Raw genomic sequence first — 57671 nt, forward strand, 5'->3', positions numbered from 1 at the left:
ACGACAGAATCAAACTGAAACTAAAAGGGCTGAGTCCTGTGCAATACAGAAATCAGCCCTTGCATGCCTAACTAACAAACTGTCCAACTTTTTGGGGTCAGATCATTTTGAGAGCGGTTTTTTTATTGGCGAATTGATGAATGAGCATAATCAATCGAAGCTATATTCCAGCAGAACTTGAGAGTTATCTGAGCCAGTCGTACTCCAGGTGGTTCTACCATGTCCTTTCATGCCCGCAAAATCGCCAGTGCCAGAGCCAGAAATGACATTCAGTGTGCTAATAGATAATCCCGATTTCATTGATCCTATGTGTTGCAGAATAAAGCCGCCGACACGATTGCCAATTCTTCCGTTTAGATATTCTAGTCCGACAAAGTTTGACGTTCCAGAATCGCTGGCGAATGCTAGGCATTCAAATCGGGATTCTGCTTCAATATCCCCTAAATATTTATGCGTTAATTTTGATCTTCGAAGCCCTGTTGTTATGTCGAGTTTTTCGTCAATCCCAAAAAGCTTTACTGTGCCACAAGCTAACATTTTGCCTTCCTCCCCCGAATGCATAAAGTTTTGGTTTTATTTGTGACATGATTAGAATTATCTAGATCATGTTTGAATACTTCTTTTGCGATTTTTTATGTTTTGAATCCGTTTTTTTATCGATACTATTTGGACTTGAGTCTCTTGTTTGTATCGCAAAAATTTATTTCGCAAATTCAGTACCACGACTACCTAAATATCCATTTGACGAATGTTTTGTGATGGATCTTTTTATTGTTTAAAAAATATTCTAACGTAAAGAATCGACAACAAAAATGAGATTTTAATAATTCTCAGTTTTTTCTTTGATTCTAACGATCATTAGTCGTGTGATTGTCACACTAAAGATGGATTCTAAATAAGCTGCAAATCGAAATCTCGATTTAGATTTAGTAGATTTACTCGAATTAAAACTTTAGGGGGGAAGAGGAGGGAACGGTCGAGCAGTTTATCGTTTGACATTTGCCGAATGGCTTTTAGTAAGCCAATTCGGTAAATGTTATCGTCATTTTTGAAGAGATATCAAATGCCGGCAACTTGATCTGAGTTAATCGCTGCTTGCTGGGTCATTTCATCTGGACGCTTTTCGTTTGATTCTATTGGACGCGAAATGGTGGTCGGTTTTGCTGTTGTCGCATAAATTGACACGGATTTTCCAGCCGCAACGTCTTTGAGGCGCTTGTATTCTGCCATTACTAGGCTGCCATAGCCGCCATCAGTTTCCATATCTGCAGCGCCAACATAGCGTTTCAATCCAGCTTCGATTGAGCCCGCGCTACTCACGTATTCCTTGAGAATCGACGCGCCAACTTTGATATTGGCAACCGGATTTAAAGCTGCTTTAACACCACCTAATTCGGAAAATCTTTCGTGATGCACTTTGGACATGACTTGCATCAATCCTTGCGCGCCAACTGGGCTTTCAGAAAATGGATTGAAGCGTGATTCGATTGCAATCACGGATAAAATCAAAAGCGGATCGAGCTTGATCTCTTTTGCTGTTAAGTAGGTTGCCGAGACCAGCATATCGATTGCTTCATCCGCCACGCGATAACGCTTCGATAGCCAATTCGTGACTAACTGCTGTTGGCGTTGAGTGCCGATCAATGCTTTGTAGTTTGAGTCAGAGCCAAATTCAGTCGCTGATTCATCATTGTTGACCTGAGAAACAAGCTGTGGAGTCGCCATCAACATGGCTAAATCTGGTTCCGCTACTTTTTCTTGCGCGATATTAGTGCTGTCTTCACCAAATGGAGAAAGGACACGAAACTTTTCCGCTAACTCAGGATTAAAGAACATACTACTCAAAACAATTAATGCTAATAGTCCTAAGCCGGATGTGATGTGTAAAACGGTAGTCAGTGCGCTGACTTTAGATTTGCTTGCTAGTAGTCGTGCCATCTCTTTTTCTGCAGATATGCACTTGCTCGGTGAGCGAGCTGTTAAAATCAAATTATGAAGCATACAACCTCCTGAATTGTCGAGAAGTGTCACGCATAAATACCTGTATTGAATATTCATGCACATCTACGAATCAGAAACATCGTCTTAGAATCAGAATGTCTGATATCCATCTAAGACGCCGGAGTTCCCCATTCTTTTCGGTCTTGCTATGGCATGGCAGAAAAGAATGAATAACGAAGTTCGGGTTGAGGCTTTCGCCTTGATTGATGTAAGGAGATTTGTAGTCCTTACTCATAGGTGGGAACCCGATTCCCACTATCATGTTCTATCGTGTGGTTTGAACGACGAATATGACCTTAGGCTTTAAAATATTACTGTAAATCAATTCAGTAGTTTTTAAAGTTGGCGAATTGTAGGGGGGCATTTATATCGAGTCAATACTATAAAAACGGTTTTTTATAACTTTCGGATCTTATTTAATTGCTGCAATGCGGTAAAACTCAATAAAATCAATTACTTGCCTAGCTATTTTAAGTCAGTGCTTTGATCAATCGAATTCGTAAAAAAAGATGAAATATTCAGATTTAAGGGATTTTATTTCCCAATTGCAGCAACAAAGTGAATTAAAACAAATAGTTACGCCAGTCTCTCCAATTTTGGAGATGACCGAAATCTGCGATAGGACTTTGCGTGCTGAGGGGCCTGCTTTGCTATTTACGAATCCGAAAGGACATTCCATCCCTGTTTTAGGGAACTTGTTCGGAACGCCAAAGCGCGTCGCTTTAGGAATGGGGGCAAGTGATATTAGTGAGCTGCGAAAAATCGGACATGTGCTTTCATCTTTGAAGGAGCCAGAACCACCAAAGGGTTTTAAAGATATTTTAGGTTTGGGCTCGCTGGTGAAAGCAGTATGGGATATGGCTCCGAAAGAGTTACGTGGCGCCCCTTGTCAGGAAATTGTGTGGGAAGGAAATGATGTTGATTTAGCTCGTTTACCTATTCAACATTGTTGGCCTGGTGATGTGGCGCCATTAATTACTTGGGGCTTGGTGATCACAAAAGGGCCGCATAAGAAGCGTCAAAATTTAGGAATTTACCGTCAGCAGGTGTTGAGTCGAAATAAAGTCATTATGCGCTGGCTGGCACACCGTGGTGGTGCATTGGACTTTCGTGAGCATGCGTTGGCAACCAAAGGAAAGCCTTACCCGATTGCGGTTGCTTTGGGTGCGGATCCCGCCACTATTTTGGGGGCAGTGACACCGGTTCCTGATAGCCTCTCTGAATATCAATTTGCTGGACTATTACGTGGCAGTCGCACCGAGCTAGTAAAAGCGATTGGGAGTGAGCTGAGAGTGCCCGCATCTGCAGAGATTGTGTTAGAGGGACATATTTATCCTGACGAGACGCATCCAAGTGGATATGAACATGCCTTGGAGGGGCCGTATGGCGACCACACAGGCTACTATAATGAACAAGATTATTTCCCTGTATTCACCATAGATAGAATCACGATGCGACGAGATCCTATCTACCATTCTACCTATACTGGGAAGCCACCTGATGAACCTGCTATCTTAGGTGTCGCATTGAATGAGGTCTTTATTCCTTTATTACAGAAACAATTTCCTGAGATTACAGATTTTTATTTGCCGCCTGAAGGATGTAGTTACCGAATGGCAGTGGTGCAAATGAAAAAATCATATGCGGGACATGCGAAACGCGTGATGTTTGGGGTATGGAGTTTTTTACGCCAGTTTATGTACACCAAGTTCATCATTGTGGTTGACGAAGATGTCAATATTCGTGACTGGAAAGAAGTTATCTGGGCAATTACGACCAGAGTTGATCCAATTCGAGATACGACGATGGTAGACAATACACCTATCGATTATCTTGATTTTGCTTCACCGATTAGTGGTTTGGGTAGCAAGATGGGATTGGATGCGACAAATAAGTGGCCCGGTGAAACTTCACGTGAATGGGGAAGCACAATTCAAATGTCGCCAGAAATCAAAAAACGCGTTGATGATATTTGGCAGGAATTAGGTTTGTAGAAACATAATCGAGCTAGTTTGAAACGAGGGCAGATTTTGGATCTGGTTTTTTCGTTCACGGAAGTCAAGCAATGCGCTATAATTGTGGCTGGCGGGCCCCTGCGCATTGCGGCGTGACCAATCTGGTCAGGTCGGGAACGAAGCAGCCACAGTCATTTACCGTAAGTGCCGCAGATCAGGCTCGCCTCCTACTCAAATATGGACTCGCTCCATTAGTTTCTTTACTTTCCCCCTCCGCAATTTTGTTCACACATTTATTCTTTTGCATTGAATGTGAAATTAGAGGCTGCCAACTTCTCCAAAGTTCTTTAGAATGCAGCAGCAATATCAAATGCGTCCGCTTTGCTTCTGTTAGATGATGCAATTTGCGAGATCTGGTGCAACTGCTTGTGTGGTTAGTCGTGAATTCTTGCGCGTAAGAATAAGGTAAAATTAAAAAATGTCCTATCAAGTCCTAGCTCGAAAATATCGCCCTAAAAGTTTTGATACCCTAGTCGGGCAGGAGCATGTGGTGCGCGCGTTAACCCATGCTTTGGATCAACAACGTTTGCATCACGCTTATTTATTTACTGGCACACGTGGCGTCGGTAAAACAACTTTGTCACGCATTTTGGCAAAATCTTTCAATTGTGAAAAAGGGATTACTGCGCAGCCATGCGGCCAGTGCGATGCCTGTACTTCGATTGATGCTGGACGATTCGTTGATTACATTGAGATGGATGCGGCATCAAACCGCGGTGTCGATGAGATGGCTTCTCTGCTAGAACAAGCGATTTATGCTCCTTCTAATGCACGCTTTAAAGTCTATATGATAGATGAGGTGCATATGCTGACTAATCATGCCTTCAATTCTATGTTGAAGACTTTGGAAGAGCCGCCCGAGCACGTGAAATTTATTTTAGCGACTACCGATCCTCAAAAAATTCCAGTAACAGTGTTATCGCGCTGCCTGCAATTTAATTTAAAGCAAATGCCGCCGGGGCATATTGTCGGACATCTCGAAAACATTTTAGGTCAAGAGCGAATTGATTTTGAAGTGGCGGCCTTACGTTTGTTAGCGCAAGGCGCGCATGGATCTATGCGTGATGCTTTGTCTCTGACGGATCAAGCAATTGCCTATGCGGCTGGAAAAGTCAGTCTGGATGCAGTGCAAAGTATGCTAGGTGCGCTTGATCAGTCGTATTTAATTCGTTTGTTAGATGCCTTAGTTGCCGAAGATGGGGCAGGCTTATTGGCTGTAGCAGATGAGATGTCTGCTCGTAGTTTGTCTTATAAAGCCGCTTTGCAAGATTTGGGAAGTATGTTGCACCAAATTGCGATTGCGCAAATGGTTCCTGCTGCGTTGGCAGATGATTTGCCAGAACGTGCAGAATTATTGCGTCTAGCGCAGAGCTTTAATAAAGAAGAAGTGCAGCTGTATTACCAAATTGCTGTGCATGGACGAAATGAAATTGGTTTGGCTCCGGACGAATATGCTGGTTTTAGTATGACGCTACTGCGCATGTTGGCGTTTAGACCAAGTTCAATTGCTTCTACGTCGAATCAAGGCGGAAGTGCTACCTCGACTAGTCGTCCATCTGTAGCTCGGCCAGCAGCAACTACGCCTATGAGTAGTACTGTGAACGGTGCGCGTCCAATCATGTCGTCTCAGACTTCGACGGTGGTTGTGGATACGGCAGCCAATTCTTCTATGAGTGTTTCTGTTAAGGCGACCACAAACGTTTCAGAAAACCTTCCCACAAACACTCCCATACATGCGCCAGCGATTGCGCCAACATCGCCAGCTTCGGTAGCTCCGGCGGTTGCAGCTACGACAGTTAATGCACCAGCTACGAAACCTATGAGCCCAGCCATGGCGGCATTGGCTGCGGCTCGCGCCGCTAGCGGTAAAAAAACGGCGGGTTCGGCAATTTCCAGTCCCTCTGCGCCTGCTATACCTAAAGAAGTCCCAGGGTTACATCGTGTTGAATCACCAGTGGTAGTTCAGGAAACTTCGGAAGACACGGCAACAAAAGTGCCGGAGTTAAATCAGCCGGCAAGGCTTGATCCAGCACTTGCTAGCAACGATGGTACGCCTGCGTATGCGAGCGACAATTCAATGCCTCCACCGTGGGATGAAATTGATTCACAGGCGTTTGATGCTTACACATCGCAAGCTAGTTCGGGTGGGCGTCGGAGAGAGATACAAGAATCCGATTATTGGAAAGAAGATAGTTCTGGCGAATTGAATCTGGCGCAAATGTCGCAGCCAGAGGGCGATAGTCTAGCAAGTAGCTCGCCAAGCTTGGATGCAACTGCAATCAATCAACCTGTATTATCGAATAATCCTTCGGATACTGAAAATGTGGGACTAAATATTGCATCGCAAGAGTTTGCAGTCAAAGAGCTAGAAACGCAGCGCATCCAAGAGAAGCAAAGTGCAGAACAAGTTATTGAGAATAATTCTGTGACGCCAAGTTCGCCGATGAAGCCTTTGCAATTGATGCCAATGGCAGAAATTAATTGGGATGGTCATTGGCCAAATCTCGCTGCTTCACTCCCTGTTCGTGGTGTGGCGCAGCAACTAGCGCAACAGAGTGAGTTGAGACAATGCCTAGTTAACGGGAACGCTATTTTGTTTAAACTGTGTGTGCCTTTACAAACATTATTATCAGCAGGGAGTGGTGAGAAACTTAGTGCTGCATTAAATGAGCGATTTGCTGAGTTCGGTCGTGAGATTCGTCTCGATTTTGAAATTGGTGCTGTTGCGCAGACTGCCAATGCACAGGCTGTGGCTGAGCGGGCTGAGCGCCAAGTGCAAGCTGAGCAAGCGATCCAGTCTGACAGCTTTGTGCAAACTTTAATGCGTGAATTTGGTGCGACGATTTTAACCGGTAGCGTGCGTCCAATTTAGTGAAATGATGACTCGCAGATTGAGTCACGAGATCGATACAAAGAATTTCTTTATTCGTTTTATTTAGGAGAATTTTTATGATGAAAAATCAATTAGCTGGCTTGATGAAGCAAGCACAGGCAATGCAAGACAATATGAAAAAAGCGCAAGATCAATTGGCATTGATTGAAGTTGAAGGACAATCCGGTGCTGGTTTGGTGCGTGTGGTAATGACTTGTAAAAATGATGTAAAGCGTGTGGTGATCGATCCTTCACTTTTGGCTGATGATAAAGATATGCTGGAAGATTTAGTTGCGGCGGCGTTTAACGATGCTGTTCGTAAAGCAGAAGCGACAAGCCAAGAGAAAATGGCTGGATTAACAGCAGGTATGCCGCTGCCACCTGGTTTTAAACTGCCTTTCTAATCGATATCCGTGATCCGCCGTAGTCGATGCGGTGAATTTTATTTATCTTGAAGCGCATCAAAATTTGATGCGCTTCTTTCGTTGAGAATCTCGCGTGAAATCATTAAGCAGTCTAGAACAACTTGCTGAAGCGTTGCGACGTTTGCCGGGTGTTGGGCCGAAATCCGCATTACGCATGACTTATCATCTGCTGCAACACGATAGAGAAGGGGCAGAGCAGATTGGCAAGGCCATGCTCAATGCCTTAAACATGGTGCATAACTGTCAATCTTGTAATACATTTACCGAAAATGAGATTTGCGATACTTGTGCGGATACGGGTCGAGATTTATCTCTGTTGTGTGTGGTCGAGTCACCTAGTGATCAGCTGATGATTGAGCAAACGATGACCTTCAAAGGCTTGTACTTTGTATTGATGGGCCGTTTGTCACCATTAGACGGTATTGGTCCACAGGATATACATCTTGAAAAGTTAATTCAGCGTGCTACTGATGGTGCGGTAAAAGAAGTGGTGTTGGCAACTAACTTCAACAACGAAGGTGAGGCAACCGCTCATTACATTAGTGAGACCTTGAAGGCGCGCGGCTTAAACGTAAGTCGATTAGCACGAGGTGTGCCGGTGGGTGGCGAGTTGGAGTACGTTGATCCTGGCACGATTGCGAGGGCGATGCTGGATAGGCGAGTTACTTGATGACCTGTGACACAAATAAACCGATGGGGCCGTTAGCTGGCGTAAAAGTGCTTGAATTGGGAACCTTAATTGCGGGTCCATTTTGCTCGCGCATGTTGGCCGAGTTTGGTGCAGAAGTTATAAAAATTGAGGCGCCAGATGGTGGCGACCCTTTGCGTCATTGGCGTGTCTTGAAGGATGGCACTTCGCTTTGGTGGAGCGTACAGGCGCGAAATAAAAAAAGCATTACCTTGAACTTGAAGACCGAGGAGGCGCAGGAAATTGCCCGTCAGTTGGCATTGGATGCAGACATTATTATTGAGAATTACCGCCCGGGTGTTTTAGAAAAATGGCGGCTTGGATATAAAGATTTGAGCGCAATAAATCCCGCCACGATTATGGTTCGTTTATCGGGTTATGGACAAACCGGTCCTATGCGCGATTTACCAGGCTTCGGTGCGATCGGAGAGTCGATGGGAGGCTTGCGTTATGTGTCAGGACATCCTGATCGCCCTCCCGTGCGCGTCGGTATTTCGATAGGAGATTCAGTTGCCGCTTTGCACGGTGTGATCGGTGCGATGATGGCGTTGCGTCATCGCGATGTGAGTGGTGGTCGCTGGAATGGAAAGTTAGGCGATGAATTAGTTGCTGGGCAAGGGCAGATGGTGGATGTCGCGCTTTATGAGTCTGTCTTTAATTTGATGGAATCTCTGGTGCCGGAATTTGATTTCGCTGGTGTTGTGCGTGAACGCACCGGTGGTGCTTTGCCCGGTATCGTGCCATCGAACACTTATACAACTTCCGAAGGTGAAAGTATTGTGATCGCTGGCAATGGCGATGCTATTTTTCATCGATTAATGTTAGCGATTGATAGAACAGATCTAGCGAACGATCTTGCTCTGCAAAGAAATGATGGGAGAGTGCCACGTACAGCGGAAATTGACGCGGCTATTCAAGCTTGGTGTGAAACGCAAACGATCGATCAAGCCTTGGCTAGTTTACGAGCGGCCGACGTACCAGTAGGAAAAATTTACTCGGTACGAGACATGATGAACGACGCGCAATTTCAAGCGCGCGATATGTTTGAACAACATCAATTTGCAGATGGTGCTAGGCTTAAAATCCCAGCGATTAGTCCTAAGCTATCTGAGACTCCGGGTAAAACGCGATGGCTGGGGCCGGAGCTAGGAGCGCATACCGAACAAGTATTGGCAGAATTGGGTTACACAGACGCGCAAATTCAAGCGTTTAAAGAGCAACAAATCATCTGATCGGTTGCTCTTGCTTTCTTTGGCTTATAAGGTTTTTAGATATTCACGAATACCTGCTAATAACATTTCTACCGCCATCGCTGTCAGGATCAACCCCATTAGACGTTCGACTGCAGTCATCGTGCGCTCTCCGAGAGCTCTTTGCATTCGTTCTGCACCTAGTAGCACAACTAACCAAACTAAGGCGACAGCGACAAGTGCTCCAACATGCACAATCAGGTCTGAACTACTGTTGGATGAAAACAGAAGAACGGTCGCAAGCGATGATGGGCCAGCAAGTGCAGGAATCGCTAAGGGAACGATGAATGGTTCACTATTGCCTTCAGTTGCGCCAAATACACCACCTTCTTGTGGGAAAACCATGCGAAGCGCAATCAAAAAGAGAATCACACCGCCGCCAATACGCAAGGCAACTTCCGACAGTTGAAGCGCTTTTAAGAAATGTTTGCCGAAGAACATAAATAACAATAAAAGAATGAACGCAATTGCGCACTCTCGAACTACGACACGCCAACGACGCTCGGGCGAGACAGTGGAGAGCGCGCTGACAAAAATGGGAATGTTGCCAAATGGGTCGGTAACGAGAATGAGAAGTATAAAGGCCTGAAAAAAGTCTTGTGTCATATTATTCTGCTCAGGTTGAGTAAGAAGTGATTGAGGTAGTGGTCGTTAGATTGAAAACTTCAATCATGGAGAACATGAATTTTGCTGCTGATTTGCCAATAGGTCAATCAAGTTGTGATACGACGATCAGCGATTAAAATAAATCGCTGTATGATGTTGTAATAAGTGAGATTGATCGACGATAAATCCATCAATCTCGTGAGATTTTGGGAAATTAAGCTATAAATTAAGCGATCAATATAAAGTGAAAAGTAAAGCGATAGATATGGAAAAAAATAATCGGCCTGATACACCATGTGTGGCTGTGTGTTCCACTACTTTTGATGATGTTTGTCGTGGTTGTGGTAGAACTGTGGCAGAAGTCGCAGATTGGGTGTTTATGTCGCAGGATCAAAAAGATCTTGTTTGGGAGCGTATTTTGGCAGAGGGGTATCCGCGCCGTAACTAAGTTTAAAACACATTGAAAATAACGCAGTCAAGCAAAAGTAACGTTGATTTTTTCATTCCTGTCAAATTCAGATCGCTGTTCGTGTGCATGAATTAGAATAATTTTTCTTGTTGTCCATGAACTAAGTTTTTTTCAGTTTATTTCATGATACGATTTATACGGTAAGCTTTTATTATCACTTCCAGTTTGAATTTGTTTACCTGAATCTAATTGGGAATGATAAATTTTTGTGTTCGTCTTTTGCTGTGTATTTGTGAATTAGATAGTAATCGATGTAATGAATTGTGTCGCTTTTTAAGTTGGTGAGAATGTGATGAAGAGTCTAAGTAATAAATCGAATGCGAAAAAATTTCAAGCTAACTCAGGTGGACTGATGCGTGGTTTCACCTTGATTGAAATTATGATTGTGCTAGTCATTATGGGAATTCTTGCAGGATTGGTTGTGCCAAAGTTGATGGGGCGGACTGATGATGCGAGAGTATTGCAGGCGAAGCAGGATATTTCTACTATGCTTGGCGCATTGAAAATGTACAAGCTCGATAATCAGCGTTATCCAACTACAGAGCAAGGTCTGCAAGCACTGATAACAAAGCCAACCTCTGGTCCTGCTGCAAACGGTTACAAGACGGATGGTTATATTTCAAAATTGCCAAAGGATCCTTGGGGCAATCCATATCAATACATGTCACCAGGTTTAAAATCTGACATCGAAATCTTCTCTTATGGCCAAGATGGAAAGCCCAATGGCGCTGGCTACGACGCTGACATCGGTTCCTGGGATCTGTAAGTCATAACGTGACTTATCAAACACGGTCACCCGCCAGATCACCGATCAGATTCCGCAGCTCTGGATTTACATTGCTCGAGTTGCTGGTAGTCTTGGTCATCATGGGGATCATGCTGGGAGCTGTATCTTTGAATGCAGTTCAAAGCGTTCATCAAAAATTGCAGACCGATGCACATAGAATTTCCTTACTCTTGCAGCTAGCCAGAGAAGAGGCGATTGTGCGTAACCGTCAAACAGCATTTGAAGTATTTGGAGAGGGTTACCAGTTTCTTGTTTTAAATGAGAATAAGTGGGAAAAAATTACCGACCTAGATACACTGCGTGGGAGACAATTCACCTTTCCAGATACACAGGTGAGTATTCTATCGCAAGACACTGTTAGTGCAGATAAGCTCAGGATCGTGTTTGGTCGTGAGCCTGTTAGTCGCCCATTTAAGCTAATTTTGCGAGTCGGCAGTGATCAAGTCGCTGTGAACGCGGATGGCGTTGGTCATTTCGTTGTGGAGTAATGGTGTGATCTGTAAATTGCGACCTTTTCCGAAGCGACTCGTTTCCCAAGGGTTCACCTTGTTGGAAGTTCTCGTTGCATTAGTCATTGTTGGTACCGTTTTAGGAGCAAGTTTGCGTGCTGTAGCGAGCTTGGCACAAAATAGTAGCGGGCTTCGCGCCACAATGATGGCGAATTGGTCGGCGGAGAATCGTCTCGCACAAATTCGTCTTGGTAAAGAGTGGCCGCAACTAGGTGAACGTAGTTTTCCTTGCCCGCAAGGAGAGCTAAATCTGCTTTGTGAAGAACATGTATTAGCGACGCCCAATCCCTCATTTAGGCGAGTTGAAGTGTTGGTATTTGAAGCCAGTAATTTGCAACGTCGTTTGGCAAAATTGACTCAGGTGGTGCCGAATGCACCATAAATCTACACATCAAAGTGCTGGCTTCACGCTGATTGAACTGTTAGTGGCAATTGCAATTCTTGCGATTATCGCGGTGATGGGATGGAGCGGATTAGACAGTATCATTCGCGCTCGACAAACATTAAATCAAGAGCTTGAACAAAGTCGCGGTGCGCAAATTAGTTTTGTTCAATTGGAAAATGATTGTGCGCATGTTGTGAGCGATGCGCAGTTGCCTAGACGTGAGAGCATACGTGCATTTGATACCCAATTAATTTTGATCCGCAATGTCTATGAAGACGGGCGTGCGCCTCAATTACAAGTCGTTGCCTATAAAATGCAGGAAGGTATTTTTTCTCGTCGTGAATCGATTGCAACACGTGATTTAAAACTCATCGACGTGATGTGGCAGAGTGCGATCAACGGCAATGACAATATGCCGGTAGTGAAATTGCAGACCGATGTAACTGTGTTTCAAATGCGAACTTGGAACAATGACGAAAATAATTGGCGGGTAGCCGGAACTGATATTGCGAGCGATCCGACAGTAGCTGCATCGCCTAAGCCAGGCAAATTGGTGCCTCGGAAAACCGGTTTAGAAGTCACAATGCAATTGCGTGGTCAACAAAATCCGCTGTTGAAGATCTTCTTGTTGGGTGCCGCATGAACTTCAAAAAACAAGACGGTGTGGCTGTCGTTACTGCATTATTACTGACGACTTTGGCGATTACGATTGTGGCTAGTCTGTTCTGGCAACAACAAGTTCAAGTTCGATCAATCGAAAATCAACGTTTTCAGTTACAGAAAAAATGGGTTTTGCGAGGCGCATTGGATTGGGCTGGACTCATCTTGCGTGAAGATAGGCGTATCAGTAAGGTCGATCATTTAGGTGAACCTTGGGCAGTCAATTTAGGTGATACGCGCTTAGATCAATATGTGGAAAATGGGAAGACCGACACTGAGGATAGTGATGCGACTTTATCTGGACAAATTAGCGATGCGCAAGCAAAGTTTAATTTGACAAATCTGGCTGCGAATGGGCAAGTAGATCGTCGTGAGTTAGCCAGTTTTGCAAAGCTTCTCAGTAATTTGAGGTTAGACCCCTCACTGGCGCAGCGCGTTGCCAGCCAAATCGCCTTAACGCAGGATAAAGTAATTGCAGGACCGCAACAGCCAGGTCAGCCTGGTCAGCCGGGTGATGCGCCAAACCCACCAAATCCTTCAGAGAAGTCTGATAGTTTATCGACAATCGCTAATTCCGAAGTACAATTCTTGAAATTTAGCCAAATTGATGATTTGTTGGCAATTCCCGGTTTTTCAGCGGCTAACATTGTGCGATTGAGAAACTTTGTTACCGTGTTACCTGTGCCAACAAAGATCAATGTCAACACGACATCGGCTGAAGTCTTGTCTGCGCGTTTAGAAAACGTCAGTTTGACCGACGCTGCGTTAATGATTGCGACTAGGGATCGTGCCTATTTTCTTGATTTTGAGCGATTTAAGTTGAATTTTCCCGAAAAGGTGACTGAAGCAGACGTTAAGTTTTTAGATTTTCAAACGAATTTTTTTGTTGTTAATGGAAGAGTCCGATTGAATAAATCTTTATTGGAAGTGGATGCCTTAATCGAACGCGATGACAAGGGAACACAGATTTTGTGGGTTAGAGAGAATTGAGTTTAAGTGATCGCCATAGAAGCAAATAAAAATACGGCGCATAGAAAAACGATTCAAAAAGATAGTGAACTCAATTTTGTAGAGGGTAACAGGGGACATGGCAAGTACGCTTTATTTACAATTACCTCCCAAGTCGGTAGTGGAGCAATTGGGGCGCTGGGAAGATCAGACGTTTTTATATTGTCTGTTAGCGACCGATAAAAATATTCTGCAGCAAGGTCGTCATCCTTTCAATTCTTTGCGGGAGCTAATTCAGTCATCTGAACGCTTAGTTTTATTGGTGTCGTCGAGTGATGTGAACTTCTGCCAGGTTGCGGTTCCACCTATGCCGTTCGCTAAATTGAAAGCTGCATTGCCGAATTTGTTAGAGGAGCAGCTACTCTCTGACACCAATGATTTGCTATTTGTCCCCGAACATCCGGTGAATGGTCAATGCAAGGTTGCGGTTATCGCTAAATCTTGGGTCGAACAATTGGTGTCGCTTGGCGTCGCGCTTGGCGCACAAAAAATCTCCGCGCACGCAATTTCCAGTGGCTTACCATTGCAAGCAGAGAGCGCCACTGTGCTAGTTGAATCGACTAACCTAGATCAAATTGGTGAGCAAATCCTGGAAATTTCTGTAAGAGCAGCTGGGCAATTAGGATCTGGTTTGACCATCGCATTACGCGATAAAAAAATTGATGATGTTGATGTCGCGACTCAGATACAACAAACAATCAAAATTTTGCTTCCACAGGGTGCGATCAATTATTTTGTGGCGCCAGAATTAGAAGCTGTTTTATCTAAAGTTTCTGCGACTGAGGGTGATGTATCGCCGCAGGTGCAATTTTCTAAACCTGATTGGAAGACAAAAATTTCTGGTTTGTCGACGCAAACGCTGGATTTGTTTTCCACATTTAATCTCGAGGGAAAGCAGAGTTTTGACTGGGCGAAATGGCGTTGGACATTGATTTTGTCGAGTAGCATCGTGCTAATTAGCTTGCTCGCTCTAAATTGGAAATGGATGAGTTTACGAACGGAAGCCAATACGATACAAGATTCGATTCAGGCTATCTATCAGTCTGCTTTTCCTAGAGAGCCTGTTTCTCGTGATCCGCTATTTCAAATGCAACAGAAAATTAATGCTGCAAAAAAAATGGCTGGGGAGTCGAGTAACGATGACTTCTTAGTGTTAAGCGCACAATTTGCTGCAGCATGGGGACAGTTGGTGCCAGGGCAGCCGAGCGCGACGGTTGCTAGCATTGAATATCGTGAGCGTAGTTTATTTATTCAACCCAAAAATTTAGCAGAAGTTCCAGTTGATCAATTAACTTCTTTATTGAAAGAGCGTGGATTAAAACTGGAAGTCAAAGACAATGCATTGAAGCTGACTGTTGATTTGAGTGGCACAAGATGAAAGAAATCGAATTTATAACAAGCTTGCGTAATGATTGGCGTAAGCGTGATTTGCGTGAGCGTAGAATTTTGCTCGGCGTCGGGGTGTTAATCCTTGCAAGCCTGATTTATTTAATCGGCGTTCAACCTGCGCTTAGCAATATTCGCAATTTGGAAAGTGCGACACCAGCATTAAAACTACAAGCCGCCACTATGATGAATATGGCGTCTCAGTATGAAGCACTATCTAAGACAATGTCCGAGAATATTCCGCCGATTACTCGCGAAGTCATTGAGTCGACATTAAATCGTCGTAATATTAAAACCCAGTCCTTAACAGTCTCGAATGAGATCGTACGTTTTCAAGCGAATACGGTAGCGTATGCACAGCTCATGGAGTGGATTTTGGAAATGCAGAAAGCAGCTCGTTTAACTGTTGATGAGGCAAAAGTAAGTGCGCTAAGCGATGCGGGACAGGTGAGTGTGGTAATCACTTTGCGGCAGCAAAGACCCGGCAATTAGTATGCAAAAGAAAGTTGTTTTTGTTTGGTGTTTGGTCGGCGTCTTGAGCACCTTTGTGTCCGTACTAATTTTCTTGCCTGCGAGCTGGGTAGGTGTACTGTTAGAGAAGCAAACGATGGGACGCCTGAGTTTAGGTGATGTACAAGGAAGCTTCTGGCGTGGCTCGGCGTTTATTGGTGGCGCGGTTGACCAGAAATCAGCTGTTACGGCTTTGTTTCCGGGACGATTTTCTTGGAAGATTTCTCCAGCCATCTTGTTAGGTCAAGTGGCTGTTGAATTAGAAAATAAACAGGTGATGTCAGCACCATTGCAAGTAAAAGGCAGCTTTCAACAATGGTATATCAGTCCAGCTAGTATCACCTTGCCACCTGAACGATTAGAAGGATTGGGCGCGCCCTTAAATACCATCGGTCCAACTGGAAAAATTGTTTTGCATTGGGGGCAGTTAGAGTTAAGCGTCGTTGAAGGTAAGCCACTATTGAATGGCGCGATGAAATTGGAAATGAATGAGATGGCATCGCGTGCGTCTTCGGTGAAGCCTTTAGGCAGCTATCTCTTAGCATTGAATTGGAAGGGTGACGTTGCAAATTTAGTGTTGAGCACGCACAAAGGTCCAATGATGTTAGAAGGGAATGGCGTATTGCAACAAGGACGTTTTCGTTTTTCAGGAAAAGCATTTGCCGAACAAGGGCAAGAAGAAAGAATGGCAAATTTATTGAATTTGCTGGGAAGGCGTCGTCAAGAAGGCGACAAACAAGTCATCGCATTAGAGTACAACTGAATACAACTAAGCATAACTAAGCATAACTAAGCATAACTGAGACAATTGGCATGAAGAATACAATTAAATCGTCGTTGAATACGCACCGAATAATGGGATCAAAAAAATTGTTGCATATCTGTATGCAAGCTGCTTTTTGTAGCGGTATAGGCTTCGCTAGCTTAAGTTTGCCGCTAGCTTCTGTTGCACAAGAATCAGGTCAAAATGTCGCTGGATTAAATTTTGTAAATGCCGATATTGAGTCAGTAATTAAGGCGATTGGTCATTACACGGGCACAACTTTTGTGATCGATCCGCGGGTAAAGGGGCAATTGACTTTGGTCGCAGAAAAGCCGTTAACGAAAGATCAGGCATTTAAATTATTGACGACGAATTTACGTATGCAAGGCTTTGCCGTGGTGACCTCGGACGGATTCTCAAAGGTAGTACCTGAAACCGACGCGAAGTTGCAAGGCGGACCAACGCAAGCAAAGGGAGTGAAAGGCGATCAAATTATTACGCAAGTTTTTCGTATTAATTACGAGGCTGCAAATAATATTGTGACTGCCTTAAGGCCGTTGATTTCACCAAATAATGTGATTAACGTTAATCCAGGTAATAACTCGATTGTGATCACGGATTATGCCGATAATATGCGCCGTATGTCGGAAGTGATCGCCTTGCTTGATGTGCCTTCTAATCCAGAAATAGAAATTATTCCGATTAAGCATTCCATCGCAGCCGATGTAGCTACCATGGTGACACGTCTGAGCGAGAATAATAGTCAAGCAGGCGCAGACGCTGGTAAAACGATTGTATTGGCGGATTCGAGAACAAATTCGGTATTAATTAAATCACCGTCAGTGGCACGTAGTAATTTAGTGAAGTCGCTTGTCGCTCAGTTGGATCAACCAACTACACGACCAGGTAATGTGCATGTGGTTTACTTGAAAAATGCAGAAGCAGTCAAACTCGCGGCAACACTTAGATCAATATTAGGCGGCGACAGTTCTTTATCATCAACTTCAGCGAATACTTCCAACAATGTTGGTTTTCCAACCAATTCACAAAATAACATAGGTGGCTCGACAGCGCAGGGAAATAATATTGCATTGAGTTCTTCTGGTTCTAATTTAAGCTTACCAATCAGTTCCAATAATAATAGTCTAGGGTCTACAAGTGGAAGCGGTGGTTTTATTCAAGCCGATCCTGCAACCAATACCCTGATCATCACTGCAAGTGACGCAGTTTATAGAAATTTACGTGGCGTGATTGATCAACTTGATGCACGTCGGGCCCAAGTTTATATTGAAACTTTAATTGTTGAAGTTTCTGCAGATCGCTTAAATGAACTCGGAGTTGAATGGGCAGGGGCGACTGGTGACAGCACAAGTAATTATCGCTTAGGTGCCGTGACCTCTTATCCAAATCAAAATGCGTTGATCAATTTAGCGTCTGGAAATGCAACAACTCAAGCTGCGGCATTGGTAGGTAAAGGTTTGAATGTTGGATTGTTTCGACAAATCGGTGGGCAATTGGGAATTGGTGCACTAGCCCATGCTCTGGCAACAGACGGTAGCTCGAACGTGCTATCTGTGCCAAATCTGGTGACTTTAGATAATGAAGAGGCAGCGATTACCGACGGACAGAATGTCGGCATTATCACTGGTCAATATACGACGGCAACCACAGGTACTGCGGGATCGAATCCATTTCAAACAATCGAACGTAAAGACATTGGTATTAAATTAAAGGTAAAGCCGCAGATTTCAGAAGGTGGTACTGTGAAGTTGGCGATTGCGCAAGAAGTGTCTAATGTCGGAGCACCTGTAGCAGGTGGTGTTGGCATCACTACCACAGTGCGGTCGATTGCAACGAATGTACTAGCAGAGGATGGGCAGATCATTGCGCTCGGTGGTTTGATCCGAGATGACACCCGTGGCGGTGTCGAAAAAGTTCCATTTCTTGGTGATCTTCCTTTAGTGGGCAATTTATTTAAGTACAGTAGTCAGAAGCGTTCAAAAGTTAACCTAATGGTGTTCCTGCGCCCAACCGTGATACGCACCGCAGAAGATAGCAGTAGTGTGTCATTGGATCGTTACGATTACTTGCGTACGCAATATTTGCGAAGTATGCAGAATGAAACCGACGTTCCTTTTTTAAAGATGGAAAAGGGAAGGCTAATGACGCCAGCGGAACCTAGTTCTGCCGATAAAGTAAAATCAGTCAATAAAGAAGGCAAGTAAATCGTATGTCTGAAAATCGATTATTGCCATTTGCCTTCGCCAGAGATTTTTCTATTCTTGCCAACCGTCGTGATGACTTAGAAGGCGCGCCTGTCGAGCTAAAGGTATCGAGTGAAACCAAACAAGCTGCGATTTTGGAAGCGGGGCGGCGTTTTGGGCGGGTGCATTTGGATCTGATGCCTCATGCAGAATTGTTGCAAGAGATTGCTCGTGCTTATGCTGGATCGGGAGGTGATGCCGCTGATGTGGTTGGTGAAGTTGAGTCCGATATGGATTTGGCCAAGCTAATGCAAGATATGCCTGCGATCGAGGATTTATTGGAGTCAGCTGATGATGCGCCAGTCATCCGTATGATCAATGCCTTGTTGACGCAAGCTTTGCGTGAAGGTGCTTCAGATATTCATATTGAACCATTTGAACAAATTTCAGTAGTGCGCTTTCGCGTCGATGGTGCATTACGTGATGTGATTCGTCCTAAGAAAGGGATACATGCTTCTTTGGTTTCCCGGATAAAAATTATGGCGCAGTTAGATATTGCAGAAAAGCGTTTGCCGCAAGATGGTCGAATCACGCTGCGTATCGGTGGAAAGCCTGTTGATGTGCGTGTTTCAACGCTACCAACTGGTCACGGCGAACGAGCGGTATTGCGTTTGTTGGATAAAGAAGCAGGCAAGTTAGATTTGACGCACCTTGGTATGAGTCCGCAAGTGCTTGCGCAGTTTGATCAATTAATCGCTCAGCCACACGGTATTGTGCTTGTTACTGGTCCAACTGGATCGGGAAAGACGACAACTCTGTACGCTGCGCTATCTCGCGTGAATGCTGGCACTACCAATATTCTTACTGTTGAAGATCCGATTGAATATGAATTAGCTGGGATTGGGCAAACGCAGGTGAATGCAAAGATCGACATGAGTTTTGCAAAAGCCTTACGTGCGATTTTGCGGCAAGATCCTGACGTCATTATGATCGGTGAAATTCGTGATTTAGAAACTGCGCAAATTGCTGTACAAGCTTCTTTAACCGGTCACTTGGTTTTGGCAACTTTGCATACGAATGATGCCGCTGCAGCCGTTACGCGTTTGCTCGATATGGGAATTGAACCATTTCTCTTGTCGTCATCTTTGTTGGGCGTAGTAGCGCAGCGCTTGGTTCGTAAGTTGTGCACGCACTGTAAAGTTCATGAAAGTGGTGCCTGGAAATCGGTTGGATGTACGCATTGCGGTCATACAGGTTATCAAGGTCGGGTTGGTGTTTATGAATTGCTGTTAACGACGGAGGCGATTTCAGCGCAAATTCATCATCAGGCATCGGAGGCTGAAATTCGTTTAGCAGCTCAGGGTGATGGCATGAAAACCATGCGTGAAGATGGGCAGCGCTGGCTAGATGCCGGTGTGACCACTAAAGAAGAACTATTGCGCGTGACCAAAGAATAATTCAATAGAGAGCCTGATTGTGCCAGCATTCCGATATGAAGCCGTAGATTCCTTCGGGAATAGTAAGAAAGGGGTCGTCACCGCCGACAGTGCTCGTGCTGCTCGTTCCGATTTACGTGCGCAAAATTTGGTGCCAGTATCGGTTGACTTAATTGCGAACCAAACTGGCGATGCAAAACGAGGTCGATCACTTTTTAGCGAACATCTATCCAATGTTGAATTAGCTTTGTTTACGCGTCAGCTATCAAGTTTGTTAGATGCGGGCTTGCCGCTTGAACAGGCTTTCTCCGCTTTGTTAGAGCAAGCTGAACGTGTTTATATACGTGATTTAGTTGCCTCAATCCGATCTGAAATTTTGGCGGGTTCTGCATTGTCTGATGCATTGAAGCAGCATCAAAATGATTTCACCGATATTTATTGTGCTTTGGTAGCTTCCGGCGAACAAATTGGTCAACTGTCGCGGGTCTTATCGCGTCTAGCGGATTACATTGAACGTCGCAATGCCTTAACACAAAAGGTTAAGCTCGCCTTCACCTATCCCGCCATTGTTACTGTCGTCGCATTTGCCATTGTGATTTTTTTGTTGACTTATGTGGTGCCGCAAATCGTATCGGTGTTCGCTAACACAAAACAAAAATTACCATTGCTGACAGTGGTGATGCTGGCGATCTCGGATTTTGTCCGCGCCTATGGCTGGCTGCTGGCGATAGCGATCACCGCAACGACGTTTGCATGTCGACATGCACTTAAAAATCCCGAAATAAAAATGCGATGGCATACGTGGTTGCTTGATGCACCTATGTATGGAAAGTTTGAACGGAGTTTAAACACCGCACGATTTTCGAGCACCTTATCGATTACAACGGGATCAGGTGTGCCGATTTTGAAAGCTCTTCAAACTAGTCGAGAGACCTTATCTAATGTCGCGATGCGTGCACAAGTTGAAGATGCTACCAATAGTGTGCGCGAGGGCGTTAGCTTAGCTCGTGCTTTGTCCGCACATAAACACTTTCCGCCAATGTTGATTCATATGATTCGTGCCGGTGAAGTAACAGGCGAATTGCCTGCAATGCTGGAACGTGCATCGTCGGCGCAGGAACAAGACTTGGAACGTCGCGCTTTGACGATTGCGGGTTTGCTTGAACCATTATTGATTTTGGCGATGGGTGTCGTGGTGTTGCTGATTGTGTTGGCAGTGTTGATGCCGATTATTGAGATTAATCAGTTAGTACGTTAACCGCAATTTACTAACATTATCTTCAGTTTGTAGTGCGTCTTCGGACAAACGGATGTAGTTTAAATTATCGAGAAAAATATGAAGCGCCTTCCTTTGATTATCAATATCATTTTGTTTTCCATGCTTTGTGTGGTGGTGACTTATTGGGGCATGCAAATATTTAAACCAGCTTCTCGTCCAATTCAAGCACCAGTGAGTGTTGAAGGTTATCAACCATCGGTTGGTCAGTGGGGTGATCTATTTGGACAATCTGTAACTGCGCAAGCAGCGCCAAGTAGTTATCAGTTAAAAGGTGTGATTGTTGCAGCCAATCCCAAAGATAGTGTGGCGATTATTGTTGTCGAGGGGCAGCCCAACTTCACCGTTGGAATTGGCAAAGAGTTGATGCCGAATGTACGTTTGCAAGAAGTGCATGCGGATCATGTGGTGGTAAGCGAATCAGGAATTCCACGCAGAGTCGATCTGCCAGCGCCAACTCCGCACGCTGGGATTGTTGTTGCAACACCTTCCTCACCTATTGCACCTGCGCCAGGTTTGGTTCCGCCGCAGGCTCCTACTCCTGTTAAATAAGCACTTTGTATGCATTTCCCTGATTATTTTTTGCGGGATATTCAGCTTGCGCATCCTTCTTGGCATACGACTTTACAACAAGGATTGCAAGCGATTGAACGTGAGTTTCCTCAGTACCTCAATCAATTAGCGAGTTCACCTTTTTTGCCAGATAGTCATCGATTGTTTGCTGCTTTCTCAGTGCCTTTATCTTCAGTACGGTACGTCTTGATCGGCGAAGGTCCTTATCCACGTAGTGAGAGTGCGACTGGCTATTGTTTTATGGATGGTGCGGTCGATAATATCTGGTCACACGAGTCAGCAGGCGGACTAAGTAAACCAGTCAATCGTGCCACTTCACTACGCAATTTTATAAAAATGCTGTTGGTCGCTGATCAGCGCTTAACTGCAGGTGACACCAGCGTTGCCGCATTATCGCCGGTGGCGCAACAGATGCGTGCTGACCCAGCGACCTATGTGCAAACGATGGCAGAGATGCAGGATAACTTTCTTCAACATGGGTTTTTGATGTTGAACGCCTCTCTAGTTTTTCGTGAGGATGTTGCACCTGCGATTGATGCCAAAGTGTGGCGAATATTTTTACCATTTGTGTTTGAAGCTTTAGCAAGGCAAGCGACAAAGCCTAGTCTTATTTTATGGGGAAAAATAGCGGATCGCTTGGATCAGGAAGTAACTCTTTTTGCGTTTGAAAAATTTAAATCGGAGCATCCTTATAATTTAAGCTTTATTAACAATGTATCGATGCAAAATTTATTTAGGCCATTGAAATTACTATATAAGTAAATTTCCTTGTTGCTTAATGTAAGCTTTTCACTATCGCAAAATGCATAGAGCTAGATAATTTGCATATTTGCCTCACATCATTAGAAATCCTTTTGCTTAGTCGAACCAAGATAATCGCTCTGCGGTAGAATAAGCTTAGTTTCTTCCTGTAAACATCTTTTGGATGGCATTAAATGCGTTTACGGTGTTGATTAGAATTCGCTGTGTACTTGCAAATAGAGATGCGAGGAAGTTAGTTAGATATGTTAAAGAAGATTAAGAGCTCGCAAATTAGACAAGGAATGTACGTACAAGAACTTTGTACTTCTTGGATGAGTTCACCATTTTGGCAAAAATCATTTCCAATTGATAATCAAACGACGATAGAAAAAATAATTGATGCGGGCATTCGTGAGTTGTGGATTGACACCGACAAAGGCTGTGACGTGTTGGAGGCAAAACCAGAAGTCGAAAAAGCACCTGAAATTGTCGTCCCCACTCCAGAACCTGAGGTGCCGGCACCGATAAAAGAGCATCGCACTCCGTTCTCAGAGATACAGACTGTGTCGATGGATGCCGAAATGGGCAGAGCGGCAAAAATAGTTGGCAAATCCAAGGGCGCTGTGTTTTCTATGTTTAGTGAAGCGCGCATGGGTAAAGCAATTGAGGCCGAACAGGCGATGCCTTTGGTGGAGGAGATTGCAACTTCCGTCATGCGTAATCCGGGAGCTCTTATTGGATTGGCGCGTCTGAAGACTGCGGACGATTACACCTACATGCACTCGGTGGCGGTTTGCGCATTGATGATTGCTTTGTCTCGTCAGCTTGGTTTGAGCGATGATGAAACCCGTGAGGCAGGATTGGCGGGTTTATTGCATGATATCGGCAAAATGGCGGTTCCTCCTGCAATTTTAAATAAGCCAGGTCGTTTGACAGATGATGAGTTTGTCTCAGTGAAAGAGCATCCAAGTGCTGGACATGCGATGTTGCTTGAAGCAAAAGGAGTAGGCGAGATCGCACTCGATGTTTGTTTGCATCATCATGAAAAGATGGACGGAACTGGCTATCCGAAGGGATTGAAAGGCGATCAAATCAGTCTCTATGCCAAAATGGGGGCGGTGTGTGATGTGTATGATGCGATCACTTCAAATCGGCCTTACAAAGAAGGTTGGTGTCCTGCTGAATCGCTCAAGAAAATGTCAGAATGGAGTCGTGGTCACTTTGATGAAGTGGTCTTTCAAGCCTTCGTTCGTAGCATTGGCATTTATCCGGTCGGTACTTTAGTTAAATTGCAATCGGGTCGCCTTGGTGTTGTGATTGAACAGCAGGTTGGCAAGTCCTTGTTGCTGCCAAAGGTTCGCGCGTTTTTCTCTTCAAAGTCGATGACTTATATATCGCCAGTGTTACTTGATTTAGCCGCTCCGGGTATACAAGATAAAATTGTTTCTCGTGAAGATGCTAGCACTTGGGGTTTAAAAGATATCAGTCATTATTGGCTTGGTGATGGCGTAGGAAAAATGTAGTCGCTAGGTTTATTTTGCAAGTGATTTTTCTATCAAATTCGGTTCGATTGTCGTAAAACCAACGACCATAAATAAATCAAATAGCTGGTGAATTTCCGTGAGTGCATCAGGTAAAATGCACTTATGAAAATTTTGATTAGTAATGATGATGGCTATTTAGCCCCTGGAATTGTCGCATTGGCCGATGCACTTCGACCACACGCCGACATCACCGTTGTCGCTCCAGATAGCAATCGGTCTGGAGCATCAAATGCATTAACTTTAGATCGGCCATTATCTGTATCTCGTGCAGATAATGGCTTTTATTTTGTCAATGGTACGCCATCTGATTGTGTTCATATTGCCTTAACTGCTTTGATGAAAGAGGCTCCTGATTTAGTCGTCTCAGGTATCAATCAAGGTCAAAACATGGGCGACGATACCTTATATTCTGGGACAGTGGCCGCTGCGACAGAAGCGTATTTGTTTGGTGTTCCTGCGATTGCGTTTTCTCAAGTGGATAAAGGCTGGGATAAATTAGCGGACGCCGCAAAAGTCGCTGCTGAAATGGTGTTGCGAGGTTTTCCAAAATTGACCAAGCCATATTTGCTCAATGTAAATATCCCCAACTTGGATCACGCTGCAATTCAAGGCGTGCGTGCGGCGCGCTTGGGTAAAAGGCACGCTTCTGAACCTGTCATACAATCTCAGGATCCAAGTGGTCGCGTGATTTATTGGATAGGTCCAGTTGGCGCAGTTAAAGACACTAGCGAAGGTACTGATTTCGCTACAACTGCCAAAGGGTTTGTATCGGTAACTCCATTGCAAATTGATTTGACGAATCCAAAACAAATGCAAGCCTTGGCGGAAGATTTGCTATGACAACCAATGAAAAGCGCTTTCCTTTAAATCTGTCTTCGGTCGTTGATCAGCGAGGCGCTCTTCGTAAATCTCCAACAGCCATGCCGCAAACTGCGATGCAAAATGCGGCTATTCATACTAAAAATCTAAAGACCAATTTACCCCCTTTAGCTAAAACTGCCGTTACAAATCCAACTTCAAGCTCAACTTCGAAAAGAGAGTCTGATCGCATTTCGACCAACAAGGCGTTGCCGAGCGCTGGCATGGGGATGGTTTCTGACAAGATTCGCCAAGCTATGGTGGCGCGCGTCGCGCAGCAAGGTGTAAAAGATAATCTGGTACTTGCCGCCTTGGAGGCAATTCCGCGTCATTTATTTATTGAGTCAGGTTTGGCGAGTCAAGCGTATATCGACGCCTCTTTACCGATCGGGCACCATCAGACGATTTCGCAACCCTATATTGTTGCGCGTATGACGGAGATTTTGCGCAACGGTAAAAATTTGCAACGTGTATTAGAGATCGGCACAGGTTGCGGCTATCAGGCGGCGGTGCTGTCTTTAGTGGCGAAAGAGGTTTACTCTATCGAACGCATTAAAGCCTTGCATGAGCTTGCGAAAAATAATTTGCGTCCTATGCGTATTGCAAATATTCGCTTGCATTATGGAGATGGCATGCTAGGTTTGCCACAAGTAGCACCTTTTGACGGTATCATACTCGCTGCTGCTGGCTTGGAAGTACCGAGAGCCTTGTTAGAACAATTAGCGATAGGTGGTCGATTGATCGCGCCCGTGGGTGGACGTCAACAAGTGTTGCAATTGGTGGAACGCATTTCGCAACATGAATGGACTAGTAGCGTATTAGAGCAATGCCATTTCGTGCCACTCCATCAAGGTGTGGTGTGAGTTTGGGTTATAGCAGAATTTGAGAATTTCATTAATTAAGAAAATTAGAAATGTTTATGAAGCAAAGTAGGTTCGTTTATAAAGTTTTGACTTTGATGTTGGTTCTTTTGATTGCCGCATGTAGTTCGGTGCCAAATCAAGCGCCAGTGATTGAGCGTAGTAAAGAAACCGTGACAGAGCCCGTGACAGCTTCGCAGAGCTCAGTTGCAAAGCAAGCAGAGTCTCGTCGACCAAGCTATGTGGTGAAGCGTGGAGACTCTTTGTCGAAAATTGCGCTCGCGCTTGGCCTGAATATGAATGACTTGATTGTCTGGAATAATCTTGCAAACCCAAGTGATATTAAAGTTGATCAAGTTTTGTGGACGGGGCCAGCGGATGGCAGTGAAGTAAAAGTAACGCCGATTACAGGGAATTCTGGAATTGAAGTACGCAATTTAAATCCGATTAATCCAGCAACGCACAAGACCGCACCTAAAGGTGATAAGCGCTCTTATTCAGAGGCAAATCTGGCGGAGCTGCAAAAGTCAGACAGTGGATCTTCTGTCGCAACGTCGACGATCAAAAATGATGCGGTAGTCGTAAAGCCAGTTGAGAAAACGACACCAGAGGTTGCGCCAGAAATTGCTTGGATCTGGCCTACCAATGGTAAAGTGCTATCGACTTTTGATGATCCGAAGAACAAAGGTATTGATATTGGCGGTAAGTTGGGGCAAGACATTGTTGCCGTTGCGCCGGGAAAAGTGATCTATGAAGTCGGCGCAGTACGTGGCTATGGAAATATGTTGGTGATCACCCATGCGAATAATTATTTATCGGTTTATGCCCACAATAAAACCAATTTGGTTAAGAAAGGACAGACCGTCAGCAAGGGACAAAAAATTGCTGAAATGGGAAATTCAGATAGCGAGACGGTAAAGTTACATTTTGAAATTCGTCAATCTGGAAAACCGATTGATCCTTTAAAACTGCTGCCGAATCGTTAGCCTAGTTTATTGATTTGAATCTGACTGTAAATATGCATAAATTTTCTCAGGACGATAACTTGCCCCATTCATCACAAACTCAACGACAAGATATCCTTGACATTGAGGATGCGGCTGAAGATCTTGTCGACTCCGGTTCGCATCGCGATGCTATCGACGATGTGGTTGAGACAGGGGAACAGGCGAGTCAGTTTGAAGAGACGTCAAGCATTAGTATCGCGCCGATTGATGAAATTAAGAATATTTTGGCAGCGGAATTATCGACAGACACAACCCAACATTATTTGAATCAAATTGGTACGCGTCCTTTGTTTTGTGCTGCGGAGGAATTACATTTCGCGACGCTAGCCAAGCAAGGAGACTTTGATGCTCGTCAAAAGATGATTGAGCATAATCTGCGCCTAGTCGTTTCTATCGCGAAGCATTACATCAATCGCGGTGTCGCTCTGTTAGATATGATAGAAGAGGGCAATTTAGGTTTGATGCATGCAATCGACAAGTTTGAGCCCGAACGAGGGTTTCGGTTTTCTACGTATGCGACTTGGTGGATTCGGCAAAGCATAGAGCGCGCCATCATGAATCAAGCCCGTACCATTCGTTTGCCAGTTCATGTCGTGCGAGAATTAAATCAGATTTTGCGCGCGAAGTATCATCTTGAATCGCAGCATCGTGATGGAAAAGATGCGAGCGCTGATGACATCGCACATTTAGTTAGCCGTCCTTTAGATGAAGTTCAAGATATCCTCGCACTATCTGAGCATGCGATGTCGCTCGACACGCCACTTGATGGTGATCCGCAAAGCAGCTTGTTGGATATGCTACCCGGTGACAGCGAACATGCCCCAGATGCGCAAGCAGAACACCATGAGTTGACGGTGTTGGTGCGTAATTGGCTATCCAAATTGCCGGATAAACAAAGAATCGTCATTATGCGCCGGTTTGGATTAGATAACGATGATCCTGTTACTTTGGAAACTCTGGCCGATGAAATGGGTATCACGCGTGAGCGCGTGCGGCAGATTCAACAGGAAGCATTGATTAAGCTAAAACGCAGTTTTGCCTCGCGCGGTGTTGGCAGAGATGCTTTATTGTGATCATTTTTGCACCATAAACGCGTAGTCGAAGGTCGTTACTCACAGCGACTTCTACGGGGTTATCGGTTCGAATGGTGCGATTAAACTGTATAATCTGCGGTCTTTCAATTTTCTATCCTCATTGGCTTGATAGCCTCTTCAATCTTGATCATGAATACAATTAATATCCGCTCCCTCGATATGGACGCGCGCGGCGTTGGTCATCTTCTCAACGAAGATGGCAGCCAAGGCAAAGTCGTATTTGTTGAAGGCGCTTTACCAACAGAAGTGGTTGGGTTTAATAGTTATCGCAAAAAGCCCAGCTGGGAAGCTGCTACTTTGGGTCCTATCATCAAAGAGTCATCGCAACGAGTTAGGCCGAAATGCCCTCATTACGGCGTTTGTGGCGGTTGTTCTATGCAACATTTAGAGCCAAACGCACAAGTTGCGATGAAGCAGCGGGTACTTGAAGATAATTTGGTACACATTGGTAAAGTGAAGCCAGAAATGGTGATGCGCCCAATTTATGGACCAACTTGGGGATATCGTTACCGCGCTCGTTTGTCAGTAAGAAATGTACACAAAAAGGGTATTGTTTTAGTCGGTTTCCATGAGAAGAAATCTCGCTATGTCGCTAATATGGAAACTTGTGAAATTTTGCCTCCACATGTTTCTGCGATGTTGATGCCATTGCGCGATTTGATTAGCTCGTTAACGATAATCGAAGTGTTGCCGCAAATTGAGCTAGCAATTGGTGAAGGTGTGACGGCGATGGTGTTACGCATCATGCAGCCATTAGGCCCAGGTGATGCAGAAAAGTTGAAAGCTTTCGCGGATCAATATCAAGTGCAGTGGTGGTTACAAACTGCTGGGCCAGATAGTGCGGAACCCTATTATCCAGCACAATCCGATTTGCATTATTTACTGCCAGAGTTTGGTGTGAAGATGCCGTTTAAGCCTACAGATTTTACGCAAGTAAATCATCATATTAATCGTGTGCTGGTGGCGCGCGCCTTGGGTTTGCTTGATGCGCAAAAAGATGAACGAGTTTTGGATTTATTCTGCGGACTCGGTAATTTTACTTTGCCGATCGCAACGCAAGTTGGAGAAGTGGTTGGGATTGAGGGTAGTTCCGCATTAACCGAGCGCGCTTTGAGTAATGCGCAAGCGAATGGCTTAGCTGAAAAAACCTCATTTGCGACACGTAATTTGTTCGAGGTTAAGGCGGAAGATTTTATCGCCTTAGGAAAGTTCGATCGCTTCTTGATTGATCCTCCGCGTGATGGTGCGATGGCGGTTTGTCAGGCGCTGATCGAACTTGGTCAGACTGCGCCGGAATTGCGTCCTAAACGCATCGTCTACGTTTCATGCAGTCCATCTACTTTAGCGAGAGATGCTGGTATGTTGGTGAATGAGGCTGGATATCAGATGAGAAAAGCGGGTGTCGTTAATATGTTTCCGCATACTTCGCATGTTGAATCGATGGCGGTGTTTGATCTCCCTTAATTTAATTTGTGTATTTAGCTCGTTCAATGAGCTACGTTCATTGAGCTACGTTCAGTGTGCGAAGCTTGTGAATCAAAGCCGACAACATCAGTCGGCTTTTTTTATGTTCATCTGTATTTTTGTATTGCTTGCTTGAAAGTTTAATTAAATCCGTGGATACTACATTTACTTAAATGGATAAAAGAAAAGAGGAAAGTAAAGATGAGTTATGAAGTAATGGATGCGCAAATTACACCGGACGGTCACTTAGAAGTTCTTTCTAAAGCAGAGGTGGCTCGGCTTTGGGATACTAGTCACGGTAGTCTATATCAATTGTTTCGCAGCTGCGCATTAGCCGTACTCAATTGTGGTAGTGGTTTAGATGATGGCAAAGAATTGCTAGAGCGTTATAAGAGTTTTGATATTCGTATTGTTCAGCGTGAACGTGGTATCAAGCTAGAGGTAAAAGCAGCACCGGCAAGTGCATTCGTTGATGGTGTGATGATCAAAGGGATACAAGAACATTTGTTTGCGGTGTTGCGCGACATTTTGTTTATTGATGGCGAAATTTTAAAGAATGCCCATATCAATCTCGATACAACAGAGGGTGTTACGGATGCGGTTTTTCACATCCTACGTAACGCCAATTTATTAAAACCACAGATTAGTCCTAATTTGGTGGTGTGCTGGGGCGGTCACTCCATTTCTGGGCATGAATACGATTACACAAAATTAGTTGGCTATCATCTAGGTTTACGCGGCATGGATATCTGCACCGGTTGCGGTCCAGGTGCAATGAAGGGGCCGATGAAAGGTGCTGCTGTTGGACATGCAAAACAACGTATTGAAAACAGTCGTTATCTAGGTGTTTCTGAACCCGGGATTATTGCTGCTGAAGCACCGAATCCGATTGTGAATGATTTAGTGATTTTGCCAGACATAGAAAAGCGTCTTGAAGCGTTCGTTCGTATGGGGCATGCGATTGTGGTGTTTCCGGGCGGTGCTGGTACTGCGGAAGAAATCCTCTATTTATTGGGAATCTTACTGCACCCAGACAATGCACAATTGCCTTTCCCATTGATTTTTACTGGACCAGCATCTGCCGCTGATTACTTTAAGCAGATTGATCAGTTTATTGCGACAACCTTGGGTAGCGAGGCACAAAGTAAATATCAAATCATTATTGATGATCCAGTTGAAGTCGCGCGTCAAGTGCAAGCTGGTATCAAGACTGTGCGTGCTTATCGCAAGGAGCATGGGGATGCGTATTACTTCAATTGGTTGTTGAAAATCGATCGAGAATTTCAACATCCATTTGCACCGACCCATGAAAACATGCGTGGCTTGGCTTTACACAAGAATCAGCCCGCGCATTTATTAGCTGCGCATTTACGTCGCGCGTTCTCTGGTGTGGTTGCCGGTAATGTGAAAGACCAAGGCATTAGAGCGATTGAACAGTTTGGACATTTTGAGATTTGCGGTGATCCTGAGATCATGCATGCGATGGATATTTTGTTGGATTCGTTTGTAAAACAAAGTCGTATGAAGTTACCTGGCAAAGCTTACATTCCTTGCTATAAAGTTATTAGGTAAGATCTGTGTTTATCGAATTGTGTGGCTTTTATTGATGTAATTGTTAATCGTTGAAACATTTTTGTCACATCAACAAAAAAAACAAATATTTCAGATGGGAAATTCGTGTTTCTCAGAAAAAAAGTAGCATAATAAGAGTGTGGTTTTACTTAGATCAGTGGTCCAGCTACATAAATAATGAGGGTAAATAATATGAGTACTGTACAACATGAAGTTGATGAACGTACCAACTTGATCAGTTCAAATAAATTTGAATTGTTGTTGTTCAGATTGGGGAACGATGCGGTAAATCAGCGTTCTGAATTGTTTGGTATTAATGTCTTTAAGGTACGTGAAATTGTTGCGATGCCTGAGATTACGGCGGTTGCTGGTGCACTTCCACATAATTTAGGCGTGGTCAATTTGCGTGGCCAAATTATTCCAGTGATTGACTTACCTTCCGTGGTTGGGCGCACACCAACTACCGGTTTGAATATCATGTTGGTGACTGAGTTTGCGCGTTCAACGCAAGGATTTGCTGTCGAATCTGTGGAAGAAATTGTTCGCTTGGATTGGAATCAAGTGTTGTCAGCAGAATCTAGCGCGGCAGGTGGTATGGTAACCAGTATCGCTCGTTTGGATGGCGACGCAGAAGATACGCGATTGGCGCAGGTATTGGATGTCGAGCAAATTTTGCGTCAAATTGCTCCTTCCGGAAACAAGGATGTTGATTCCGAAACGATCGGTGCTAAGCTCAAAATTAAACCTGGCGCAGTGATTTTGGCAGCCGACGATTCTGCTGTTGCGCGTGGCTTAATTGGTCAGGCTCTGGACGCGATTAGCGCTCCTTACATTATGTGTAAGACTGGTAAAGAGGCTTGGGAAAAACTACAAGTGCTTCACGCTGGTGCGACCGCAGAAGGTAAAACATTACGCGACAAAGTTGCGCTAATGTTGACGGACTTGGAAATGCCAGAAATGGATGGCTTTACTTTGACTCGTAATATCAAACAAGATGATCGATTCAAAGAGCTGCCAGTGATTATCCATTCTTCATTATCTGGTACGACAAACGAGGATCACGTACGCAGTGTGGGTGCTGATGCATATGTCGCTAAGTTTGTCGCAGAAGAGTTGGCCGCAACAATTCGAGAAGTGATTACCCATTAGTAATTACTGCCATCGCTGTTGAACAGCTTGATGTGGTTATAAATAACGCTGACTAAGCATTGATCGCGAAGTCAGCGTTTTTTTATGTCCGCAAAGGGCAATAAAACAGAGTAAGATGCAGCCCTCATTCAAGCATTTTGCGTAAAACGAATCAACAGGAATCAAAAGGAATCAATGCGATGGAAAAGTTCATGACCTATGAAGAGTATTTAGACGAAGTCACAACGCTATTGACCGAGATGTACAATCTCAACGATGAAGCGGCGATCAAATATGTCATGCGTGCTCAAGCTGCAGAGTATTTTAGTCCGCATGATGATCATGAAGAGATGCGTACTTTAGACCGTGCGATGAAAGATGCGAAAATTGTGTATGAAACGCGTAATAAATCGCGTCCAGAGATTTATCGTAAATAATTTCAGTAACAAACAATTCCAGCAACCAATGCTTCGCTTAATGTTAAAGACGTCGAAAGCGATCTTGGTTAAGACCTAAAATTGGCTCTATGTGTAACAACATAGAGCCATTTTTATTTATTCCTCAGAGGTCTCTTTCTCAGAAATATTAGACTTTCTCCATTTCATCGGAATCAAGTGCAATGACGTGAGTTTGTAGTTGACCACGTTCATCGTGCCATTCGCGCATGATACAAGCTTGACCTTCTTCATCGATCGCAATAATTTTGAAAAAATTGCCGATCATCGATTCAATCAAAATGCGTTCATCTTCCGGGAAACTTTTGATGAATTGTTTGCTTAGTGTGGTTACCCGAATGATGTCACCGATGTTGACTTCTTGCTGTTTGCAATCGAGGATTTTGCTGTCGTTCATGTTTTCTTTATTCGTTGTATTAAAAGGAATGGTGTTCTTTTGCTGATTGTTCGACCATTATGATTGTTGCTCTGATCGTTCCGTTTTTTCACGGCCGACAATGTACAAAACGAGAGCGATTAAACCAAATGGGATTAAGGATAGTGCATCCGCATAAGGTCCATTAAAGAATGGATTATTGGAGCTCGCCCAATCACCGATTTTCTTATCAAAATCGGTCATGATGCCCGCGCTGAATGCAATCACAATTCCGGCTAAAGCTCCACCTGCGATATAACCCGAAGAGATCAATACACCATCGCTACGATCACCTGCCGCTTGTTTTTCTTCTTCGTTTAGAGTTTGATTTTTCTCTAGCTTATTATTGCGACGATCAACTAGCCAACGTATCATCCCGCCGATAAATAGGGGCGCTGATGAGGCTAGCGGTAAGTAAACACCGACAGCAAATGCTAAAGAGGGGATACCAGACATTTCCAAAGTTAGGGCGATAATTACGCCAAATAATACGAGCGCCCAAGGAAGTTCACCGTCAAGTATTCCTTTGATGATGTAAGAAATCAAGACCGCTTTCGGTGCGTCATATTTTTTTACCTCAGAACCATCGGGGCGAGTGTTGTGCGTGCCGTTAATGCCCGGGTCTACCAAATAAACGACCTTGCCATTTGCATCGACGAGATACTTGCCTGCTGGTGCTTGAACGTTATCCGTTTTATGCCAAACTTTGTAGCTTTCAGGATCTTGCTCTGCTTGCGGTCCTTGCAATTGCGCACTTTCGTTGAGCTTGCTCACATCAGTTGTTAAACCAGGCGCGACTTGTTGAATAGGCACATAGACCGTGCTTGCATCATTGAGTTTTAATAAAATTGGCCCGAGTATTAAAGCTGAACAAAAGGCACCAATTAAAATCGCATATTGTTGGTACTTAGGGGTGGCTCCCACTAAGTAACCCGTTTTTAAATCTTGCGAGGTACAACCCGCCACGCTAGATGCGATACACACAATTGCACCAACAGACAATGCGGTGACATAGTATTGGCCACCTATCCAGCCCATCAATAAAAAGATTAAGCAGGTAAATAGTAAGGTAGCAACCGTCATGCCTGAGATAGGATTAGATGATTGACCGATTTGTCCGGTTAATTGAGATGAGACGGTGGCAAATAGAAAACCAAATACCAAAATTAATAGCGCCCCGAGTACATTCATGTGTAGTGGCGTAGCGACAGTGATGACCGCGATGATAGCAAGTGCGCCGATTACAACCCACTTCATATGGATACTCTGTTCGGTTCGTGGCGTAGTCTTCTGTTCCGTATTTGTGGTTTGACTGCGATTGAACCAAGACAGGTCAGATAGCCCTGAGGACAAGCTGCGCCAAATTAAGGGTATCGCACGCGCTAGACTGATTAATCCACCAGTTGCTACTGCACCGGCACCAATGTACAACACATAAGCGCCACGAATTTCATGTGGATTCATTTCGCTGATTAATTTTGTTGCTGGCGCTAAAGGTGTTAGTAGGCCATCGCCAAAAAACTTGATGAGCGGGATCAACAGCATGTAGGAAAGCACGCCGCCTGCTGCCATGATTGCAGCAATTTTGGGGCCGATAATGTAGCCAACGCCAAGCAGCTCAGGAGAAATTTCGGTACCGACCGAGCCCGCCTTTAAAGGCGCTGGGAATACATATTCAACAGTGTCTTTCCAGCCTTTTAGGGCGATGTTGCCGACTTTGTAAATCAAACCGATAAAGAAGCCACCAAAAATAATTTTAGCTCGACGATTCGCATCAGCTTGGGCATTCGGATTGCTTGATTCTCCAGCGGCATCACGAGAGGAGTCGCCGGCGGCAGCTTTAAGAACTTCGGCGCAGGCCGTTCCTTCGGGATATTTTAATTCGTGGTGTTTTTCGACAATCATGGTGCGGCGCATAGGAATCATCAATAAAATTCCAAGTAGTCCTCCCAAAATTGCGACTAGCATGACACGGTAAATTTCTAGGTCGAATCCTAGAATCAGTATCGCTGGCATGGTTACTCCCAAACCGAATGCCAAGGATTCACCGGCTGAGCCCGCAGTTTGCGCAATGCTATTTTCTAAGATTGTGGAATCTTTTGCGCCCAGTTTATGCATCATGCGAAATAGCGTAATCGCAATGACCGCAACGGGAATCGATGCGCTGACTGTCAGCCCGACTTTAAGCACTAAATAAAGCGATGAGGCACCGAATATCATTCCAAGTACGGTTCCCATGATCAGCGCGCGTAGGGTAAATTCCGGTATTACCGATGTGGCGGGAATATAAGGTTTGAAGTTCGGCAGATTGGTCTGTTGCGACATACTATTCTCTTAAGGAGGGCGACTCAGCTATTTCAGCAATCCTCGCAATTTGATTAACAATGAGGACTCAATAAAAATCTGAGTCATTAAAGTCTGAGTAATTCAAGCCTGAGTAATTCAAGCGAGCGGTCGTGAAAAATGAGATTCAAAAAAATTTGTGGCGATTTGTTTAATCCGACCAGCATTATCTCGTGTTTCATTCTGTAGGTGTAATTTTTGCAAATCAATACAGGCATCAGTGTCGCGTGATGCCTACATTAAAGTCACAAAACCCCCACAAGTCTTACAGTTGCGGAAGTGATTTGATACCGCGTATGGTTTTGTTGTGCCAAGCAAAGAAGGCGAGCAACATGGCACAGGCGCAAGAGAATCCCAAGGTAATCCGTAAGCCAAAATGTTCACCTAACCATCCACCAATTAAAGCACCGGGGCCGGCGGGTAACAGAGTGAGCCAGCGCATTGTGCTAGTGATTCGTCCAAGTAAAGGTTCAGGAGTGACGGCCTGCCGTAATGCCAGAAAATTGATGAAGATGAACACACCACCAATTGCAAATAGCACTAGCATCAGTCCAAATGCAATGATGCCGAGTTGATTAGCGGGCGCGATTGCCAATAGACCCCAACCAATAGCACACAATAAAAATCCCAAAATCATGCACAAGCCAGGCCCGAGATGTTTACTAACACGATTGCCGATCATGCTGGCGAGAACAGTGCCTACGCCCATGCACACATAACTCAATCCAACTGCGTGTTCGGACAAACCTAATGTGCGTGTCGCAAACAATATTTGTACGACCAAGGCGGCGTTATAAGCCATTTGCCAAATGCCAACGGTGATTGCTAGGGCGACCAAGATTTGATTATGTGCGACAAATTTTAGGCCTTCTTTTAAGTCGCGCCAAAAATTGGCATCTTGTGCGACAACACGAATTTCGTGAATTTTTATTTTCCGTAAAATAGCTGCGGAGGTGAGTAGCAAGACCGCATCAGCAAACAGGGCTAGTGGCGCGCCCAAAAGTTTAATTAATGCTCCAGCTGTCGCAGGGCCAGCAACTTCAGAGCCAGATGTAGCGAGTGCGTTTTTTGCATGGGCTTCGATCAGGCGTTCGCGTGGCACGATTTGCGTTAATACAATCTGCGCTGCGGTGCCAGCGGTGGTGTTAACAGCACCGATCAAAAAGCCCACGATGTATAACCACGGCATAGTTAAAATATCTAACCACCATGCGATTGGTACACTTGCCACGGCGAGAGAAATAGCGATTTCTCCGCTGATGTACACAGGTAGTTTTCTCACCCGATCTAACCACACACCAGAAGGAAGCGACAACAACACATACGGAAAAATTTCCATAAAGGTGAGTAGCCCCATTTGGGTTGGAGTGGCGTGGAGCAATACAGCTGCCGTTAATGGAAGTGCCAGTAGTGTAATTTGCGCGCCAAACGAACTAATCAAAATTGAAATCCACAAGCGGCGATATACAAAGTCTCGCAATAAATCATTCGCTGGAATGATTCTATCGATGACGCTTAGAGGCAAGCTTTTTTTCAATGAGAGAATGCGTTTGTTAGGTGGCGTGTCGTTCTGCATGTTGCTGCGTTTGTATAAATGAGGAGCGGATGGGCATCAACTGATGTTGGCGGATTACAATAGTACATTATTGAAAAAATAGGCGCCTTGGTTGATTGAACTAAGTTGGTTGACTGAGCAGGAGCGACATAAGTTCCATCGTTGATTGATTAAAACAATGCGCTGTTGATTTAGAAAGTATTGAGCGGAATATGTTAGCAGAACCTATCGTCATGATTGACTTTGAAACGACTGGTATGAGTCCGGTGCAGGGTGGGCGGATTACGGAAGTTGCCGCATTGCGTATTCAAGATGGACAGATTGTCGATCGTTTTGTGTCGTTGATTAACTGCCAAGTGACGATTCCTAGTTTTATCACGCAATTAACCGGAATTACCCAAAGTATGGTGAATCGCGCACCGCCAGTATCAGAGGTGATGCCTGCCTTGCTTGATTTTATTGGCAATGATTATTTGGCGGCACATAACGCGAGTTTTGATGAAAAGTTCTTGCTCGCAGAAGCGCAAAATCTTGGCTTGACCGCTCGGCATCGCGGCACAATTTGCTCGGTAAAGCTGGCGCGTCGAGTTTTGCCGGGAAAGTCGAGCTATTCCTTGGGACCATTAGCATCCAGCTTGGGTTTGCGTTTTAAAGGGAAAGCGCATCGCGCCGAAGCTGACGCTGAGGTCGCCGCGAACTTATTGCTACATATTGCATCTTATTTACAGCAAACGCATCAAGTACCGATGGTGTATCCAGCCTTGTTTGCGCAAATTAATAAATTGAGTGCGGCAAAAGTTCCTGCATTTTTGCGTGAGCACACCAGCGATAAGAGTACTGGCGTTAATAAAATGTCGAGTTCTAGAGCACCAAAGTCGGGCACGGGCGACAAAGTGCGGTATCGACACTATAAAGGCGGTATCTATGAGTTGGTGTGTGAGGCCACCCAAGAAGCCGATTTGCAAGCAGCAATCGTTTATCGTGCAGCGGATGGTAGTTTATGGATTAGACCAAAATCTGTTTTCTTTGAGATGATTGAGGTTGGTGGAAAATTGGTGCAGCGGTTTACTGAGATTGAATGAGTCGGGTGATGTCGCCGTTCTACATTACCTCACTTCAGATGAAAACAGAATAGAAAAACTTATGGATAGCATCGACTTAGAAGTATTAAAAACTTGCGAGCAATGGTTGCGAGCAGGGCGACCTTGTGAGTTGGTGACTGTCGTCAAAACTTGGGGCTCAAGTCCTCGACCCGAAGGTGCGATGTTAGCGATCGCAGAAAATGCACAAGTAATAGGATCGGTGTCTGGTGGATGCATTGAAGATGACTTGATTGCTCGCATACAAACCGAGGGCTTCACACGCACCATACCTGAGATCGTTACCTACGGAATTAGTGCCGATGAAGCGCATCGCTTTGGCTTACCATGCGGTGGCACAATTCAATTGGCGATTGAACCTTTGCACTCAAAAAGCCAAATTAGTAACCTGCTCGCAGGTTTAGCTGCACACAAATTACTCGCACGTGAATTGAACTTGCAAACTGGTGCTGTGACTTTGCGTAGCGCCGAAGCTCACGAGAGTTTGCGTCTTAGCGAAACGCAGTTAGTCACGATCCATGGTCCTCGTTGGCGCTTATTGATTATTGGCGCAGGGCAGTTGTCACGATTTTTAGCAAATATTGCAGTTGGTATGGATTATCAGGTGACGGTTTGTGATCCGCGTGAAGAGTACCGCGAAGCTTGGCAACTCGAAGGCGTGCAATTGGTGCACGATATGCCCGACGATACGGTGATTGCGATGCAGCTTGATGTACGTAGCGCGGTAGTGGCACTAACCCACGACCCTAAATTAGATGATATGGCGCTAATGGAGGCCTTAAAATCGCCAGCATTTTATGTGGGCGCAATCGGCTCACGATCGAATAATGCAAAACGACGGGAACGATTATTGGAGCTCGATTTAAGTGCGGAGCAAATCGCTAGATTGCACGGACCAATCGGATTGTATATCGGCAGCAAGACTCCCGCCGAAATCGCAATTTCCATTTTGGCTGAAATGACAGCAATTAAAAACAAAGTGCTGATTTCTAAAGAAAACCAAATTGAATTTGCTAAAGAGGCGCAGCAGCCTGTAAATACAAGCAGTTGTCAGCTCTGAAAATCAAGAATTCCATTGAAATCTCTAGTATAAAGCCTGTTTTTACTCTGCTTTTGGCGTAAAATTCAAGCTTACTAAAAAACGCAGAAAGCACAAATTATCATGAGCATTAAGTCAGATAAATGGATACGCCGGATGGCGGAGCAGCATGGCATGATTGAGCCGTTTGCACCTGATCAGGTGCGTCATGCGAACGGTCAAAAGATCGTTAGTTATGGTACATCGTCCTACGGTTATGATATTCGCTGTGCTGATGAGTTTAAGATTTTTACTAATATCAACAGTACCATCGTTGATCCAAAGAATTTTGATGAAGGTTCTTTTGTTGATTTTAAAGGTGATGTTTGTATCATCCCGCCAAATTCCTTCGCTCTTGCGCGCACCATCGAATATTTCCGTATCCCTCGCAGCGTATTAACAATATGCCTCGGCAAGTCGACTTATGCACGTTGCGGCATTATCGTCAATGTCACGCCATTTGAGCCTGAGTGGGAAGGTTATGTCACTCTAGAGTTTTCCAATACCACACCATTGCCAGCGAAGATTTATGCGGGTGAGGGTTGTGCGCAAGTGTTGTTCTTTGAAAGCGATGAAATTTGCGAAACATCCTACAAAGATCGCGGTGGAAAATACCAAGGACAGGTCGGTGTGACCTTACCGAAAACTTGATTTATCCATGATTTTATCGGAGCCTGATTTGATTCAAATCCTTGATTCAGATCTTTGATTCTAAGTGGCTCTTTAATTGAAAAAAGCAGAATGATCTCTGGTAGATAATTCTGCTTTTTTCGTATCGGTTTTCGCTTTAGATAAATCCCAAATTACGATTGCCAAAATTCGTAATATTGGGAAATACGTCGTTTATCTGTGTTGGACTTAAGCCAAACCAAGTTCCTAAGGTTGCGCCGTATTGATCTACTGAGAACTGTGGCAATAGGCTTCCCGAGCCCACATCCAGCGTGTGTTTTAGACCGGTGACTGGGAAACTGCCATAAATGTCTTTTCCTTTAACTGCACCACCGACGATGAAATGGTGCGATCCCCAACCGTGATCCGTGCCGTCACCATTGCTGGTAAATGTGCGACCAAAATCGGATGCTGTAAATAGGGTGACTTGTTGTCGTAAATCGCTGCCCATGACGTTGGCCATCGTTGTGTCAAAGTACGCAATTGCATGTGACACCCGCGCTAATAAATCTGCTTGCTGTGTTCGTTGTGAGTCATGTGTATCGAAACCGCCCAAGCTAACAAAAAACACTTGGCGTTTTGCACCTAAAGCATTGCGTCCAGCGATGATTCTTGCAACAGTTTGCAACTGAACTGCGAGTGCGTTGTTGGCTAAGGCGCCGGTATTTGGATTGGTATATTGCGTTGGGTTGGGAATGCCAGTTGGTCCGGCTGCCGCCATTGCGGGGGCAAGCATACTTTGTGCAGCGATTGCTCTACTTGTGGTGGCGGCATGTTCTTTCTGGAAGTAATTTGTGGAGTCACTGGTGATGATGTTACGTAATGTGCTACCCGCCATAGTCGAGCCGTATAAGCTGCCAGATAATCCAGCAATCGCAACCGCACCTGAAGAGCCAACTTGATATTGTTTTACGGATCTGCCCGATAAAAACACCGCATTCCCCGATGCCGAAATTGCGGTAAAAATTGGATTGCTATTGTTCGATGCTAGCAAGTCTCCCATCCGGCCACCCCAGCCGTAGGCAGCACCTTCAGGGGCGTAGGCTTGCCATAGCGATTGTTGGTCATTGTGTGAAAATAGTTTGGGAGGCAAAGGGACGCTGGCGGCTTTATATTGCGTTAGTGTGGTCGGAACAACCAAGGGACCAACATTTGCAAGAATTGCGGCACGTCCTGCATTAAACAAGTTTCGCAATTCCGGCATATTTGGGTGTAAAGCAAAGCTCCGTCCAGCTTGTGCAGTATTGGGCGTGATGGCGAGCACTCCACCAGTGGCGCCGACTGCAGGTAAAGCGATAGATCCTGCTTCATTGGTAGTTCGCACGTTTAAATATTGGTTCCACGACTCGCTATCGGTAGCCAAAACGGTATTAGCATGGTCGTTTGCACCATATAAAAATAAGCAGACTAGCGCCTTGTAATCTCCAGAATTGTTTTGTGCGGCGGCTGAAGCGACCGTTGCTAAGTTGATTGCAAAAGGGGCGGCAACACCGAGTGCTCCAGCTGAACTGAGCAAGGATGAAATACGCAAGAATTCGCGTCTGGATGTATTGAAATTTGACATCACTTTCTCCTTATTTTTGTACTAAATATTCGGGTGATGCCATGGTCAGAAATACGCTCATATACACACGATTTAGTTTTGCAGTATCGATTGCAGTTTGTGTCGTTGTTGGAATCGCGATGGAATTGACTGCCGCGATGATTTGACTGCGTAAGCCACTACTCATTTGGTTAGACATCAGCAATAGATTCACTTTGTCCAATAATTGCTCGGGTGTTGTTGCGAGTGTGCTTAAGTTTGAGTAATCTGCTTTGACATCACGACTTGTCCCGGTTCCATTTGCAATCACGTCACGCATGAAATTCAAGTAACCAACAACAGAGGTTTCTGCGGTAATTTGCATTTCTGGTGATACGAGTTGTGCGTTAGCGATACTTGAATTAGGTGGCACGTAGCCGGGTCGATAAAAGTTGAATACCGATGGTGAACGCATTGGCGTTTGGCCTAAAGATGTGAGTGGGTCATCTAAATTTGTAATGCGATAAGCCCCAGAGCTTGATTTGGCATTAAATGCGCGTAACCAATTCGCTAATCGCAAGATGGGTTCACGCAATTTGCCGACACCCGCGTTATTTAAAGATGGATCGCTTCGAGCCTCAGGATCAAGCAAAATCGCTTTTATGACTGCTTTCATGTCACCTCGAATGCCTGTTCCATTATTGTTGAATGCAGCAGCCACACGTGCCACATACTGCGGGCTAGGGTTACTTGTGACCAGTCGTTGAATCAATTGTTTTCCGATAAATGGTCCAACATTTGGGTGATTGAAGAGGGTGTCGAGAGCCGTTTTTAAACTAGCTTCGGGGTTTGCGGGCGATTGTGCCGCTATCGTTGTTCCTAAAAATGATTTGTTGCTTACAGAATGAAATGCTGGATAGCTCTGCATCGGCATCCAGTCGCGATTCGCGTCAGCATTTCCACCATAAAATCGGGTATTCGATTTATCCGCCCCCGCCCAGCTCCATCCTGTAAATACTTTGGCTAGGCCAGAGATGTCGTCATTGGTATAGGTGTCAATTGGCTTGCCGTTGCTTAGGATGGTGCTGCCATCTGAGTTGAGTTTAGATAAGCCGATTGTAAAAAGTTGCATCACTTCACGTGCATAGTTTTCGTCTGGTACGCGGGTTCCTGATTCCTTCTGATTGCGCAGAGATGTTAGGTAGATACCCATCATTGGATGTAGAGTAACGGCCTCGAGTAATTGTCGATAGTTGCCAAAGGCATGCGTATTCAATGTGTCGTAATAGCTGGCAACACCTCGTGGGTAATTGACTACAGTGCTATCTTGAAAAGAGGTAACCATAATCTGCGATAAAGCGAAGCCAACTCGTTGACGCAGTTGATCATTCCCACTAACGGTTTGTTTCCAAAATGATTCAAAGAAATGATTTTGGTTTAAACCGCTAATTCCATTACTTAGGCCTGCCGCGATCGAATCCATGTAGGTTTTATGGAAGCTTTGAGGCAATGTGAATTGGTCTTCAATCCAGCTATTAAACCCCACATTCATCAAACTATTAATCGTGGACTCAGTTACGCCAAAGGTGCTTTGTTGCAAGAAGCGGGACGCTTGAGTAGCACTAGGCATGGTAACCATTGGCGGAGTGGGGGGCGGAGGAACTACTACAGGTGGTGTTGTGGGAGGTACTTCCACTGGAGGAGGAACTTGTGCGATGGGATTGGATGGACTTCCAGAACCTCCACAGGCAACTAGCATCGCGAGACACATGCACATGATGCTGCCATTTTTCAAAGAGAAAATTCGTACTGTCGACATGTTGTGGCTCCAAACAAGTCTTGTTTAAACCAAAATGAAATCCAAGTTTTGAATGTTCTGTTACTCGGACGTAATTTATTTCCTACAATAGTACTTACTCTATTTCTGCCAAGGTTTGATGTACAAAAGAAGACAAAATAATCTTTGACTGGGTCGCTATTTCGCTGAATTCAAAGCCGTAACGAAATTCTTGGGTGTTTTCAGTTTCGGAAATAGATCGCACAATGATCGGTATAGTTAAAAGTACATCTTCCCCGGCGGTATTTACTTTGAACTTAATAAGCCCATGATCATTTTTTTTGCCGATTTGTTTTTTCAGTAAGCCTGAGGTGCCACCCATGCTAATGTCGCTTAGTACCGCAGCAGAGGTCTGTTCTGGATCACCAATGCTGACTGAGGCAATAATTTTCACCGAGGCGCGTGAGCTTTGGCGTATGGCCGTGCATCGTACAATTTTCGGGTATGAAAGATGTAGGTATGCATGAGGGGTATAAACTGATTTTAATGCTGCCGCTGTAAAGGCATAAGCTTTCTTTCCTGGGAATGCTCTGACGATGAAGGTCTGACCGTCTCGAACAATGGCACCTCTACCATCGATCTTTGGCGCAGTTACCAATATGGATTGATTTTTCACATACCCAATCAATTTGACGGTGTATCGAATTGCAGGATTATCATGAACTTGTAAGAAAAAGGTCTCGCCAACATGCCAGCGCACATTGTCCAAATCTAACATGACCGATTCTTTATTGAGTTCGGTGTTATTGATGTTTGTGGCGCTAGTCGATGCGAGAATTGCTGGTGCAATAGCGGCAGAGTTTGTTGGAGGCTGCGAAAATCCATTTGCCTGACTGCCATTCGGAAGTGGCTGCATTTGCTCAGACGATTTTTTTTGCGGTGACGTATCGATATATCCATCTTCCAACAGGTTTTGTAGCTCGTCTTCTTTGGTAATGATTGCGCCTGCGTCAAATAATTGATTTCCCCATGCGTCAAAGATTGGTGATTCTAGTGGTACACCAAGTTTGATTTTGTCTTTGTCGACCGGTTGTAATTCGTTAAGTTGACTCATTATTTCGCTTTAGGATGAATGGATTCTGGTAGGCAACATGTCTCAATTGTATCTCTAATATGAGATGTTTAAGATGAAATTAGTATGAAAAAAAGCCGCACCAAAGACTGGGCGCGGCTTTTTTGCAGACAAGCGGTCATGAATCTGTCGCGTTTTATTGACGCTTTTGTCGACGCATCAGGTAAATCACTCGATGTCTTCACTGCCTTGCGGAACGCAATCGACGAAGTAGCCACGTTTGCCATCGACTTCGGCTTTGACTAAACCGTGACAATCCGTCTCGAAACCTGGGAATTGTTCGTTGAAAGCACGAACGAATTTCAGATAATCAACGATTGTTTTGTTGAAGCGTTCGCCCGGGATCAATAGTGGAATTCCTGGTGGGTAGGGCGTCAACAGAATCGCGGTGACACGACCTTCCAATTCATCAATCGACACCCGCTCAATTTCGCGGTGTGCCATCTTGGCAAATGCATCGGATGGTTTCATCGCTGGTTGCATATCAGACAGGTACATTTCTGTCGTCAAGCGCGCCACGTCATGAGCTTTGTACACTTCGTGAATACTTTGGCACAAATCACGTAAGCCTGCACCTTCATAGCGTGGGTTTGCGGCAGCAAACTCCGGCAAGATACGCCACATTGGTTGGTTCTTATCATAATCATCTTTGAACTGCTGTAATGCAGTTAATAAAGTGTTCCAGCGGCCTTTGGTAATGCCGATGGTGAACATGATAAAGAATGAGTACAAGCCGCATTTTTCGATGATAACGCCATGTTCTGCTAAGTATTTGGTAACGATAGAAGCTGGAATGCCAGTTTCGCCAAATTTACCTTCCAAAGATAAGCCTGGTGTAACGATCGTTGCCTTAATTGGATCGAGCATATTGAAGCCCGGTGCCAATTTGCCAAAGCCATGCCAGTCATCTTCGGCATGGATCATCCAATCTTCTTGCGTACCAACACCGTCTTCCGACAAGTGATCTGGTCCCCAAACTTGGAACCACCAGTCCTGTCCCCATTCTTGATCGACTTTACGCATCGCACGACGGAAATCGAGTGCTTCTAAAATCGATTCTTCAACCAGTGCGGTTCCACCGGGCGCTTCCATCATGGCAGCAGCAATATCGCAAGAAGCGATGATCGAATACTGTGGTGAAGTCGACGTATGCATCAGATAAGCTTCGTTGAAGCTATCTTTATCCAACTTAACCGTCTCAGATTCGCGCACCAAAATTTGTGATGCTTGCGAAATACCAGCTAGCAATTTGTGGGTTGATTGTGTCGAGAAAATCAAAGACTTTTTCGCGCGTGGGCGTTCTTTGCCAATCGCGTGCATATCTTGGTAGAAGCTATGGAAAGTCGCATGGGGCAACCATGCTTCGTCAAAGTGCAAAGTATCGATTTCGCCATCGAGTAAATCTTTGAGCGTTTCGACGTTGTACAACACGCCATCATAGGTTGATTGCGTGATCGTCAAAATACGTGGTTTTTTGTTTTTCGCCTTGCTCGCAAATGGGTTGGCTTCGATTTTTTTACGGATGCTTTCCATGGAAAATTCTTCCAATGGAATCGGGCCAATAATGCCGAGGTGATTACGCGTTGGCATCAAGAACACCGGGATCGCGCCGCACATAATGATGGAGTGCAAAATCGATTTGTGACAGTTACGATCAACAACAACGATATCACCTGGCGCTACCGTTGAGTGCCATACCATTTTGTTGGAAGTAGAAGTGCCGTTAGTCACAAAATAGCAGTGATCCGCATTAAAAATACGTGCGGCATTGCGCTCAGACGCGGCGACTGGGCCTGTATGGTCTAGCAATTGACCGAGTTCTTCCACTGCATTACAGACGTCTGCACGCAACATGTTTTCACCAAAGAATTGATGAAACATTTGACCAATTGGTGACTTTAAGAACGCTACACCGCCAGAGTGTCCTGGGCAGTGCCAAGAATAAGAACCGTCGTTCGCGTAGTGCACCAAGGCGCGGAAGAAGGGTGGCGCTAATCCATCTAAATAGGATTTCGCTTCACGAATAATATGGCGCGCTACGAATTCTGGTGTGTCTTCAAACATATGAATGAAGCCATGCAGTTCGCGCAAAATATCGTTTGGAATATGGCGTGAAGTGCGAGTCTCGCCATACAAATAAATAGGGATATCGGCGTTTTTGTAGCGAATTTCTTCGACAAAAGCGCGCAATGGTTTGAGCGCGTAGTCGCTTTCTTCATCAGTACCTTCGCCAAATTCTTCATCGTCAATTGACAGAATAAAAGCGGAGGCGCGCGATTGTTGCTGGGCGAATTGGGATAAATCGCCATAGCTGGTCACACCCAGAACTTCCATGCCTTCTTTTTCCATGGCATCAGCAAGCGCGCGGATACCGAGGCCAGATGTGTTTTCAGAACGGAAGTCTTCGTCAATGATGACGATGGGGAAGCGGAATTTCATTTAGGTCTCCAAAAAAGCCTGTTACGGGAGACGCCTGGGCCAGTGTGTTAAACCGCTTGCGCGCCGAAAAAATAAAGATGCGAATTTTCGCAGAAATGCAGGTGCAGATGTCAAAAAAATTGTCATATTTTGTGCAGTTCGCGATGAAACACCACAAATTTCATCAGACTGTCATCGAATGCACAAAAATGCCGCTTATTTTGCTGTTTGAAATACAAGTTTCATGCGATTTTCGTTTTGTTCATGAAGCTTGATCGCAAACTGTCAAGTGAATAAACCAGTAGTCCCGCCCAGATACCTAAGAATCCCAGCATACGATCATGACTAAATTGTTCGTTATATAGCCAAATGCCAATGAACAATTGAATAGTCGGCGAGATGTACTGCATCAAACCTAATGTAGCAAGAGGAATGCGGCGCGCTGCGGCAGCAAACATTAGTAGAGGAATCGCGGTGATAGGGCCGGCGGCCAGTAATAAGAATTGTGTTGCTGTTGTAGTTTGTAAAAATGCACTTTGGCCATGAAGTGCCAAATAAATAAGATAAGCTAAGGCAAATGGAAATAGCAGCATGGTCTCTAAGGATAGACCTTCTAAGGCACCTAATGCCGCGGTTTTTCGTAATAGACCATACATGCCAAATGTTGTTGCCAGCACTAAAGCGATCCAAGGTGGATGTCCCGTTTGCCAGCCCAGCCATAATACGCCCAATCCAGCACAAGCGATTGCAAACCATTGGACACTTCTTAAGCGTTCTTTTAATAAGATAAAACCAAGAAATACATTCACCAGCGGCGTCATGAAATAACCGAGACTAGCGTCAACGATGCGATCATTGTTAATTGCCCAGATGTATAAAAACCAGTTCGCTGACAGTAATAGAGCACTCGCAGCAAATCCAGCTAGTAATTTGGGCTGACGCACGACATTTCTTATCCAATTCCATTGTCGACGTGCGGCGAGTACCAATAGCAAAAAGACGAGTGCCCACACCATGCGATGTAGCAAAATTTCTAAGGATGGGATGCTATGTAAGGCTTTGAAATAAATGGGAAATAAGCCCCAAGCCGAGTAACAGGCTGCGGCGTAGAAAATACCTTTGCGCATGGAGTGAATAGTTTAATAGGTGTGGATGCAAACAGGACTTGCGATTATCGCAGCTTATCGATTTGTCTGCAGCTTGTAGAGGTTTGTTTTGCTAGCTCATTTTTATGAACATGGAGAAGCTATTTTGTTTGCGTAATTAGTACCCAACTTGTACATGTCGAGCCAAGAGCCGTGCTTATATGTTTTTAAGAAGAGTAATCTCGATGTGATTCAGTCGCTCTTAATTAATTGTGCCTAATTTCGTTAATAAACTCTTACAAGGAAGAACATGTGGTTGCTCGCATTCATCGTCTTAGCACTGATCCTTGGTTTTTTTGTCGTTCCGCAGCTTCGTTTGCGCTATGTGTTAACAAGAGCGTTTCCGTCAGCGTATTCAAAGATTTTACGTCAGAACTTACCCGGTTATAGTCGCATGCCAACTGATTTGCAAATGCAGTTAAAGCGTCGCATACGTCAGTTTTTATATGAGAAAACGTTTGTCGGCTGCGGTGGTCTGGAAATCAATGATGAAATTCGAGTCACAATCGCCGCTCGTGCTTGTATGTTGTTACTCAATCGCGAGATGGATGTGTATCCCAAACTGAGCCATATCTTGGTTTATCCGAGTGCATTTATCGCCCCACGCCAGCAAATGGCGGCAGGTGGGATCGTCACGCATACCAATCAAACTTTGAGTGGAGAATCTTGGAGTGATGGTCGGGTGATCTTGGCTTGGGATCAAATAGTAAATAATCCTCAAAATGAAGAAATGGGACAAGATGTTGTGATCCATGAATTCGCGCATCAACTCGACAGCGAAGACGGTAGCGTGAACGGCGCACCAGGTCTAGCAAGTACTACCGCTTATCGTAACTGGTCGCAAGTGATGACACAGGAGTTCGACAATCTACAAAGCGCAATAGAACGAAACGAGATGACGATCATTGATCCTTACGGTGCAACAAATCCTGCAGAATTTTTTGCGGTGTCGACCGAGGCGTTCTTTAAAAAGAGTCACGAGCTTGCCTATTACCACGCAAGCTTGTTTGCGCTTTTGAATGCTTATTATCGTGTCGATCCGAGAGAGTGGTCCTGATCTTTGCGATTAGACAAGCGCTTGCGAAATGGCTTGTGAGTTTGGATAATTCTGGACTCACAAATCAAAACGATACTAAATAATCCGTTTTGCTTATACTCGATCGGATGCTCTATTTACCGAGAATTACATGTCTAATTTGGCCAAACAAAAAAATACTATATATCGAGTGCAAACTTGGATTTGTCTATGGTTGCTATCAATGTCGTCTTTGGTGCAAGCGTATGAATCAAAGTGTACAAAAACCATGGCTTGGAAAGATGCAACGCATTTAAAAAGAACATCGTATAACGGAAACATAGCGGCGAAAGCTGAGTGGAAGTTATACAGTGACGCAACGTACTCTATGCTAGAAGTGGATGGCAAAACGATTCAATTGATTCAACTAGAGAATGGACTAAGTTTGACTTATGGAAAGCAACAGCCAAATCCAAGTGAGTTTGTCAATATAGCCAGTGCCGTCGCAGGTCCTATGTGGGATGATGGTAGGGCGAATCTTCCGCGCTTTTCCAAACCATGCGAATTAAAAAATGGAGAAAATTATCCTTTTAATGAACGTGATTTTATCTATTGGAAATCAAATGATGTGCAACTAGAAAGACGAATATATGGTTCACTCAAGCGACAGGGGTTTGTGGTGAGTTATGCGATGGAAATAAAGCGAGGCAAGTCAGATGAACAGTTGGACAGTTTGTACGGCATCTGGGAATATCAAAGCAAGTTAGAGAGATTTCCGGAAACTACAGAAGTTCAAGGCTGGCATCTCTTTCGAGGGAATGTGTTCTTGCAAACCTTGCCGACCACCAGCAAGGTCACTTTGCGAGAATTACTATTGCAGTATTAATCTGTTCTAGATGCAATAAATGATCTCTCTCAAAATTGAGAAAGATCATATTGAATAGTCGATAGTAAGGCTTACTCTTGCTTGGCTAGTGCTTTTAATTTATATAAAGCGTCTAAGGCTTCACGTGGTGTCATTGCATCGGGATCAATGTCATCGATTGCCAACAATAGCGCCGAATCTTGAACGAATTCGCTAGTTGTGGATGCTTCGATTTCTTCTGTCATGTTCGTCCCAGAGCTACTAGCAAATAAATCAAATTGCGGCGTGCTTTGTAATGATTGCGCTTCTAAATCCGCCAAATGTTTGCGTGCCGCGCGAATCACTGCTTGCGGAATGCCTGCCAATTGCGCTACTTGTAAACCATAACTTTGTGATGCAGGGCCCGCTTGCACCGCATGCAAGAACACAATGTTTTCTTTATGTTCAATAGCGGATAAGTGCACGTTTTCTGCACTAGGATGAATATCCGGCAATTGGGTGAGCTCGAAGTAATGCGTTGCAAATAGGGTAAAACTCTTCGAAGTCATGATGAGATGACGTGCGATCGCCCACGCTAATGCAAGACCATCAAAGGTTGATGTGCCGCGACCCACTTCATCCATCAGCACTAAAGAATTTTCAGTAGCGCCATGCAAAATCGCCGCGGACTCTGTCATTTCGACCATGAAGGTGGAACGTCCACCAGCCAAGTCATCGGCGGCGCCAATGCGGGTGAAAATACGATCAATTGGGCCGATGGTCGCCTGTGTCGCTGGCACATAACTGCCAATATAAGCAAGCAAAGTAATCAATGCCGTTTGACGCATGAAGGTCGATTTACCACCCATGTTCGGGCCTGTGATTAATAACAATTTGCGGTCTGCTGAGAGTTGGCAATCATTCGCAATAAAACGCTCGATTTGATTTTCAACCACAGGGTGACGACCTTGCACAATATCCAAAACAGGTTCCGCTACCAATTGCGGTGCGCACCAATTGTTTTTCATTGCGTGATCGGCGAGACTCACTAGCACATCTAATTGTGCGACGGCGTGCGCAATAGTTTGCAAAGTTTGGATGTGTGGCAAGAGGTCTTGCAAAAGTTTTTCGTATAAAACTTTTTCGCGGACTAAGGCTCGCTCCTGTGCGGATAAGGCTTTATCTTCAAAGGCTTTTAGTTCAGGTGTGATATAGCGCTCAGCATTCTTGAGCGTTTGGCGACGACGATAATTATCGGGAACTTTGTCAGCTTGTCCGTTGGTGACTTCAATATAAAAGCCATGAACTTTGTTGTACTCAACGCGCAAGTTGGCGATGCCGGTGCGAGCACGTTCCGAAGTCTCGAGATCGATCAAAAATTGTCCTGCATTTTCAGATAATGAACGCAGCTCATCCAATTCAGTATCAAATCCTGTCGCAATCACTCCACCATCACGCACCATAGTGGCGGGTTGTGGCATGAGCGCGCGTTCAAGTAGGTCTAAACATTCAACGGGAGTCGCTAAGTCTGATAAAGATTGCGCGAGCAATTGCGGTTCATTATTTTTCAAACACATCGCGACATAGCTGCGAACCGTGCCTAAGTGTTGCACGCCATCTCTCAGTGCAGATAGATCACGTGGGCGTGCGGATAACAACGCGATGCGTGTCGTAATCCGTTCAATATCGGGAATAGAAGTTAACGTATTGGACAAGCCTGTAGTCGCATCGGCTTGTAATAAAGCATCGATCGCTTGATGACGACCACGTGCGATTTGTTGTTCGCGACGCGCATGATGCAACCAGTGACGTAGCAAACGCGAACCCATCGCGGTGCGACAATGATCAAGTAGAGAAAATAAAGTAGGGGATTCTTGGCCACGCAAGGTTTCGGTTAATTCTAGATTGCGACGCGTGGCGGTATCGAGACCAATAAATTCATTTTCAGATTCTACGCTGAGCGAATTGACGTGTTTTAAACCACGTCCTTGCGTCGATTCTGCATAACGCAAAAGCGCACCAGCAGCGCCCAATGCTGCACCAAAGTTTTCCACGCCAAAGCCGGTTAATGTGGAAGTTGCGAGTTGATCCTGTAAGGATTTTTGACCTTGTTTTAGATCGAAATGCCAATCAGGTACTTCGGAAAATTTACCCGGTAACTCGTGGCGAAATTCTTCCAACAAGAGTCCACCGGCAGAGACCAAAACTTCGGCTGGCGAAATACGTTCTAATTCCTGTTGTAAGCGCGCTTGAAGCGATTTTTCATCAGTACTAAATTCCATGAGTTTCAAAGCACCGCTGGCCAAGGATAACCATGCGAGGCCGATGTTGACCGTCTTGCGCTGACTTAACAAACACATAGCGAGAAGAGGGCGCTCTGCTTTTTCTGGCAGTAAATCGGTATCGGTTAAAGTGCCAGGTGTGATTACACGCATGACTTTGCGCTCAACGGGACCTTTACTGGTTGCTGGGTCCCCAATTTGTTCACAGATCGCTGCCGACTCGCCGATCTTTACTAGCTTGGCTAGGTAAGGTTCTATCGAATGAAAAGGAACCCCTGCCATCTTGATCGGCGCACCGTTCGAGGTGCCGCGCTGAGTTAAGGTAATACCTAAAATTCGCGAGACTTTTTCTGCATCTTCAAAAAACAATTCATAAAAATCGCCCATGCGATAAAACACCAAAGTATCCGGGTAATCCGCTTTGATGGTGAGGTATTGCCGCATCATGGGTGTGTGCGTTTCAGAAGTTGCCATATTATTGTTTGCTATTTTATGAATTGGATGCTGGAGATTTAATTATTATCGAAATCTCATAAGGTGCGAAATCATAGCGCAAATACTGAGTTTGCCTGTGTACATTGGATGATTTTTTTGCTGCTGTTCAGACTAAATTGACCGAAATGAAAAACGGGTAATGTTTGCACATTTACCCGTTTTATCTTGCACCTTAAGCTATCTGTTGATCAATTTTGTGTTTAACTACACACCGCCGCGACCACCTGAACGACGTGGTGTGCTTTGCTTAAATGCTGGTTTGGCGCCAACTGGTTTGGGTCCTGCATTGCGTGAAGCATTACCGTTAGTCGTTTTTTGTGCGCCTTGTGGACGATTTGGTACTTTGCTGCGATTGCCACCACCACTGCCATTATTCGCTCTGCCACGTCCTTGCGCAGGATTGGGAAAACTACGCAACTGTATTGGTTGTGCTTTGGCATTCGGATCAGGAATGAAACCGTCGATAATCTCTTGAGGAATTTGACGTTTGATGAATTTCTCGATATCGGCCAAGAGTTTAAATTCATCGACACAAACCAAAGAGACTGCCTCTCCAGTCGCTCCTGCACGACCAGTGCGTCCAATGCGATGCACATAATCTTCAGGGACATTTGGCAAGTCATAATTCACGACGTGTGGTAACTGATCAATATCGATTCCGCGCGCCGCGATATCTGTCGCAACCAAGACGGTGAGGCTGCCATCTTTAAATTCTGCTAATGCTTTTGTGCGAGCCGACTGACTCTTATTACCATGAATTGCCATGGCATTAATTTGATCGCGCATTAATTGTTCAACTAGCTTATTGGCGCCGTGTTTGGTGCGAGTGAACACCAATACCTGCGACCATTTTTGTGTTTTGATTAAGTGCGCCAACATCGCTTGTTTTTTATCACGGTCGACTGGATGCACTTTTTGCGCGATTACTTCAACCGTTGAATTGCGGCGCGCAACTTCGATCATCGCGGGGTTATTCAGTAATTTATCCGCTAATGCTTTGATGTCGTCGGAGAATGTGGCAGAGAACAATAAGTTCTGGCGCTTCGCTGGTAGGATCGCCAAGACTTTTTTGATGTCATGAATGAAGCCCATGTCGAGCATGCGATCTGCTTCATCCAATACCAAGATTTCGATATTCCGCAAATCGATCGTGCCTTGCTGATGATGATCAAGTAAGCGTCCCGGCGTCGCGACCAAGACATCAACCCCAGTCTTGAGTAGTTTAACTTGTGGGTTGATACCAACACCGCCAAAGATCACGCCTGAATTGAGTGGCGTATGCTTTCCGTAAGTTGCTACGCTTTCTTCCACTTGCGCCGCGAGTTCGCGCGTTGGTGTTAGTACCAGTACGCGAATTTTACGGCGATCTGTTTTATTGGCTGGAATGGGTTGACTACGCAATAGACGTTCTAATATCGGCAAGGTAAAACCAGCAGTTTTGCCTGTACCGGTTTGTGCACCTGCGAGTAAATCGCCGCCTTGAATGACGGCGGGAATTGCCTGCGCTTGTATCGGTGTAGGAGTGGTATAGCCATGTTCGCTTACTGCGCGCACGATGGACTCGGAGAGACCGAGATCTGAGAATGTGGTCATGCTAATTTCTATAGGAAACAAACGTCCTGCAAAAGGCAGGAAAGGTTTGGGTACAGCTTCACTTCACCAGCATGATGAAGTGGATTTGATGATCGAGTCTTTAGTGATTGATGTCGGCTTTTCAAATGATTTGTAAAGCCGACATAAAAATCAAATAATTATTTCGCGAATGCTTGTAAGGCATTCACCATTTGACCAAATACTTTTGGGGTGCCAGCTAACACATCGCCTTTGTACAAATAATCTGATTCACCGGCAAAGGTGCCGACGATACCGCCAGCTTCACTAACCATCAATGCGCCTGCAGCGATATCCCAAGGTGCTAAGCCTTTTTCAAAGAATCCATCTAAACGACCCATGGCGACGTAGGCTAAATCTAACGCAGCAGCACCTGGGCGGCGCAAACCTTGACATTTTTGCGTCATGATTTTGTACATTTCCATGTATTCATCTAAGCCGCTCATGTCACGACCAGAAAAACCAGTGCCAATTAAAGCGTCGGCAATCTTGTCACATTTAGTAACGCGGATACGTTTGTCATTTAAGAACGCGCCGCCACCTTTCGATGCCGTGAACATTTCATTGCGGCTAGGATCATAGATCACCGCTTGTGTGATCACGCCTTTTTGTTGCAAGGCGATGGAGACGCAATATTGTGGAAAACCGTGGATGAAATTGGTCGTACCATCGAGCGGGTCGATGATCCAAACGTTTTCGTTTTCGTCATGTAGATTTTTTGATGCGCCGGATTCTTCAGCAAGAATCGCGTGATCAGGGTAGGCGGTAGTCAGCACCTCAATAATCGCAGCTTCGGCAGCGCGATCTACTTCAGTCACGAAATCGTTATATTGCTTTTCGCTGACTTGGACGCGGTCCACATCAAAAGAAGCACGATTAATAATAGTCGCGGCACGACGAGCGGCTTTAATTGCCGTATTGAGCATTGGGTGCATAGAGTTTCCGTTAAAATGGCGGCAATTCAGCCTTGCAATTCAAAATGAACCAAGGTCGTAAAGATGTCGCACAAAGATGAATTAAAGAGCGGTGGCGTCAGGATTTATTGTCATTTGTTGACATAAACAACAAAAATTAACGCGCAATGTCGCTATTTTAAATGAACTTAACTATTTCTGATACATCTGTTTTTAAACGTTTGCGAATCGTCCTCGTCGATACTAGTCATCCTGGAAACATCGGCGCAGTTGCACGTGCAATGAAAACCATGGGGTTTTCTGATTTGTACTTGGTGAATCCGCGATTCTCAGATGCATTAACTCATCCAGAGGCGATCGCATTCGCCAGTGGGGCGCAAGACATTCTTAGCGCCGCAAAAATCGTCGATAAGATTGAAGATGCTTTGCTTGGCTGTCACTATGTGGCAGCGGTTAGTGCACGATTGCGAGAGTTTTCACCACCTATTATGAATCCACGAGATTTTGCCGATAAGGTGGTTAATTCAAATGCGTTGTCGGCGGCTTTAGTATTTGGTAGTGAGCGTTACGGTTTGCCAAATGAGATTGTGTTGAATAGTAATGTGTTAATTAATGTGCCAGCAAATCCAGATTATTCCTCGTTAAACCTTGCACAGGCAGTACAAATTTTGGTCTATGAGTGCAGGATGCAGTCCTTAGCGCGAGAGAATAGTTCTGAAAAGTTTGGCGTTAGCGATGTTGGATTTCAAGGAGAGATGGCATCTAGCGAGCAAATTGAGGGAATGTACAATCATTTAGAGCAAGCCTTAATTGAAATTGATTTTCTTGATCCAGAAAATCCCAAGAAATTGATGCCGAGATTGAAACGTTTATTTTCTCGTGCGCAACTAGAAGTCGAAGAAGTGAATATAATGCGCGGCATTTCAAAAAAAATGATGGATTGGAAGAAATAGCTTCTTAATCTGAATGATCATAATTCACTGGTCAAGCTGACTTGTTTGAAAGAATAGTTTATTTATTTAAGGAAGCGAAAGTGCTAGCGATTTTGTTTCGAATTTGACTATTTTTAAACAAAAAGTCGATCAATTTGCTTTGAATCTACATGTAAAAGAAGTAACATCGAAGATAGTCGAACTCAATTAAGAACAGGTGTAAGTTTTAATTTCACTATGTTGGCAAAGGATAATATTATTTTTTCATACTGGCGTAGCCTCATGCTGAGTTTAGCAGGCTTAGTTCTCTTATTTGGCGCGACGAGTTCGGTGTTCGCGCTGGGATTGGGAGAGCTAAGAGTTCGCTCGTCCCTAGGCCAATCTTTACTTGTTCACACGAATGTCGTTGGAGATGGTACTGAAACTCTCAATCCGAGTTGTTTGAGAGCGCGTGTGGTTTCTATGGATGGCGCATTTATTGCGAGCGCTAATATCGCAATACACCAAAGACAAAAACAACGAGCTTTAAGCTTTTCTACGCAGCAAGCGATTAACGAGCCAGCGATTAATCTGATTATTGATATTAATTGCCAAACTCAGCTACACCGCGAATTTTCGATTTTATTAGATCCCCCGGATGTATCTGCTAATGCCGTCGGAATGCGTGACAGCTCGCCGTTTGCGAAAGAAGAACTTAGTCAGGCTCAAGTCGCCAAGCTGGCGGGTGTGAATGAGCCAAGTTCGGCACCTGTGAAGGTGACTGAAAGAAAAAAGCGCATTGCTAAACCAGAGCTAGCTGGAGAGAGTTCGGGGAGTGGGCTCGCAAATTTTAGCGATGTTCCGATTGAGAAGAAGCGAAGCGGCAAAAAGTCAGAATCTAAAGACGTGCTTAAGCTGTCGGATGAGGTGATTATTCCTAACTTGTCATCTGGATTACGGATGAGCGATGTTTTGAGCTCTGAAGTTGGTCAGCAATTGGTTCAAAACACCGAGGAGCTACGTGCTGCTCAGGCAAGAATGGCAGCGATTTTGCGAGATGAGCCATTTTCCACAGCGGCAAGCGCGGTTCCTCAGGGCGACAATGGCGCTGAGATTGCCAAGCTGAAATCGGAGGCTGAAAAACTGCGTCAACAAAATTTGCTGGATAAGTCGGCGTTAACGCAATTGCAAAGTAAGTCGGGTTTCGATTACTGGGTGATTGCGCTTGCCATCATCGCAATTTTGGCAATTGTGGTTATCCTTTTCTTACTTCTTTATATTCGTAAAAATTTATCCTCCCAAAGTGCCACCTGGTGGGAAGGCGAGGATCAATTTCAAGAAAGCCAGCCAGAGAAAATTGAAGATGTCATTAGTCATTTGCAGGCAAGCTATGAGATAAATCCAACTGGGGCAGCTTTAAATTCTGATTCTGTTCATAAACAGGGTAGTGAGTCCAAGCCAGCTTCGAGCTTGCTCGAAAGTTCTGATGCAGATCCTGATCAACGAATTACGGAAAATAGTAATTTCCAGCGTACACCGAGTTTGGAAGAAACTAATAGTAGTATTTTTAACTTTTTTGCTCCGCGTGGAAACTCGGTCAAAGTTGAAGAGATTTCAGATGTGACACAGGAAGCTGAGTTTTGGATTTCGATGAATGATCCTCAGCGCGCGATAGAAATTTTGGCTGCACAAGAAGAGATCGAGCACCCAGAATCACCGCTGCCTTGGCTGTTCTTGCTTGATTTATATCGTACCGTAAATGATCAGCAAAAATATAATCGTTTGCGTGATCGGTTCATCGCTTTCTTTAATGCCAATATTCCTGAGTTTGGTGCAGACCTGTTCGCAATTCCAAGTCGCCAATTAGAAGACTTTCCGCATTTGATGCAAAAGATTTGT

Annotated in this window: 50 protein-coding genes and 1 other RNA gene (1 of these 51 running past the window's edge); 37 read left to right on the forward strand and 14 right to left on the reverse strand. The window is 44.7% G+C overall.

Features of this window, described 5'->3' with window-relative positions; genetic code table 11:
• Positions 1–71, forward strand: a 71-nt coding sequence (locus IE103_RS18625) for an IS3 family transposase (RefSeq protein ID WP_189345014.1), incomplete at its 5' end; no start/stop codon positions are given.
• Between the two features lie 79 nt (positions 72–150).
• Here the strand turns inward: IE103_RS18625 and IE103_RS00010 are convergent.
• Positions 151–537 (reverse strand): DUF3224 domain-containing protein, encoded by a 387-nt coding sequence (locus IE103_RS00010; RefSeq protein WP_189343995.1) that lies wholly within the window; start codon positions 535–537, stop codon positions 151–153.
• A gap of 522 nt (positions 538–1059) precedes the next feature.
• Positions 1060–1938, reverse strand: a complete 879-nt coding sequence (locus IE103_RS00015; protein ID WP_189343996.1) for a transglycosylase SLT domain-containing protein — start codon at positions 1936–1938, stop codon at positions 1060–1062.
• A gap of 572 nt (positions 1939–2510) precedes the next feature.
• On the opposite strand from IE103_RS00015, the gene ubiD reads away from it, so the two are divergent.
• The 6 genes from ubiD to IE103_RS00045 all read left to right on the forward strand — a co-directional run bounded on the left by ubiD (position 2511) and on the right by IE103_RS00045 (position 9233).
• Positions 2511–3995, forward strand: coding sequence for a 4-hydroxy-3-polyprenylbenzoate decarboxylase (gene ubiD, locus IE103_RS00020; protein WP_189343997.1), 1485 nt, complete (start codon positions 2511–2513; stop codon positions 3993–3995).
• A 90-nt stretch (positions 3996–4085) separates the two neighbouring features.
• Positions 4086–4184, forward strand: an RNA gene (gene ffs, locus IE103_RS00025) — signal recognition particle sRNA small type.
• A gap of 250 nt (positions 4185–4434) precedes the next feature.
• Positions 4435–6888, forward strand: a complete 2454-nt coding sequence (locus tag IE103_RS00030) for a DNA polymerase III subunit gamma/tau (protein ID WP_189343998.1) — start codon at positions 4435–4437, stop codon at positions 6886–6888.
• Between the two features lie 77 nt (positions 6889–6965).
• Positions 6966–7292 (forward strand): YbaB/EbfC family nucleoid-associated protein, encoded by a 327-nt coding sequence (locus IE103_RS00035; protein WP_189343999.1) that lies wholly within the window; start codon positions 6966–6968, stop codon positions 7290–7292.
• A 94-nt stretch (positions 7293–7386) separates the two neighbouring features.
• Positions 7387–7983, forward strand: coding sequence for a recombination mediator RecR (recR, locus tag IE103_RS00040; protein WP_189344000.1), 597 nt, complete (start codon positions 7387–7389; stop codon positions 7981–7983).
• Positions 7983–9233: a CaiB/BaiF CoA transferase family protein gene (locus IE103_RS00045; RefSeq protein WP_189344001.1), complete on the forward strand. Its 1251-nt coding sequence runs from the start codon at positions 7983–7985 to the stop codon at positions 9231–9233. Before recR ends, IE103_RS00045 begins: the two co-directional genes overlap by 1 nt.
• Before the next feature lie 24 nt (positions 9234–9257).
• Here IE103_RS00045 and IE103_RS00050 read toward each other — a convergent pair whose 3' ends face one another.
• A complete protein-coding gene (locus IE103_RS00050) occupies positions 9258–9857 on the reverse strand; it encodes a MarC family protein (RefSeq protein ID WP_189344002.1) in 600 nt (199 codons plus the stop codon).
• A 265-nt stretch (positions 9858–10122) separates the two neighbouring features.
• Here IE103_RS00050 and IE103_RS00055 point away from each other — a divergent pair, with 265 nt between their 5' ends.
• The 23 genes from IE103_RS00055 to IE103_RS00165 all read left to right on the forward strand — a co-directional run bounded on the left by IE103_RS00055 (position 10123) and on the right by IE103_RS00165 (position 32528).
• A complete protein-coding gene (locus tag IE103_RS00055; RefSeq protein WP_189345015.1) occupies positions 10123–10305 on the forward strand; it encodes a DUF1289 domain-containing protein in 183 nt (60 codons plus the stop codon).
• Between the two features lie 373 nt (positions 10306–10678).
• Entirely contained in the window at positions 10679–11092 is a 414-nt protein-coding gene (gene gspG / locus IE103_RS00060) for a type II secretion system major pseudopilin GspG (RefSeq protein ID WP_229827102.1), read from the forward strand.
• Positions 11093–11100: 8 nt separating this feature from the next.
• Positions 11101–11601 carry a GspH/FimT family pseudopilin gene (locus IE103_RS00065; RefSeq protein ID WP_308426942.1) on the forward strand — a complete coding sequence of 167 codons (501 nt, stop codon included), beginning with the start codon at positions 11101–11103 and terminating at the stop codon, positions 11599–11601.
• A complete protein-coding gene (gspI, locus tag IE103_RS00070) occupies positions 11573–12004 on the forward strand; it encodes a type II secretion system minor pseudopilin GspI (RefSeq protein WP_189344004.1) in 432 nt (143 codons plus the stop codon). Before IE103_RS00065 ends, gspI begins: the two co-directional genes overlap by 29 nt.
• Positions 11994–12650 (forward strand): PulJ/GspJ family protein, encoded by a 657-nt coding sequence (locus tag IE103_RS00075; protein ID WP_189344005.1) that lies wholly within the window; start codon positions 11994–11996, stop codon positions 12648–12650. Before gspI ends, IE103_RS00075 begins: the two co-directional genes overlap by 11 nt.
• Positions 12647–13657 carry a type II secretion system minor pseudopilin GspK gene (gspK, locus tag IE103_RS00080; RefSeq protein WP_189344006.1) on the forward strand — a complete coding sequence of 337 codons (1011 nt, stop codon included), beginning with the start codon at positions 12647–12649 and terminating at the stop codon, positions 13655–13657. The genes IE103_RS00075 and gspK overlap by 4 nt, the downstream gene beginning before the upstream one ends.
• Before the next feature lie 97 nt (positions 13658–13754).
• Positions 13755–15053 carry a type II secretion system protein GspL gene (gspL, locus tag IE103_RS00085; protein WP_189344007.1) on the forward strand — a complete coding sequence of 433 codons (1299 nt, stop codon included), beginning with the start codon at positions 13755–13757 and terminating at the stop codon, positions 15051–15053.
• Positions 15050–15553 (forward strand): type II secretion system protein GspM, encoded by a 504-nt coding sequence (gspM, locus tag IE103_RS00090; RefSeq protein ID WP_189344008.1) that lies wholly within the window; start codon positions 15050–15052, stop codon positions 15551–15553. Before gspL ends, gspM begins: the two co-directional genes overlap by 4 nt.
• 1 nt (position 15554) lies before the next feature.
• Positions 15555–16334, forward strand: a complete 780-nt coding sequence (locus IE103_RS00095) for a type II secretion system protein N (RefSeq protein ID WP_189344009.1) — start codon at positions 15555–15557, stop codon at positions 16332–16334.
• A gap of 92 nt (positions 16335–16426) precedes the next feature.
• Complete coding sequence (gene gspD, locus IE103_RS00100; protein WP_189344010.1) at positions 16427–18559, forward strand: type II secretion system secretin GspD; 2133 nt, start codon at positions 16427–16429, stop codon at positions 18557–18559.
• A gap of 5 nt (positions 18560–18564) precedes the next feature.
• A complete protein-coding gene (gene gspE / locus IE103_RS00105) occupies positions 18565–19995 on the forward strand; it encodes a type II secretion system ATPase GspE (protein WP_189344011.1) in 1431 nt (476 codons plus the stop codon).
• A gap of 19 nt (positions 19996–20014) precedes the next feature.
• A complete protein-coding gene (gene gspF / locus IE103_RS00110; protein WP_189344012.1) occupies positions 20015–21232 on the forward strand; it encodes a type II secretion system inner membrane protein GspF in 1218 nt (405 codons plus the stop codon).
• Positions 21233–21310: 78 nt separating this feature from the next.
• A complete protein-coding gene (locus tag IE103_RS00115; protein WP_189344013.1) occupies positions 21311–21802 on the forward strand; it encodes a type II secretion system protein N in 492 nt (163 codons plus the stop codon).
• Positions 21803–21811: 9 nt separating this feature from the next.
• Positions 21812–22585, forward strand: a complete 774-nt coding sequence (locus IE103_RS00120; RefSeq protein WP_189344014.1) for a uracil-DNA glycosylase family protein — start codon at positions 21812–21814, stop codon at positions 22583–22585.
• A gap of 242 nt (positions 22586–22827) precedes the next feature.
• Complete coding sequence (locus IE103_RS00125; RefSeq protein WP_189344015.1) at positions 22828–24087, forward strand: HD-GYP domain-containing protein; 1260 nt, start codon at positions 22828–22830, stop codon at positions 24085–24087.
• A 123-nt stretch (positions 24088–24210) separates the two neighbouring features.
• Positions 24211–24948 (forward strand): 5'/3'-nucleotidase SurE, encoded by a 738-nt coding sequence (gene surE / locus IE103_RS00130; RefSeq protein WP_189344016.1) that lies wholly within the window; start codon positions 24211–24213, stop codon positions 24946–24948.
• Positions 24945–25829, forward strand: coding sequence for a protein-L-isoaspartate(D-aspartate) O-methyltransferase (locus IE103_RS00135; RefSeq protein WP_189344017.1), 885 nt, complete (start codon positions 24945–24947; stop codon positions 25827–25829). The genes surE and IE103_RS00135 overlap by 4 nt, the downstream gene beginning before the upstream one ends.
• Before the next feature lie 56 nt (positions 25830–25885).
• Positions 25886–26812 (forward strand): peptidoglycan DD-metalloendopeptidase family protein, encoded by a 927-nt coding sequence (locus IE103_RS00140; protein WP_229826969.1) that lies wholly within the window; start codon positions 25886–25888, stop codon positions 26810–26812.
• 32 nt (positions 26813–26844) lie between these two features.
• Complete coding sequence (gene rpoS, locus IE103_RS00145) at positions 26845–27906, forward strand: RNA polymerase sigma factor RpoS (protein WP_373295211.1); 1062 nt, start codon at positions 26845–26847, stop codon at positions 27904–27906.
• 150 nt (positions 27907–28056) lie between these two features.
• Entirely contained in the window at positions 28057–29391 is a 1335-nt protein-coding gene (rlmD, locus tag IE103_RS00150) for a 23S rRNA (uracil(1939)-C(5))-methyltransferase RlmD (RefSeq protein ID WP_189344019.1), read from the forward strand.
• Positions 29392–29592: 201 nt separating this feature from the next.
• The gene (ppnN, locus tag IE103_RS00155) at positions 29593–30963 is read left to right on the forward strand and encodes a nucleotide 5'-monophosphate nucleosidase PpnN (RefSeq protein WP_308426946.1); all 1371 of its coding nucleotides are present in this window, start codon (positions 29593–29595) and stop codon (positions 30961–30963) included.
• A 192-nt stretch (positions 30964–31155) separates the two neighbouring features.
• Positions 31156–32112 (forward strand): chemotaxis protein, encoded by a 957-nt coding sequence (locus IE103_RS00160; protein WP_189344020.1) that lies wholly within the window; start codon positions 31156–31158, stop codon positions 32110–32112.
• A 179-nt stretch (positions 32113–32291) separates the two neighbouring features.
• Positions 32292–32528 carry a hypothetical protein gene (locus IE103_RS00165; protein WP_229826973.1) on the forward strand — a complete coding sequence of 79 codons (237 nt, stop codon included), beginning with the start codon at positions 32292–32294 and terminating at the stop codon, positions 32526–32528.
• A 148-nt stretch (positions 32529–32676) separates the two neighbouring features.
• Here IE103_RS00165 and IE103_RS00170 read toward each other — a convergent pair whose 3' ends face one another.
• The 3 genes from IE103_RS00170 to IE103_RS00180 form a co-directional block, all read right to left on the reverse strand.
• Complete coding sequence (locus IE103_RS00170; RefSeq protein ID WP_189344021.1) at positions 32677–32943, reverse strand: hypothetical protein; 267 nt, start codon at positions 32941–32943, stop codon at positions 32677–32679.
• Positions 32944–33000: 57 nt separating this feature from the next.
• Positions 33001–35286: an OPT family oligopeptide transporter gene (locus IE103_RS00175; RefSeq protein WP_189344022.1), complete on the reverse strand. Its 2286-nt coding sequence runs from the start codon at positions 35284–35286 to the stop codon at positions 33001–33003.
• 283 nt (positions 35287–35569) lie between these two features.
• Entirely contained in the window at positions 35570–36880 is a 1311-nt protein-coding gene (locus IE103_RS00180) for an MFS transporter (protein WP_189344023.1), read from the reverse strand.
• A gap of 191 nt (positions 36881–37071) precedes the next feature.
• On the opposite strand from IE103_RS00180, the gene IE103_RS00185 reads away from it, so the two are divergent.
• The 3 genes from IE103_RS00185 (at position 37072) to dcd (ending at position 39688) form a co-directional block, all read left to right on the forward strand.
• Entirely contained in the window at positions 37072–37941 is an 870-nt protein-coding gene (locus tag IE103_RS00185) for a DUF1653 domain-containing protein (RefSeq protein WP_189344024.1), read from the forward strand.
• Between the two features lie 61 nt (positions 37942–38002).
• The gene (locus IE103_RS00190) at positions 38003–39019 is read left to right on the forward strand and encodes an XdhC family protein (protein WP_189344025.1); all 1017 of its coding nucleotides are present in this window, start codon (positions 38003–38005) and stop codon (positions 39017–39019) included.
• Positions 39020–39121: 102 nt separating this feature from the next.
• Positions 39122–39688 (forward strand): dCTP deaminase, encoded by a 567-nt coding sequence (gene dcd, locus IE103_RS00195; protein WP_189344026.1) that lies wholly within the window; start codon positions 39122–39124, stop codon positions 39686–39688.
• A 136-nt stretch (positions 39689–39824) separates the two neighbouring features.
• Here dcd and IE103_RS00200 read toward each other — a convergent pair whose 3' ends face one another.
• The 5 genes from IE103_RS00200 to rarD form a co-directional block, all read right to left on the reverse strand.
• The gene (locus tag IE103_RS00200) at positions 39825–41270 is read right to left on the reverse strand and encodes a DUF1501 domain-containing protein (RefSeq protein WP_189344027.1); all 1446 of its coding nucleotides are present in this window, start codon (positions 41268–41270) and stop codon (positions 39825–39827) included.
• 10 nt (positions 41271–41280) lie between these two features.
• Positions 41281–43047 carry a DUF1800 domain-containing protein gene (locus IE103_RS00205; protein WP_229826975.1) on the reverse strand — a complete coding sequence of 589 codons (1767 nt, stop codon included), beginning with the start codon at positions 43045–43047 and terminating at the stop codon, positions 41281–41283.
• Between the two features lie 94 nt (positions 43048–43141).
• The gene (locus IE103_RS00210; protein ID WP_189344028.1) at positions 43142–44119 is read right to left on the reverse strand and encodes a flagellar brake protein; all 978 of its coding nucleotides are present in this window, start codon (positions 44117–44119) and stop codon (positions 43142–43144) included.
• A gap of 186 nt (positions 44120–44305) precedes the next feature.
• Complete coding sequence (locus IE103_RS00215; RefSeq protein WP_189344029.1) at positions 44306–46576, reverse strand: arginine/lysine/ornithine decarboxylase; 2271 nt, start codon at positions 46574–46576, stop codon at positions 44306–44308.
• Positions 46577–46797: 221 nt separating this feature from the next.
• Positions 46798–47682: an EamA family transporter RarD gene (gene rarD / locus IE103_RS00220; protein WP_189344030.1), complete on the reverse strand. Its 885-nt coding sequence runs from the start codon at positions 47680–47682 to the stop codon at positions 46798–46800.
• 268 nt (positions 47683–47950) lie between these two features.
• Here rarD and IE103_RS00225 point away from each other — a divergent pair, with 268 nt between their 5' ends.
• Positions 47951–48757 carry a M90 family metallopeptidase gene (locus IE103_RS00225; protein WP_189344031.1) on the forward strand — a complete coding sequence of 269 codons (807 nt, stop codon included), beginning with the start codon at positions 47951–47953 and terminating at the stop codon, positions 48755–48757.
• Positions 48758–48887: 130 nt separating this feature from the next.
• On the forward strand, positions 48888–49601 hold the full coding sequence (locus IE103_RS00230; RefSeq protein ID WP_189344032.1) for a hypothetical protein: 714 nt from the start codon (positions 48888–48890) through the stop codon (positions 49599–49601).
• A gap of 71 nt (positions 49602–49672) precedes the next feature.
• Here the strand turns inward: IE103_RS00230 and mutS are convergent, their stop codons facing one another.
• From mutS to IE103_RS00245, 3 genes are all read right to left on the reverse strand, one after another.
• The gene (gene mutS / locus IE103_RS00235; protein WP_229826976.1) at positions 49673–52315 is read right to left on the reverse strand and encodes a DNA mismatch repair protein MutS; all 2643 of its coding nucleotides are present in this window, start codon (positions 52313–52315) and stop codon (positions 49673–49675) included.
• Between the two features lie 225 nt (positions 52316–52540).
• Positions 52541–53929, reverse strand: coding sequence for a DEAD/DEAH box helicase (locus IE103_RS00240; RefSeq protein ID WP_189344033.1), 1389 nt, complete (start codon positions 53927–53929; stop codon positions 52541–52543).
• 158 nt (positions 53930–54087) lie between these two features.
• On the reverse strand, positions 54088–54882 hold the full coding sequence (locus tag IE103_RS00245) for an inositol monophosphatase family protein (RefSeq protein WP_229826977.1): 795 nt from the start codon (positions 54880–54882) through the stop codon (positions 54088–54090).
• A gap of 161 nt (positions 54883–55043) precedes the next feature.
• On the opposite strand from IE103_RS00245, the gene IE103_RS00250 reads away from it, so the two are divergent.
• Together IE103_RS00250 and IE103_RS00255 are read left to right on the forward strand one after the other, a co-directional pair.
• Complete coding sequence (locus tag IE103_RS00250; protein ID WP_189344034.1) at positions 55044–55814, forward strand: RNA methyltransferase; 771 nt, start codon at positions 55044–55046, stop codon at positions 55812–55814.
• Between the two features lie 261 nt (positions 55815–56075).
• Positions 56076–57671, forward strand: the 5' portion of a protein-coding gene (locus tag IE103_RS00255) for a type IV pilus assembly protein FimV (RefSeq protein ID WP_189344035.1). Its footprint extends 300 nt past the window's final position; 1596 of the gene's 1896 nt are visible here — the first part of the coding sequence; the start codon lies at positions 56076–56078; its stop codon lies beyond the right edge, outside the window.

The organism is Affinundibacterium macrobrachii, assembly GCF_014652415.1.
In the GTDB taxonomy this organism is placed as follows: Bacteria; Pseudomonadota; Gammaproteobacteria; order Burkholderiales; family Burkholderiaceae_D; genus Undibacterium; species Undibacterium macrobrachii.

Excerpts from the sequence above, each read along its gene's own strand:
- IE103_RS00010 (WP_189343995.1), bottom strand. The coding sequence starts at position 537 with ATGTTAGCTTGTGGCACAGTAAAGCTTTTTGGGATTGACGAAAAACTC.
- IE103_RS00015 (WP_189343996.1), bottom strand. The coding sequence starts at position 1,938 with ATGGCACGACTACTAGCAAGCAAATCTAAAGTCAGCGCACTGACTACC.
- ubiD (WP_189343997.1), top strand. The coding sequence starts at position 2,511 with ATGAAATATTCAGATTTAAGGGATTTTATTTCCCAATTGCAGCAACAA.
- IE103_RS00030 (WP_189343998.1), top strand. The coding sequence starts at position 4,435 with ATGTCCTATCAAGTCCTAGCTCGAAAATATCGCCCTAAAAGTTTTGAT.
- IE103_RS00035 (WP_189343999.1), top strand. The coding sequence starts at position 6,966 with ATGATGAAAAATCAATTAGCTGGCTTGATGAAGCAAGCACAGGCAATG.
- IE103_RS00045 (WP_189344001.1), top strand. The coding sequence starts at position 7,983 with ATGACCTGTGACACAAATAAACCGATGGGGCCGTTAGCTGGCGTAAAA.
- IE103_RS00050 (WP_189344002.1), bottom strand. The coding sequence starts at position 9,857 with ATGACACAAGACTTTTTTCAGGCCTTTATACTTCTCATTCTCGTTACC.
- IE103_RS00055 (WP_189345015.1), top strand. The coding sequence starts at position 10,123 with ATGGAAAAAAATAATCGGCCTGATACACCATGTGTGGCTGTGTGTTCC.
- gspG (WP_229827102.1), top strand. The coding sequence starts at position 10,679 with ATGCGTGGTTTCACCTTGATTGAAATTATGATTGTGCTAGTCATTATG.
- gspI (WP_189344004.1), top strand. The coding sequence starts at position 11,573 with ATGGCGTTGGTCATTTCGTTGTGGAGTAATGGTGTGATCTGTAAATTG.
- IE103_RS00075 (WP_189344005.1), top strand. The coding sequence starts at position 11,994 with ATGCACCATAAATCTACACATCAAAGTGCTGGCTTCACGCTGATTGAA.
- gspK (WP_189344006.1), top strand. The coding sequence starts at position 12,647 with ATGAACTTCAAAAAACAAGACGGTGTGGCTGTCGTTACTGCATTATTA.
- gspL (WP_189344007.1), top strand. The coding sequence starts at position 13,755 with ATGGCAAGTACGCTTTATTTACAATTACCTCCCAAGTCGGTAGTGGAG.
- gspM (WP_189344008.1), top strand. The coding sequence starts at position 15,050 with ATGAAAGAAATCGAATTTATAACAAGCTTGCGTAATGATTGGCGTAAG.
- IE103_RS00095 (WP_189344009.1), top strand. The coding sequence starts at position 15,555 with ATGCAAAAGAAAGTTGTTTTTGTTTGGTGTTTGGTCGGCGTCTTGAGC.
- gspD (WP_189344010.1), top strand. The coding sequence starts at position 16,427 with ATGGGATCAAAAAAATTGTTGCATATCTGTATGCAAGCTGCTTTTTGT.
- gspE (WP_189344011.1), top strand. The coding sequence starts at position 18,565 with ATGTCTGAAAATCGATTATTGCCATTTGCCTTCGCCAGAGATTTTTCT.
- IE103_RS00115 (WP_189344013.1), top strand. The coding sequence starts at position 21,311 with ATGAAGCGCCTTCCTTTGATTATCAATATCATTTTGTTTTCCATGCTT.
- IE103_RS00120 (WP_189344014.1), top strand. The coding sequence starts at position 21,812 with ATGCATTTCCCTGATTATTTTTTGCGGGATATTCAGCTTGCGCATCCT.
- IE103_RS00125 (WP_189344015.1), top strand. The coding sequence starts at position 22,828 with ATGTTAAAGAAGATTAAGAGCTCGCAAATTAGACAAGGAATGTACGTA.
- surE (WP_189344016.1), top strand. The coding sequence starts at position 24,211 with ATGAAAATTTTGATTAGTAATGATGATGGCTATTTAGCCCCTGGAATT.
- IE103_RS00135 (WP_189344017.1), top strand. The coding sequence starts at position 24,945 with ATGACAACCAATGAAAAGCGCTTTCCTTTAAATCTGTCTTCGGTCGTT.
- IE103_RS00140 (WP_229826969.1), top strand. The coding sequence starts at position 25,886 with ATGAAGCAAAGTAGGTTCGTTTATAAAGTTTTGACTTTGATGTTGGTT.
- rpoS (WP_373295211.1), top strand. The coding sequence starts at position 26,845 with ATGCATAAATTTTCTCAGGACGATAACTTGCCCCATTCATCACAAACT.
- rlmD (WP_189344019.1), top strand. The coding sequence starts at position 28,057 with ATGAATACAATTAATATCCGCTCCCTCGATATGGACGCGCGCGGCGTT.
- ppnN (WP_308426946.1), top strand. The coding sequence starts at position 29,593 with ATGAGTTATGAAGTAATGGATGCGCAAATTACACCGGACGGTCACTTA.
- IE103_RS00160 (WP_189344020.1), top strand. The coding sequence starts at position 31,156 with ATGAGTACTGTACAACATGAAGTTGATGAACGTACCAACTTGATCAGT.
- IE103_RS00165 (WP_229826973.1), top strand. The coding sequence starts at position 32,292 with ATGGAAAAGTTCATGACCTATGAAGAGTATTTAGACGAAGTCACAACG.
- IE103_RS00170 (WP_189344021.1), bottom strand. The coding sequence starts at position 32,943 with ATGAACGACAGCAAAATCCTCGATTGCAAACAGCAAGAAGTCAACATC.
- IE103_RS00175 (WP_189344022.1), bottom strand. The coding sequence starts at position 35,286 with ATGTCGCAACAGACCAATCTGCCGAACTTCAAACCTTATATTCCCGCC.
- IE103_RS00180 (WP_189344023.1), bottom strand. The coding sequence starts at position 36,880 with ATGCAGAACGACACGCCACCTAACAAACGCATTCTCTCATTGAAAAAA.
- IE103_RS00185 (WP_189344024.1), top strand. The coding sequence starts at position 37,072 with ATGTTAGCAGAACCTATCGTCATGATTGACTTTGAAACGACTGGTATG.
- IE103_RS00190 (WP_189344025.1), top strand. The coding sequence starts at position 38,003 with ATGGATAGCATCGACTTAGAAGTATTAAAAACTTGCGAGCAATGGTTG.
- dcd (WP_189344026.1), top strand. The coding sequence starts at position 39,122 with ATGAGCATTAAGTCAGATAAATGGATACGCCGGATGGCGGAGCAGCAT.
- IE103_RS00200 (WP_189344027.1), bottom strand. The coding sequence starts at position 41,270 with ATGTCAAATTTCAATACATCCAGACGCGAATTCTTGCGTATTTCATCC.
- IE103_RS00205 (WP_229826975.1), bottom strand. The coding sequence starts at position 43,047 with ATGTCGACAGTACGAATTTTCTCTTTGAAAAATGGCAGCATCATGTGC.
- IE103_RS00210 (WP_189344028.1), bottom strand. The coding sequence starts at position 44,119 with ATGAGTCAACTTAACGAATTACAACCGGTCGACAAAGACAAAATCAAA.
- IE103_RS00215 (WP_189344029.1), bottom strand. The coding sequence starts at position 46,576 with ATGAAATTCCGCTTCCCCATCGTCATCATTGACGAAGACTTCCGTTCT.
- rarD (WP_189344030.1), bottom strand. The coding sequence starts at position 47,682 with ATGCGCAAAGGTATTTTCTACGCCGCAGCCTGTTACTCGGCTTGGGGC.
- IE103_RS00225 (WP_189344031.1), top strand. The coding sequence starts at position 47,951 with ATGTGGTTGCTCGCATTCATCGTCTTAGCACTGATCCTTGGTTTTTTT.
- IE103_RS00230 (WP_189344032.1), top strand. The coding sequence starts at position 48,888 with ATGTCTAATTTGGCCAAACAAAAAAATACTATATATCGAGTGCAAACT.
- mutS (WP_229826976.1), bottom strand. The coding sequence starts at position 52,315 with ATGGCAACTTCTGAAACGCACACACCCATGATGCGGCAATACCTCACC.
- IE103_RS00240 (WP_189344033.1), bottom strand. The coding sequence starts at position 53,929 with ATGACCACATTCTCAGATCTCGGTCTCTCCGAGTCCATCGTGCGCGCA.
- IE103_RS00245 (WP_229826977.1), bottom strand. The coding sequence starts at position 54,882 with ATGCACCCAATGCTCAATACGGCAATTAAAGCCGCTCGTCGTGCCGCG.
- IE103_RS00250 (WP_189344034.1), top strand. The coding sequence starts at position 55,044 with ATGAACTTAACTATTTCTGATACATCTGTTTTTAAACGTTTGCGAATC.